Raw genomic sequence first — 57671 nt, 5'->3', positions numbered from 1 at the left:
TTCAGGGCCACCTAGCTATTGGTAGTATTACTGCCATTATCGAATACACGATTTTGAGCCTTTGGTTTTTGACCATGGCAGCGATGGTGATCGTGATGGTGCCTAAAGGCTTGACTTCCTTACAACGAATCGAAGAAGTCTTAGAAGAACCAATTGATTTGATTGACGGTGACCAAACCTTAAACAAATCCGCCTTGTCAGAAACGATCGCCGCTTTCAATCACGTGCAATTTACGTATGAAGGCGCCGAAGAACCTGTCTTAGAAGATATCAGCTTCGAGATCCACCGAGGCAAAACGACAGCGATCGTTGGCGGAACCGGCTCTGGCAAAAGCACCATCGCCAAAGCGCTGTTGCGTTTCAAAGATGTGACTGCTGGTTCGATCACGCTTTTTGGCCGCAACATCAAAGAGATCTCACAAGCCGAATTACGGGACCAAATTAGTTATGTCCCGCAAAAAGCGCTCTTGCTTAGCGGCACGATTCAAGAAACCTTGCGTTTCGGCAATCGTCCAGCAACCCATGAGGCGATGGCAAAAGCCGCTGAAGTTGCCCAAGCCAAGTCATTTATCGAAGGCTTACCTGAAGGTTATGAAAGTCCAGTTGCTCAAAAAGGCAGCAATTTCTCCGGCGGTCAAAAGCAACGGCTGAGTATTGCCCGAGCGCTAACAAAGCCCGCAGAAATCTACTTCTTTGATGACAGCTTTTCTGCTTTGGATTATCAAACAGACGCCAACTTGCGGCGTGCATTGAAAGAATACACGAAAGATGCAGCCGTCATTATCGTTGCTCAACGGGTATCGACCGTTAAAAATGCCGATCAAATCATTGTCTTGGATAACGGCAAGATGGTCGGTAAAGGAACCCACGAAGAATTATTACGCACTTGCCAAACTTATCAAGAGTTTGCCTCATCTCAAGGAATGGGAGGAATGAAGGATGAGTAAACAAACAATGGATACACCAAAAAACATGAAACATACAAGCCGGCGCCTACTTCGATTACTAATGGAACAAAAAGCCCGCTTTCTGCTGATCATCGTCTCTGCCTTGTTCTTTTCCTTACTGATGTCCATCGCCCCTTTGATCTTGGGACGTGGACTGGATAATCTGATCGCCTTGTTTCAACAAGAAGGCTGGCAGATCAATGATTTTTGGCAAAGTATTTTAGGTCCAGTCGTCCTTTTAGCAGGAACCTGGCTTTTGATTAGTCTCTTTTCCTTGCTGCAAGAGTATACGATGGCCAGTGTCAGTGAAACCCTGACCTTGACTTTACGCAAACAAATCAGTGACAAATTCAATCGCCTGCCTATCAGTTTTTACGACAAACATCATACTGGCGATATTTTAAGCCGAGTGATTCTCGATTTAGATAAAGTATCTGAAGTCTTGCAAGTCGGTTTGATGCAGTTGATCACCGCAACCATCAGCATTACCTTCGGCTTGATTGCCATGCTTTATCTCAGCCCATTACTGACGATCGGCGTGGTTCTGATTTTGCTTTTGAGTGCTTTTGTGACCACCGTTCTCGCACGAAAAAACTTGAGCTACTTTACCAAAAACCAAGAAACATTAGGTGCAGTCAGCAGTCGTGCGGAAGAGTTTTATACCGCAAATCCGCTGATCAAATCCTACAACCAGCAAATTGCCGTTGAAGCGGAAATGGCGGAATTGAGCGAAGCTCAATTTAAAGCTTTTCGGAAAGCACAGTTCGTCAGTGCAGCGATCAATCCTTTCGTGCGCTTTATCAATCAAATCGGCTTTATCTTAAGCGCCGTCGTTGGTGGTCTGATGGTGTTGCAAGGGCAATTATCCATTGGTCTTGTACAAGCCTATCTGCAATACATCAACCAAGTGTCTGAACCGATCACGCAAGCTTCTTATATTATGAATACCTTGCAAAGTGCCTTAGCATCTCTCGAACGAATTTTTGAGATCCTTGATTATCCTGAAGAAGAAACAGCGACCCAGCAACTGCCGGTACCGCAAACCATCAAAGGAAAAATCGATTTCCAACACGTCTCCTTCGGCTACAACAAGGAAAAACTCCTGATGGAAAACGTCGAATTTTCCGTCAAACCAAAACAAACGGTTGCGATCGTCGGACCAACAGGCGCTGGAAAAACCACCATGATCAATCTTTTGATGCGCTTTTATCCTTTGAACGGTGGAAAGATTTTGCTGGACGATCAAGACATGATGTCCTTTTCGGCACCGGCAGTACGGAAAAAATTCGGTATGGTGCTGCAGGATACATGGCTGTTCCAAGGAACCATTGCTGAAAATATCGCATATGGCAATCCCGATGCCACTCGGGAAGACATCTTGGCTGCAGCCAAAGCCGCCCAATGCGACCACTTCGTGCGGACCCTGCCCAACGGTTACGATACCGTCATTGGCTCCGAAAGCGAACTGTCTCAAGGACAACAACAATTATTGACGATCGCCCGGGCGATTTTAGCGGACCCAACGATCCTGATCCTTGATGAAGCCACCTCCAGTGTCGACACTCGGACGGAACAAATGATCCAAACGGCAATGGATCGTTTGACCCAAGGAAGGACCAGTTTTATCATCGCCCATCGTCTTTCTACCATCAAAAATGCCGACTTGATTCTAGTGATGAAAGACGGCTCCGTCGTCGAAAAAGGCTCCCATACTCAATTGCTGGCACAAGATTCCCTTTACGCCCAACTATATAACAGCCAGTTTGCAACAGCTTGATGAAAAAGCCGAAAGGTCCAACGATGTCTATGACGAATCGTTGGACTTTTCGGTTATTTGCTTTTCATCCCTAAGTAGCACAAGTGTTCCTGTACAAGAAACACTTGTTACCTACCAAAAACCTTTCCCTTGCCTTGCCAGTATCCATATTCCATAATCAGACGTGAGAGACGATCCACCAAACAGACCATATGGGAGTGTTATGAATGAAAAATTTTCAGATGACGTTTATTACTTCTACTACCACCATTCGTTGGTTGAAACTATTGAATCTCTTGGAACGGCATAAGACCCTTTCGAATCGTGAGTTATCAAAAGCTGTCCAGAGTTCGCGGCGCACGATCATTTATGATATGGAGGGGCTACGGAGCTACTTTGGAAGTACTTTAATGATCGAATCCACGTCGAATGGCTATTCTCTTCACGAATTACTACCGAAGGAATATCTTGAACGAAAACGAGCGCTCCTTCAGAATGAACCATTATTCGTTATTCTTGAGCATCTGTTTAAGGGAGAATATCGGACAGTTTCCGAATGGGCAGACTATTTTTATCTTTCTGAAAGTTCCCTTTTACGCTATTTAACGCTTTTTGAAAAAGCCCTGAGGCCCTTTCAGTTATCTGTTGATCACAAGAATTTCCGTCTGATCGGATCAGAAGCGGATATTCGCAAATTTTTTCATACCTTTTATTATGAGTCAGACGCTACGCCTCATACGGTACGCCCAACGATCGCTGTGCAAAACATCGTCTTAGATTTTTTTCGAAATATACGCGGCAAAACCAATAATACGGCTTCATTTTGGTATATCAGTTATTGGTTGTATATTGTCCTTGAGCGTACTCAAGCAGGAGAAACTGTCATTGTCTCCGATCAATTAAAAAAGATCGTCTTGGCAGATGAGCTCTTCCAAGAAATCCAGCCCCTCAATCAACGACTCCAAACGGCTTTTTCCTTGTCTTTACCGTCAGAGGAGCTGGTCTACCTTTTCGCTCTACTAGCAAGTAACCGTGGGATAAACAACTATCTCAGGGAAATATCATTTGTTAACCGCTTTGACCATTGGCCTGAGCTAAAAGAACTGACTGCCAATTTTTGCCAGTTTCAGCAAATATCCGATCATGATCAGTCCCGAGAGTTTATTTTTCTCCATTCTTTCTTTATAACAGAAAAAATAAAACAGCTGATTTCCCCTACCTATAATCTAAGTATGGAAGAAATTTCCAGTTATGCACAAACGCAATACCCTAAAGAGTATGAGGAAAATACAGAGTTTCTTTTTAGGCAGCCCCTCTTTGAAGCAACCGCTCTGTCAGCAATCAGTGCCCGCTTCACTTTATACTTTGAAGGATTAAAAGAAAAATACTGGGGCAACCCACGCCGAATCGCCTTTCTTTTAGAAGGGGATGCGCATATTTGTCTTCAAATCAATGCTTTTGCCGTAAAATATTTTGGTCGATATCATATTTTGCAATTTCCTGATTCCAGTGAGTTTTCTTTAGATTATGTTGAACGAAACAAGATTGATCTAGTCGTGACGAATTACGCAGAGTATTTGGAAGAGTATATTTTAGATGTTGAATGCCTCCTGATAAAATCGATCCCAGATGCAGATGATTGGAACAATTTCTTGAAAATCATCAACCCAAAAATCATCCATAATTTTGCGTTGCGAAACATCGAAAAAAGCACCTTTTCCATTCGTTTCTTATTGCCGACTAGTATTCTTTCTTCACTCTGGCACACTACTTAACGACCATTCAATCGTTGCACGGTACCATCCCAACTTGGGATTTGCACCAGCAGGCACTTCCAAGGCGACACTGGTGGCTGCCGTCTCTTGATCACCAAAACGATAGACCCATGTTCCCGTACTCTGACTGTCGCCAGTTAGTAGAGGCTGCGCTTCACCTGGCGTCAAAGTTACACTATCATTCACCGTGGAAAGCTCTGGCATACTGGCATTGGAATTTGCTGAGGTCGTCATAAGCCGTTGATTGGCTAAGCTGATTTGAGCACCGATCAAGGGCTCATTGTCTTCATTTTGGAAGCCCTGCGAATCAAGAGTCGCCGATAAACGCCAACTCGTCTCTTCTGCATCGTTACGCTGATCCGTGATTTGCACATAATTCGGACGTTCCTTAGTTTCGGTTGCCCCTTCGGCAAGATTCATATGCTGAGGCAGTGCGTGATACGTTCCTTTGGCACTGCGGATCGGCACCTGACCAAATCGGAACTGGGAAACAAAATCAAGACTGAGCAACCCTTGGTTCTCAGGAATGACCGACGGATTTTCTGGATTCACTTCTACATCCGGTTCTAATGGATCAACCGGTGGCAGTGGTCCAGTCTGGGCGATTCGCAGGGTAGTTGCAGCGGGAAACACAGCGTCCCGAAAAACAACTTCTGAGGCTGGATTCTGATTGCCGTGTTCGTCATTCGTTGTCGGCGGATTGATCACTCCAGCTTCTTTTGCCGAACCAGCAGAATCTTTCAGAAAGACTTGGATCTCATCCCCCGCTTTTAACTGCCGATCACTTACATCAATCGTAAATGTTCCATCTTCATCGATAACCACCGCCTCTGTATCAAACCAGGCACCATTATGTGCAGCACTTAGCTCAACCTCTTTGTCTTCCGTGTGGCCATGGATCTCAGTTGTTTCTTCAAGAAGTACGTAGGAAGCAAAAGCTGCGGGCGTTGGCGGCAAAACAGGGAAAACCTGCACAGACTCGGTCCGTATTTGATGTTGGGCACCTTCTGTCAGTTCGCCGCTGGTTAATTCGACAGCGACGACTCGGACGATGGTTCCTGCTTCCAAAGGAGACTCAAGAGGAATCTCAAAAATCCCTCCTTGCGGCTCTTCTCCATAGATACTGATCCCCGGTGTTTCTTCTGTATGTCCGACGGTTTTCGCAGTGACTTCTTCCTTCTCACCATCTGCTGTTTCAATTTCAACGGTCACTTTCGCTTCATCATCCCAAGCAGGGCGAGTGCCATCAAAACCAACAGGCAAGCTGACTCGCCCATGAATTTTTTTGTCCGCATTCGTCGGCACCCGTAACTCATCGACGATCGCCCAACGCGCATTGTTTGAACTTACTCGAGAGTACGCTGTCAGTCCCTGGTTGCCAAAGGCCTCCGTATTCAATATCTCTGGTTTATTCGTCAAACCTAACGTGCCAAAATCAGCTCCTGAAAAAGCAAAATCGAGGGGTGGGAAATTTAGATCGGGATCTCCTAAGAGATTTGACCCGTTTTTCCAAACAGCTAAGTCACTATTCGTCGCTGTTAAAGTTGAAAGATTAGAAACACTAAAGATGTTTCCTCCATCAAGCCGCTCATTACGAAAATCAAAAAAGACTGGATCGTTCAAGAAGACAGATAGTTTACCTGAACGAAACACGCCACCATTCGGGGAACTTGTCCGCCCTTCCACTTGGAAATATCCTTGTTCAACGTAGATCGTTGAATTGAAGTAGGTATGCATGTCAATCCCCGGACCACTATCTGCTACACACATAAATTTACTATCGACACCTACGATTGAAAAATTATTCTCTGTCCCGTTATTATGGATGCCTCTCGCATAAAAAATCCCTTGATTTCCTCCAGCGACATTCCCATCATGCGCGTTGCCGTTTCCCGGATTATAAAGGTCAACGATGCCGCCTTCTGTGATCTCAAAAGAATTTCCTCCACTAGGAATTCGGATCAAGGGTGCGCTCCCCCCTATTTTACGAACTTTTACTATTCCACCATCCGTTACATGAAAGGTCACCAAACCAAAGTATAAAAATCGAATCACTGCATGGTCCCCGTCAGCCTCATGGCTGCTAGCTATTAATTGTCCATTGCTTTGAACTTTAAAAGTAAAGTTCAGACTAGTGATATTGATCGCACTAGCAGTGATGCTTTCGACCTCTAAGACTGCTGATTCACTCAAAGTAAGAGCCCCAGCTTCTGCCGCATTCGACGGTGTCGATAAAACAAAGGATGCTGCTCCTTCTGCCGCTGCAATCTCACTGAAAATCCGTACATGTGTCTCTTCGCCACTAATGGTGACGTCGGCATTTTTCCCATTGACCCGTAAAGCATTCGCATTTTCGGCGGTCAAGCGTACTTTTGAGCCGTTCTGGATCGTCAACTTAGGATTCTCACCAGTCAGAAATACGCCGCGCCTTCTTTGTGTCGTTTCAATCTGCAATAAGGCAGCATCCCCCACAACCATTGTTGGATCCGTCCCCTTCATAAATAGTGCAATATTTTGTTCCTCCGACATTGCTGTGGCTGCTCCCTGACTTTCTACAATGAGCGTACCACCATCAAAAAGATAAAAATTGCTGTTGTCTCCTACTAGTTCGATCGCATTGGCATCTGCCGCCGTCTCATTGTTCACCCGTACTTGTGTTTCATCTCCTGCGATCGTAGCAGAAGGAAAGAAACCATTTAAGAGGATGGCGCTCGCATTCATTGTGTTTATCGTTACGTTTGCACCAGATTGGATCGTCAATTCTGGCTGCTCTCCAGTCAGAACAAGCCCGCGTTTTCTCTCTGTAACCTCGATTGAAAAAACTGAATTCTCTGCTGCGATAAAGCGAGGATTTCTCCCAGACAGAATAACGGCATTATTATTACCATTGGTCGGAGCAGCAGTCGTTCCTGGACTGCGAATAGTTAAACGAGCACCATGATTGAGTTCCATTTGACCATTATCGCCACGTAAATCGATTGTATTCGCATCCCCTAGTCGCGTAGTAATGCTCACTTGCGCACCCTCATCGATCAACAACCTAGGATCTTGAATATCTGGTGCTGTATAAAAAATCCACATATTCGGCTTATTAATAATCACTTGCGCTTGATTTCCGACCTCCACTTCTTTCAGATTGAACAAGGTATCGGAAGCCATCGTCATTGCTTCGAAGTGATTGATCCCACCAGTAAAGTGAACCTTCGCTTCTCGTGCTAAAATAAAAGGTGACCGATTCTCCGAGGCTTCTTCTACTTCCTCTAGTTCAACGACCCAGTTTTTACTCAACGCATTGGTGGTCTGGATCAAAGCGGTATTGCCTGTTTTTTGGTATGTGAGATTTTCGATACGAAAAATCGTTTCTTCGTTAACGGTTAATAATTGAAAATAAGCACTATTGTTATTGAGGGTCAATGCATGACCATTTCCTTGAATCATTATCGGACGATCGATGGTCATTATGCTGGAAGTAGATTGGACAAGGTCCGCTTGTAAGGAAAGAATGGATACGGCTGGATCTTGTAAAGCACTAATAAACTCCGCCATGGTCGTTACGTAAGCTGTGCCACCATCAAAGGCGCTTGGTACGATCTCACTAGCCGCCTGTACCGCTGACTCCTCCTGCGGACGCTCAATGTCTGCTACTTTTTCAGCAGGATCACTATCCGTTTCTTGCGATTCTAAGGACTCATTTTCCAAGTCTTTCGGTGTTTCCTCAGTGTCTGTCTCTGCAGCAGCTATTTCAACGATCGCTTCGCTCCCTGCACTGGCTATAACAAAACTTCCAGGAAGTTCGGCAACGATCAAAACAGAAAATGTCTGCCGTGCTTGACTTGCTTTGATCTGCCAGCCTTGATCGCTTTGTTTTACTGCTGTTTGTCCGGGTGCCAATACATCAGTCATCAGCTTGACTTCTGCTGGTAATTCTAGGAAGATTTCTGCCACCGCTTGGTCGCTGACCAAATCGATCGTAAGCGGTTGACCTACCGTACCAGCAAATTTAGGCTCTTTGAACTGCACCGTCCCTTCAGACTCAGATGTTCCTGTGGCAAACTCCCCCAGAACTCCCTCATCCGCTAGCGGTTGTGCGAGGTATGGCGGTTCGGTTTCAGCAAAAACAACGATGAGGGGGACACTCATCAAGCGTAATCCCATAAAAACAAGCAGCAAGCGAATCCAATATTTCAAGTTTTGCTTTTTCATTCCATGCTCTCCTTTACTTCTTACGTATCCATGGTCGGCTTTTTGTTCTTCCATAACAGCCAAATGATTATTCCAAGAAGGAAGATCACTAGTCCTAATGCGCTGATCAACCACCAGTTTTGCCCCTCTTCAATGGTGACATCCTCACGATTCAACTGTTGTGCTGTGTCTGCTTCCACAGTAAACGGATATTCCCATGTCCACTCCTCACCTTCAGCTCGAGCTGTTAAGCTCATTACATATTCTCCGCTGTAAAAACGATCCCCCTGTAATGAAACGGGAAAATGAAAATGTGAATTTGGCGCCATTTGCATCCCTTCACGCTGCGCCTCATATAAGACTTCTTCCTGATCCGCTCGTCGAACAGTTGCCTCTACCTCTAGTCGATTGACAAAACGCGGCAACGGATTTTGTAGCGTTGCCCGAAACGCATTGCGATAATTGACTTGACCGGCAAACACATCCAATAACGCAAGCTCTGGTTCAATAATAGACGCTTCATTGCGGACAACAACGCCTAGGATATAAGCAAACCGATTTTGGATCGCAACACCTTCTTCCTCTGATCCAGTCGCTTCTGCGATGACCTCTCGAATACGTAAACCGCCGACTAGACTACCAGTAAAGGCTTCTTCAGGCATATGTATGGGTAACTCGATCGTCTTTTTTTCCTTAGCTGACAAAATAATCTCTCCAGGTGATTCGATTAGATCAGCTATCGAATAAGGCAAAGTCGGATCAGGTTCTGCGGCATCTTTGCCATATTCCACGACGCCATTTCCGTTAGTGAACGCCGTATGTGCGGAAACTTCGATCGTGATTTCCTTTTCCGCGCGATTTTGAATCGTCACCCCCAGAACATCATCGGTCCCTGGTGCTAGTTCTAGATCAAAATAGCCACTATTCCCATCTGGCAATTGGCTTTTCGGCAAATTGGGGACCACATGAAATGGCAATTCTGATTGTGTTTCTGCCCAACCTGTCATCGGCAATCCAACGAGTACCATCACCAGTAAAACAAACCCAGCTACTAGCCTATTCTTGATTGATCTCTTGCTTTGTGTCTTCATAATGAATCATTCCTTTCAAAATAGGCAGGAACAACTCGTCTCCTGCCTATTCCCTATATCCCTTACTCACTTCCTGATTCGTTTTTCCCTAATCGCAACACGCGTATCATTCGCTATCGCGCTTACTGGTAAAATGATTCGTTAAAATCATGTGCCTTTATTCATGCTTCTGAGCCAAGCTAAAAGACTGGCTTCTTTGCTGTGTTCTTCCAAAAAACTTATCCCTTAATTCCCAGGAGTGGCACTTAAATGCCAAGTCAGAGTAGCCGTATAAGCGGTTGCTTGCGGATTCGCTCCTGTCGGTATATGGAGCCAAATCGCTTCATTGAGAATATCCTCTTCCCCAGCTGCATGCTGTTGATTTAGCAGGGTTTGATTGCCCCATTGAACCGTTGAAAGTCCCGCCCCTTGGCCAGGAGCCGCAGACATCAAGGTGTTGCCTTCCGTTCCAACATCGATGGTTTGATGGTTAAATTGATCGCTAGGTGCTGTTGGGAAAGTAGCCGAATCTAATGCATTCGAACGAATCTGTGGATTTTGAAATTCGATATAAGCCCCACGTAATACATGATCCGAAGTGGCATCTGTACTTGTAAATTGATCCAAATCGACATTTAACGTCCAGCCGTTGTGTCCACCACGGGTATCCAATACTTGAGCAAAAGAGACATATGGCGCGGTTCCTGACCCATCAGACAGTCGTTCCAGCTCCGCAAGCATTGCGGATTTTCCAGGGCCTGTGCTGATCACTTGGGTTCCAAAATCGAAGCGCTTTGGCACATGCACCAAAGTGAACGGACCGGTTACCTCTGGATCGATCGGATCAATTTCTACCTCTGGCTCTTTTTCAGGTAACTCAACATCGATCTCTTCCTCCTCCCCAGGGATGAAATCTACTTCATTTTCGGTATTTCCTTCCAGGATGGGGGTTGCTGCTGCGGTCACTCCCCCAGATAACACAGCGATACTCATGACACCGATTGTTGCTAAATAAATACGTTTCATAAAAAATTACTCCTTTTACTATTATTATTCGCAGAAAGAATCTACGATGATTACTATTGATTGATGCGTAAACCTTTTTTCGCTAGAACTGGTTGCCAGTTGGCTTACTAATCCTCTCACTTCTTCAAAAACCACAACAGTCGTTTCCTAAAACAAGCGTGCGACCGTATTGCCTAAAGGCTATTTTTCTCACGATCTGATCGTCGTGTGCTTAATTTCAAGTAAGCGACCACACTCAAGAGGACGAGCAGCAGACCTATCCAGCGAATAAGCAGTCGTTGGTGACTGTTCGTTTGCGGAAAACGATCATTTTTTGCGTGACCAGATGAATCATCTTCAGGTACTGGCCATTTTCCTGTCGGCGGTTTTGGCTCTGGCTTTGCAGGTTCCTGACCACCAACAAAACGGATGACCCCTTCTGTTCTAGCGGTGGACACTTCTTTGGCTTCTACGAAATCAGCGACTAGCAGACAACTTAAAACCAACATCGCTACAATGAAATACCTCAATTTATGAAGCGGCATGTATTCCCCCTCATTTTCCTTTCGCCCCTTTTTCTCTTTCAAAAAACATACTTCAGACACAGACGAAGTCCTCCAATTCTTCATTTAAGATGGAGACAACCATTTTAATCGCTTCTTTATACCCAATGTATTTAGGCAAAAAAAATACCTGCGGTTGCTTTTCTATGGAGTAATCAAATGGAATGATATTGGTGATCAAAATATCACAGTCAAGCTGGGTGATCTGTTCCGATGTTAATTGTTCTTCATAGAGCACAGCCATTCGACCACTAAAATGATGTTCAAAAATACTATAGACCCATTCATCGATCACATAATTATTGGCAAGCAACACCACGATTTTTTGTGAAACCCGGATCAATTGATTGCCAAAAAGATAGAGAACGAAGGAACAACAAAAGTCCCTCAAAAATTGATTTTTGAAACATTGCGGAATCTCATTCACTTCCATAAACCTAATCAAAGGCTCATAAAGATCAAAAGGCAAAGAAAACACAAATTGATTCGTACTATCCGGATTTTTTAGGTAGATAGGTGCTAAGCCAACTTTTGCATATTGCCGGACTAAAAAATCTTCCACGACCTGTTGAATTCCACAAGGCTCGTCAAGGTAAGTATTGTGCTGTTCAAAAAAAGCAACAAAGAGTTCAACGAATCGCTTACTCGTTTTTGAAAAGGTATTGAGAGGAATCCTCGTTTTCCCTCGAAGCGCCCACTGCGCATAAAGCATTAAGTAAATAAAGCACGATTCCTGAACGAGCCGTTTTTTCGCAATGGGTTGGAGACTGCTGCTTTCTTGAAGTGTTTCACTGATCGTCAAAAAAAGCGGATCTTGCTGGATCAATGCTAGGATCTCAGGATCAAATATCAAGGTTCCAAAAGTGGCACGCTGAACAGACAAACGAATAATATTGATGACCTTTTTTCTTGAAACGATCCCCACGTTTTGCTCAATTCTTCTTAAAAGCGTTTCTTGAAGCTGATGTTCAATGACCGGCAACTCAAAATAGTGCGTTTCGCAATAAAAATCCCAGAAGAACTTTCGCTGATTGATCTCTTCTCCCATCAGCCCAATCGGTGCTTTGGTTACCACCAAACCGTATTCATCAAGAATCAGCTGTAATTTTTTTATGAGTCGATTTGCCGTTGATTCTGAAATATGCATGGCTCGAATCCAAGCTAAAAAAGGAAACGTTTGTCCCGCATAAAAAGCTTGTACTAATAAAATAAGTGGTTCTCGCTCATAGAAGGAGCGTCGTTTTTTATAGTATTCACCATGATCATTGATTACCAACTTCATCCCGTGATGGGTCCCTTCAAGAGAGATCGCATCACAAAAAAATGTGCGTAGTGCTTTTAAGTCCGTTAAGATCGTCCGCCGAGAAATACTCGCTTTTTCTGAGAGCTGTTTGACACTCAAAATCTGTTCGTTTTCCATGTACGCCAATAGTATAAGGCTTCTTCGATTCACTGAGTTCGTTACCAATTGGAATGTAAGACTGTTCACGGGCGTAATCTCCTTTAGCAAATTTCCTATAAATTTTCCATCAAATCGTAGGTCCCTCCTTTAGTGCTGCCTTCGAATCGTTGCAATGTTTCTTGTTTGATTCTAACAAAATTACCACCTATTTTTTATCCAGCATTTGCACACGAGGGTGCAAAAATATTGACTTTCCGCAAAGAATCATTTGTTCTGCGGGCTCTCAATGGTAAATATTAGATGTTATTTTAAATAATTCAGACACGTTTTTGTTTATTGTTTCTCTTTTATAAATTGCTAGCTGTACTCACCAATAAGCCGCAGCTTTTTTAGTAACAGCGCCGATTTCAACTGCCTAAAGCACAAAAAAACAGCTAGACACTTGTCTAGCTGACTTTATAGAATTATAAGTTAGAGCTAACTCCTATTTCCTTTTCAGTACGCTTGTAAACACACCGCCTACCATGATTGCGCCTAGAATCACCAGCCATGCAGCTCGTTGCTCATTCGTTTTAGGAAGAGCCTTTGCTTTTTCTTGACTGGAAGATTTCGTGGTTTCGCTACTAGCACTTGTTTCAGTAGACTGGCTCTCATGGGGATTTACTAGCGTGGCACCGTCATGGTTTGTGGTCGTTGTACTTGGTTCTGCTATACTTGGCTCGGTCGTACTTGGTTCTGGGGTACTTGGCTCCGTTGTACTTGGTTCCGTTGTGCTTGGTTCTGTTGTGCTCGGTTCTGTTGTGCTTGGTTCCGTGGTACTCGGCTCCGTTGTACTTGGTTCCGTTGTACTTGGTTCGGTAATGCTTGGTTCTGTGGTACTTGGCTCCGTTGTACTTGGTTCGGTTGTGCTCGGTTCTGTTGTGCTTGGGTCCGTGGTACTCGGCTCCGTCGTACTTGGTTCCGTTGTACTTGGTTCGGTTGTGCTTGGTTCGGTTGTGCTTGGTTCTGTGGTACTTGGCTCCGTTGTGCTTGGTTCCGTTGTACTTGGTTCTGTTGTGCTTGGCTCCGTTGTACTTGGTTCGGTTGTACTTGGTTCCGTGGTACTTGGCTCGGTTGTACTTGGCTCCGTCGTACTTGGTTCCGTTGTACTTGGTTCCGTTGTACTTGGTTCGGTTTCTTTTTTTGTATTGGTGATTACAAGGGTATCTCCCTCAGTCGTCACACTGCTTTCGAAGCCGTCGGGGATATTGACTTCTTCAACCTGATACACGAAGTCTTCCCCTTGATTGTTGTATTTTGGTAAGTCTGCCATTTGACCAGCAACGGGTATCTTTGTTAATGATGCTTGAAAATCATTGGCTTTTTCAAGGGTCAAACGGTCTGACTGCTGCCAACTGTCTGCTGCCGTAGTGGTGGTTCTTTTGACTTGATAATCGATTTGGTCTGGAATCTCAGCTGCTGAGACATTGACCCACTTTTTGAGAACAGCAAGGGAAACATTGGGTGCCTTGATGGAAGGTATCGGAAAATCCAACGCTTCATCATCGCTTGCTGGTGTTAAGGTCGTACGGCCATTGCACAACACCCACGCCTCTCCTTTAAAATCTGGGGCTTCCGTATTCAAGCGAACTTGGTAGGTCAAGGTCAATTTTTCATTTTCACCTAAGGCTATCCCACTGACGGTAATAGTCTGATCCTTTTCAGAAACGGTTACTCCAGTTGCAACTTCCGGCGCCTCGACCCACTCTCCTTGCGCATTTTTGCGCCATCCGACTAACTGATACTGATCAGCATCAAAATTACCTGCCCCTTGCAAAAGAATGCCCTCTCCCATCGGATCTGTAATCGTCCCGTCAGGGATGGTTTTATCGATATGATTGGCGATTTCTGTCAATGCTGAACCCAATCCGCTCAGGTTTTCATCCGTTGTTAAGTAATTGCTCGGTGCAGACGCCAGATTGCGCCCAATGTATTCCCCTCGTGCGGAAGGCGCCGTTGCTACCGAATAATAGGTAAAACCAGATTTTTTAAGCGCGACGATCGTGCCAAGGGTCTCGTCTGTCACCACAGTGTTGCTAACAGGAATGGCTTGCGAATCTGATGGATTTTTACTTGTCGTATGGTAAGCAGTGGCTGACGTTTGAAATTCTTCAATATAGCTTTCCGTGTGATAACCGTTATAGTCACTGATTGCGCCGGTATTTTGATAAACCGCTGCCTCATCTACTGGCAAATAACTACGATTGGCACTGTCGTCACCGATATGAATAAACAGCTTTTCCGCTTCTGGACGACTTTCTTCCAGTAACAGTTGTTGTCCAGCCAATAAGCCTTTTTGCATAAAAGTTCCAGAATGGGATTCGGCCGTCTCACGCAGAAATTGTTCCAAGTACGCGATATCGGTAGAAAAACCGTTGGTAGTGTAAACTTCTCGATTGTAGGCAACGATCCCGATCCGAATGGAGCCATTCGCTAGCGAATCAGCTAATTCATTTCCAAACTGTTGCAGCCCCAACAAGGCGTTGGTTAATTTTTCTCCAGTCATGGAGGAAGAATAATCGATCACCATGACCAGATCAACAGGGGTACTGGTCTGATTGCCTTTGACAGCTAACGTTACATCAAATAGTCCTTGGCCCGCAGCTTCTTTGACACTCTTTTTCAGATAAGCTTCATCTGCATAATTGACATAGTTCTCTTCATCAAAAGCAACCCCCGGCGCCTGTCCATACTTGTAGTTGTACGTATCTCCTTGCGCCGTTCCATTTGTCAAATACTGTCCGGTCGCATCAGTTTGATAGTCAAAATCATACGTGGTGGTTTCACTGTTTACAGTCAGACTGCCCATGAGAACCCCCATCAACAACAGGAAAAAAATCCCTGTATACTTTTGCCAACCTCTTTTGTGTTTCATCACTTTCGCTCCTTTATTTCCGCACTGCTTTCCTCAGCAGACCATGAATGCTGAGAAAAGCGAGTCTTTGTCAGAAAACAGTATAGAAGGTTTTGCTGCGAAAAGGAGACAAAAAATTGCTGATTTCATTTACAAAAAAATCACGTTTTTTGTGCTATCATAAGAGAATCGAGTACATAGAGAAACCTTTAGAACGGAGCTTGAATTATGGAACGGTTTTATCCATTTTTTGGACACACTCTCAAGAGAGATATCGACCTGTTGCGGTTTTTGTATCTTCAAAAACGTTTTGTTCCCATTGAAGAGATCAGTCAAGCGTTGGCTTTGGATCGCCGCTCCATCCAAAAAAGCTTCGACACTTTAAGCAAACGCTCGCTTTCCTTACAAGACGATCCCTCACCGCTTTTGGTTGCCAAACACGGCTTTGGGTTATCCTTCATTGGGACTAAGCGAGACTACAAGCGATTGAGTCGGCAGTTGCTGGAAGCGAATCCCTTTTTTTATTTACTGGAAACCCTTTTGCTGCAAAATGAGATCAATTTGATCCAATTCGCCGCTGACCATTACTTCTCCGAATCAACCGTTCGTAAACGAATCTATGCGTTGCAAAAACTGCTTGCTCCATTGGGATTTCAGCTGCAAAAGCAAAAAGGGACGGTTCGACTCGTAGGCAGCGAAGCCCGTATCCGCTACTTTATGATGGTCTTCTTTTGGCGAACATTTGCCGGTCTGCATTGGCCCTTTACTGGTCTTTCCCAGAAAAAATGTGAAACCATCGCACAAGACTTCTACCAAAACAATCAGATTCCCTTTAACCCGATCGAATTGAAAATGACCACATACATTTTGGCTGTCACTATTTTGCGGTTTCGCAAAGGACAACGGATTTCAGCAGAAGCAGTAGCGATCGAAGCCCCTTTGATTGGGGAAGATCTTTCCCTGTTTCAATCCCTGATTGATGAAGAGACCGCCATCTACAACCATTTATCGTCAGAACTAGCGGAACACTTCTTTCTTGATGAGAATGAACGCCGCTTTTGTTTTCTATGGCTAGCATCGAATCTCGATCGAACGTTTGCCGATGCGCAACTGGACGCTGCGTTTTCCCCAAAAAAACCAACGACGAGCATCCAAAAACTTCTCTGGTCGATGACCGCGTTCGCACCAAAATCCGAGTTGACCCGCCCTTGCAAAAGTAGGATCGTGAATACCCTCTTGAATGGGCTTTTGACTGTCGAATTGTTTGGACCGGTCGACCATACATTAGCCGGCTATAATACTGCCCAGTTTTTAACAGAACATTTTCCTGATTTGCAAAAGCAAGCCGAAAAGCTAGTGACAAAAACTTCGTTATACCAAAAAGAGCCGCTGAAACAAAGCGGATTTTCTCTTCATGTCGCTATGGCGTGGACGCTGATTTTACCGCCAGCTACTTTTCAGCAGAAAATCAAGATCAAACTGGAAACAGACTTGCCGCTGGCGATTTCGCTGACCATCAGAGAACTGATCAAAGCGCCCTTTCAAGGGTTCTACAACCTTGATATTCGTGATCAGTTTGTCGACGACGACTACGATCTCTGTCTAAGCACCACTCCATTGTCTGAAACCTATGAAAAAGCACCGGTCCTATTGATCAATGCACAAGTCACCCTTCCTGATTTGTTAGCAATTCATCAGGCGATTGAAGTATTCCAATCGCAAAAATAATGATTGCTCTGCTCAAATCACTCCAACAAAACGAGACGACGAAGTAATGAAAGTAGGTACTTCGTCGTCTCGTTTTGTTTCATTCATTCAATACAGTATTACTTTTATACAACCAATAGTTAAATCTGTTGCTAGTTCCTTTAACGAAAAGGAACACTCGAGTGTTGCAACTGGATTCGAACGTTGCCGTCTTCATCCAACATATACCCAAATGTATATTCGACCTTTACCTCTTCTCCGGTCTCACCAGATGTAAAATAATAATTGCCTGAAGAAAGTGCTGTATCACCATTTAGAATCGTATCGTGGTTGTCAAAGCGTACATTTGTCCACGGCTCTAAAGCAAACCCGCTGTCTTCTTCAATATCACCACCAACGAAATAAGACAAAGCTTCTTCCTTTGTTGAGCGGAAAGGAATTTCAGCAGCTTTCGTCGGTTTAAAAAGGACTGTTCCTTCATCAAATGCATACAACGTATCAAGGGTTTCTTTAGCTTGTTCTTCTGCAGCTTCCTCACTCTGCGTACTTGCTTCCCCAATAGCTACGATGCTCTCAGCCCAAGCTTCTTGTGCTTCTTCGATTGCAGCGAGGGTGATCGTTGGCACTTCAACCGTATCAGCTTGTGCTGTGTCGTCTTCATTTTGAGCCCCACACCCTGTTAAAGTAACTAAGATTATTGGTAAAACCAGTGTTTTTTTATTCATTTTATTCCTCCTTCTTTATCAATCAGTCTAATAAAGAATAGGTTTAATTGAAATAATAACCATAAAATCTTAACAAAAATAGAAAAATACTCGTATTTTGATTATTAAATGCATTTATCGCAGCTGATAATGAGAGCTCATTATTCAATCCGTTGTCTGCTTTGCTGCATATGTCAAAAAATACTGTTTATACGGACGCCCAATTTTTGTATACACATTTTCACTGCGAATGGCTTTGGTCTTTTCTAAGTGGGCGACATACTTTCTTACCGACACATGGGACAATGCGCAAGCTTGCGCCAATTCTTGGACTGTAAATGGCTGTTTGATAGTACGAATCGTTTCTTGGATCAACTGAAGCGTGTCTTCTGTCAACCCTTTTTCTAGTTCGATCCACGGACTTTTTTGGTTTCCCTGCAGCAGCAGATCGATTTGCTGCTGAGCGATCCGCGGATGTTTGAGACTTTCGCGTCGTTGCTGAAATACTTGGATACTTTGGGCAAATCGTTCGAAGGAAAACGGCTTGATCAAATAATCCAGCATCCCCAAATGTAGGCTTTGGCTGATCAATCGTGTTTCATCGGCAGCCGTGATCATGATCACATCCACAGCCTGTTGTTGTTCCCGTAATGTTTGCAACAGCTCCAAGCCATTGCCATCTTTCAAATGGATATCCAGCAAGAGCAGCTCAATGGTTTCTTTTTGTAGCATTTCTTGCGCTTCTTCCACTGTTTCCACCGAAAAAATTCGCTCAAAAACCGCTAAACGTTCTAAATAGCTGCGATGAATAAATTGAACCATCGGATCGTCTTCAACAATCAAAATATTGGCTTTCATAGCTGCTCCTTCCGATAATCATTCGTGATCGTCACTTCTAGGACGCCTTGCGCTTCCTGAAAAGTGATGGTCCCATTGACTTCATGCAGTAATTGCTGAAAATAGCCTACTTGCTGTAAAGTCACTTGTTCCGCTGGTGTCAACATTTCTTCCACTAGCTGCCAACTCGTTTGCAACTGATTTTCTTGGTACTCGATTTTCATAAATACCTCTTGAGTCAAATGCTTTTGCAGCAAAAGATGATGTATATATTGATAAAGGTTTAATAAGACTTTGGTTTCATGTGCAACGGCCCCTTGGGGAATCTCTGGAAAAATTTCTAACAACAGCTGGCATTTCTTTTCTAAAAATTTTTGCCGCTCGCCAATCAAAAACCCTGCCAACAAAGGGTTTTTAATAAGAATCGCTAACCGATGAGCAAATTCTTTCTCTGGTTTCAAAATATCATCCAAATAGATCGTCAACTCTTCATAGGCTTCTAAATCCACCAAACCATAGATGACATGCAGCTTGTTCATAAATTCGTGGGCTTGACTTTGCAGTGCCGTCGCATAGGCTGTCGTATTTGCCAACTGATCCGCAATAAATAAAGACTCTGTCGCATTTCTTAGAAAAATAATATGCCCTATCTGCTGATTTCTCACGATGATCGGCGCCGATGAAAAGACATAGTCCTGCCCTTCTTGCTGTACTAACCGCTCTTGCTTCTTGTCAAAATCGACGTGCTGCAAAGCAGGCAAGATCGTTAGCAGGGATTGGCCAACCAAGCCATCTTCTGATGCAGTAGCAAGCGGCAATGCCGTGGCAGCTCGATTTGCCAGCAAGATGTTCTTCGCTAAGTCTAAGACAAAAACAACATCCTTGGTTTCTTCCAGCATACTATTGCGTTCTTCTAACAAACGTGAGATTTCTTGCGGTTCCAGATTATGCAGTTGTCGTTTCAAATAAAATGCCACGAATAATGCAATCCCCCCGCCTAATAGCAAACTGATGAACAATGCTTTCCGATAGCCTTTTTGCGATAGTAAGATTAGCGATTGCAGTGAAGTCATTTTAATCCCTAATGCCACGACGCCAAGTTGTTCTCCATCTTCTTTCACTGGAACGAACCCACGTAAGGACTGTCCTAAGGTGCCGTTGCCAATGGAGAGAGACTCCTTGCCTTCAATTGCCGGTGTTTCATCGCCACCTGTAAAAGGTTGACCAATCTTTTCAGGGTCTGGGTGCGTGATCCGAATAGCGTCTTGATCCATCAAAACAATAAAATCCAACCCATAATTTTTTGCTAATTCATTGGTATATGATTGCAACTGGGGACTGGCTTTCTTTTCCCGCAGTGCTTGCTTGACCTCCGCTTCTGATGCTAACTGACGACCGATCGATAGCAGCAGCGTTTCTTCATCCCGGTGCATTTGCTCTTTTTGTTCCATCATCATCAGTACATAAAATAATGTTAGAACGATACATAAGGTACTGGTAAAAATTCCTACTAACAGCACCCACAGCCGAACTGGCCGCTCTCGCATAGTCGTTCCTCCTCAATTGCTAATAAGCGTTCATTACACGCTCATTTTAACATAGGAATCTTTTTCCGAAGGTCTTTTTTTAAGTTGTATTTAATTAAATTAGTTAAATAATCTTCTTTGTTTGTGAGCGCTTCCTTATACTGGAAACATCTAAAGGAGGTATTTGAATGAAACAAGTCGTCGCAAAACAACCCGTTGTTGAAAAAAAGCAAACCAAAGCAAAGTGGTGGTCTTTCTATGTTGGTTCCGTTCCTTTGCCCGTCTATCTGGTAATGTCTGCCATTATCTTGATCACTGCTTTTCTACAGCAACTGCCTGTCAATATGTTGGGGGGGTTCGCCGTTATCCTAAGTTTAGGCTGGTTATTAGGAACGATTGGTGCCAACATCCCCATCATCAAGAATTTTGGTGGTCCCGCTATTTTTTCTTTGTTGATTCCGTCAATCCTGGTCTTTTTTAATCTCATCAATCAAAACGTATTGGAATCAACTAATATCTTAATGAAGCAAGCAAACTTCCTTTATTTCTATATCGCCTGTCTGGTTTGCGGCAGCATTTTAGGTATGAATCGCAAAATCTTAGTCAAAGGGTTGATGCGAATGATCATTCCTATGATGTTAGGCATGGTCTTAGCGATGGGCGTAGGTACCCTTGTCGGTGTCCTGTTAGGGCTAGATTGGAAACACACTTTGTTCTTTATTGTGACTCCTGTTTTAGCCGGCGGTATTGGGGAAGGAATCTTACCACTTTCCTTAGGCTATAGTGCCATCACTGGTTTAGGTAGCGAGCAATTGGTCGGTCAGTTGATTCCAGCCACTATCATCGGCAACTTTTTCGCGATCGTTTGTACTGGCTTGTTGACTCGCTTAGGGGAACAAAAACCGCAGCTTTCAGGAAAAGGCCAACTCGTCAAAATGAGTGATGGGGATGATTTGAAAGATGCGTTGGTTGAAGATCAATCACCGATCGACGTCAAATTGATGGGTGCCGGTGTGCTGACCGCTTGTACGCTCTTTATTCTCGGCGGTTTGCTGGAACACGTCACTGGTTTTCCTGGACCTGTTCTCATGATCGTAGCAGCCGCTTTCTTGAAATACTTGAATGTCGTACCAAAAGAAACACAAAAAGGATCGAAACAGCTTTACAAATTCATCTCTGGTAACTTTACATTTCCACTCATGGCAGGATTAGGACTGCTTTATATTCCTTTGAAAGATGTCGTCGGTATGCTGACCTGGCAATACTTTTTAGTCGTTATTAGCGTCGTTTTCACTGTGATTGCCACGGGATTTATCGTTTCTCGCTTTATGAACATGTACCCCATCGAAGCAGCCATCGTTTCTGCTTGTCAAAGCGGAATGGGTGGAACCGGCGATGTCGCGATCTTAAGTACCGCCGACCGCATGAATTTGATGCCATTTGCCCAAGTAGCTACACGTTTGGGTGGCGCGATCACGGTTATCTCAATGACCGCACTTTTACGACTATTATTTTAATTGTTTGAAATCGGAAGGGAGAAATCAAGAATGTCAACGATGAATGTCAAAGAAGCAGCTATGAAACAAGCCGAGGAAAATGGGGGCAAATTAGCCGTCGTTTCTAAAGTCACTATTGATTCAAAAGAAGATTTAAGTATCGCCTACACCCCAGGAGTCGCAGCTGTTTCATCAGCAATTGCTGAAAACGAAGAACTCGCCTACACCTTGACCACCAAGAAAAATACTGTCGCCGTGATCAGCGATGGCTCAGCGGTGTTAGGTTTGGGCAATATCGGTGCCAAAGCAGCTATGCCGGTCATGGAAGGCAAAGCGGCCTTGTTCCAGCGCTTTGCCGGAATCGATTCGATTCCGATCGTCCTAGATACGCAAGACACCGAAGAAATCATTCAAACGATCAAAGCGATCGCACCAACCTTTGGTGGGATCAACCTAGAAGATATCAGCGCCCCTCGCTGCTTTGAGATCGAACGACGCTTGATTGAAGAATTACCGATCCCCGTGTTCCACGATGACCAGCACGGAACTGCCATCGTGGTATTAGCCGCTTTGATCAATAGCCTGAAGCTGATCGACAAATCCTTTGAAGAGGTCAAAATCGTGATCAACGGCGGTGGTTCAGCTGGCCTTGCCATTACCCGAAAATTTTTGGCTGCTGGCATCAGACACATCACTGTTGTCGACAAAGCAGGGATCATTTCAGAAACGAACCATGAACTTGCGCCCCATCACGCAGAAATTGCCAAAGTCACCAATCGTCAACATCTAACAGGAACACTAGAAGATGCCCTCAAAGGAGCAGATGTCTTCGTAGGCGTTTCAGCTCCCGGTGTGCTGCACCCTGAGTGGATCAAAACGATGGCAGAAAAACCAGTGATTTTTGCTATGGCGAATCCAACGCCAGAGATTTTCCCTGATGAAGCACTGGCAGCTGGCGCCTTTATCGTCGGTACTGGTCGCAGTGATTTCCCTAACCAGATCAATAATGTCTTGGCCTTTCCGGGAATCTTCCGAGGCGCATTAGACGCTCGAGCAAGAGACATCACGATCGAGATGCAGATCGCAGCAGCACAAGGGATCGCTAGTTTGATCCCCGAATCAGCATTGACTCCAACCACTATCATTCCAGATGCGTTTCAGCCTGATGTCGCTAAAGTCGTGGCAGAAAGCGTGAAGAATGCGGGGAAAAAAGATTAAATAGATTGGTATCATTAGTGACTGCAGCGCTAGTTGTTTGATACCAATAAAATGAAAAATAGCTACAAAAATGTACCGACTATGAAAACTAGTCGGTACATTTTTGTGTCGGATTTTACAGATAATCGAAAGTTTCCTCCCAGAAGACAGTCCGAAAAAATACTCCCTAACTTCCCATTCACTATTGCTTCACTTGGTTCACTTCACAGAGGGCACTCTTTAGTTTGAGGATACAATCGACAAATCACACGCTCCCAATCTTTCTTCGTTGGTATGCTACTTAACAAGATATAATCATCCGTCAAACCATAATCCAGGATATAGGGACGATAATTTGTGACGATCAAAACCTTCTGGTCCGCTTTTAATCGTTCTTCTGTTAATTCGTGCAATGAAAGAAAAATGACTTGATACTTGTTTGCAAAGAGCCGAATTGCTTGTAATCGAATCATTTGAACGACCATTGAGTCCCCTTCTATAAGAAACAAAATATTTTTTTTCGGCTGATAATAGTCGCGCAGTAAATCACTTACCGTTGTAAAACTGATAGCAATATCTTCCATAAATTCTGTCGCAAAAGCTAACTCTTCTTTGTACTTTTCCAAAAATGCTTTATTTTTGTAGTAAGACTCTCGATGGTATGTTTTTATTGAGGCGACTTCTTCAGCTTGTCGCTTGTTCAAAGATGGACAAATCACTTCATTAAGTTTTCTAGACACCAGAAAGGAGGTTAGATAATCTTCTAGCAGTGACTGATCCCAGCCCTTAAATTCGGCACCAGCAAAATACGCTTTTACGATCGGCTTCACTTCTGGCCAGAAATTAAATCGAGCTAGAAAAGTTTTTTCTCGATCGTATTGATTGATTGTCCGCGTACATATAATCATGTAGTGAAGCCAAGCAAGTTCTTCTTTGGGTAAAGATACCCCATACTCTTTGAAAATGACTTCTTTCAGAATCTCTAGCAATTTAAAATCATTTTCTTGATAGACAAGCTCTTTTGCCCAGTCAGGAATCGAAACATAGTGCTCCTTTTGCGCCCGTACAATCGTTATATACAGCAGTGAATAAAAAGCCGAGATCGTCAAGCCAGTACCTACTTCATATTTTCCCAATTTATCAGAAAGTCCCTTTAGAATTATATGATGCAGGCCTTCTGGTGGTCTGATCGTATAGGGGGTGGGCTCACCTACATAGTAAAAATCAAAAAAGAATTTACGAATATTTGCTTCATCGCCTACCAAAGTAACCGGTGTGAAACTTAGAGAAAGTCCATACTCTTTTAAGGCTGGTTGCACACGTGCAATAAACCTTCGTAATGTTGTTTCCGCATAATTGTATCGATAAGCCAATTCATTCAGATCAACTACTTCTCCATAAAAAATGTTCCCAATGATTTCAAATAAAACTTCCTGATTTAATAGCTGCTCTTTTTTTTCTTTAAAGAGAACACGATTTCGTTCTTCGAAATGAAATCCGCTATTACCTGATACCAATTCAATACATTCGCCAAAATGCTCTTTGATCAAGCGTAGGTCTTTCACCAATGTCCGCTTAGAAATAGCCAATCGCTCAGAAAGAATCCCAACTTTAAAAACTTGTTCTCGTTCAATAATCGTTAATATCTGCATCCAACGCTTTGTACTCGGACTTGTAATAAAAGACATCTGAAGTTCCCTCATGCCATTTCTTCACTCATTTCCTTTTCTGACTTGGCTCTATTCATTCTACCATACAACAGAAACCCCTTTCTTCGCTACGTCAAATGAACTTCTTTCTAAAAACATAAGATGTGGCACGAAACATCCATTGTCAGAAAAGTTCGCTTTCGCTTTTTTGAACTTGCTGCGGGCTTTCTTTCAATCCATAGCAAGGCAAGCACCATTCTTTTCCTGGATCAAATGATAGCACTGCGACACGCGACAAATAAGAAAAGTGCTGACACCCATGTATACACACAACCTTTTGCCTGTGCGCAACAGATTTTCTATTGCAGATTCAAATAAAGAAGCTTAACACCTCGTAGATGTTAAGCAGAATCAGCTATCATTCTATGTTTGTTCAATACTCGGTGCCCGATTTTCATTTGGCATTCTTCTCTGGATCGGATTTAAAACCTCACAACCGCTTTGACCAACGGATCATCTTCTAACGTTTGGCGTTCTAGCGCCTCTTGCAGTTTTTCCAATGGGTATTCATCCGTGATATATTTTGTGGGATCGATCATGCCACTAGCAATCAAATCGATCGTTTCTTCAAACTCTTGGCGGGTGCATGAAACGCTGCCGATGAGCTTGATTTCTTGCAAGACCAACCGATTTAATGAAAAAGGAATTTCGGGAACAACGGAATTTCCAATCGCCACGATCGTTGCGCCAGGACGAGCAGCCTCAATGCATGTCGCTAAGGAACTGCTGGAACCGACCGCTTCAAAAATCAAATCGAACCCACCAGCAGACGCGTCTTTCAATACTTCCCCGCGGTTTGGATCCTTAGCGTCAAAGTAATCGTCAAAGATTCCCAATTCCTTGGCTTTCTCAATTTTTGTATCGTTGATTTTGGACATGGCCACATAAGAAGCCCCAGCTTTTTTTGCCAATTCGCCAATCAATTGCCCGATGATCCCACTTCCAGAAACCAAGACTTTGTCATTTAACTTAATATTGGATTTACGGACGGCATGATAGGCAACCATCAAGGGATCAATCAAGCTAGCTGCTGTATCTGAAACTGTATCTGGCAATTTATAAGCATTGGACGCTTTTCCGACAAACCGTTCGGCATAGGCGCCATTGCAGACAAAGCCGATATAATTGGTGCCGTTTACTTCCCGACACAAATGCTCTTGACCTTTTTGGCACATCTCACATTTTCCACAATAAAGATTTGCCCAAAAAGCGACGCGATCGCCGATTTTAAAGGAACTATCGCCTGCATCCGTCACGACACCGCAAAACTCGTGACCCATGATAAAATCGGACTCCCCTGTTTTGCCCCAACCTTTCCCTGCTTGCCACATATGCACATCACTGCCGCAGACGCCGCAAGCTGAAATTTGGATCTCGATCAGTCCTTCTTCCACTTTCGGCACAGGTACTTGTTTGACCTCGATCGTTTCTGGTCCTTTTAATACAGCAGCTTTCATGTTTTTTTCTGTCATCTCTGTTTCCTCCTCATTGCTTTTTCCTTTGCTTACCGTCATACTAACATTAAAGTTAACTTTAAAGTCAACGTTAAGGAGTGAAAAAAATGACCTATACGATATCCCAAGTTGCGAAAGCCTTAAATATCCCCACGTCAACCATCCGCTATTACGACAAAGAAGGCCTTTTGCCGACGTTAGCGCGCAAAGAATCTGGCTACCGTTTATTTTCAGATACCGAAATTGAGATGCTGGAATTGATCGAATGTCTGAAGGAAACAGGCATGACCATTAAAGAGATCAAAGATTATGCACAATTGACACGCCTTGGTGATGACTCGCTGCAAGAACGCCATAAAATGTTTCTTGAACAAAAAAAAGCGCTGCAAGCGCAGATAGACGCTTTGCAGCAATCGATGGCGTTGATCGACCATAAGTGCTGGTATTATGAATCAGCGATCGCAGCCGGTACAGAACAAATCCATTTCCCAATCAAAATGTCGTTGAGAAACAAAGAAAAGTTTCAAGCGATCACCGCCCAAAGCGAAGATCGCTAACGTTATGTAACGTTCACAGGACTATCTGCCTGCTTCTAGTGATCCGAAGCAAACCTATTCTTGGTACTTTTCAAATACTTGCTTGTCTGCTAGTGAATAGACTTGTTCATACAAATAATCAAAGAGAGTATTCATGTTCTCTTTCGTATCGCTCACTTCATCAAGGATCTCTTTTGCCGTACGATGGGCGATATTCAAGCGCATTTTAGCGTTGTAGATCATCCGTTCTGCTTCAACCTGCGCTTCTTCAAGTGTCCGGTCTGCTTTCTTTCTAGCAAACAGCAAGATCTCTCGCATCTCCGCTTGAAACTGCTGATTTTCTTTTTGTAACTCTTGGTTTTCTTTTTGCAGCTCATTGACCGCTTTGCGAAGCGCAGCGGCTTCTTCTTCCTGAGGGCCTCGAGCCTGCTCCTCCAGCTGTGCTTCTTTTTCAGCGAGTTGGTTCGCCAAATTTGTGATGACCTCTTCTTTTTGGAGCAGCAGCTGTTTTTGTTCTTGGGCTTTGCTTTCATACCATTGTTTTTCTCTTGCCCAATCCAAGCGTTCAAAAATCGCTTTTTCTTTCACTTGCTGGATATCCGACTGTGAGTGATGCAAGGTTTCTGCATGGAGCCGCTTTTCAAGTTCTGTGATTCTCGTTCGTGCCAACACTAACTCTTGATGGGTTTGTTCAAAGCTCATATCTGCTGGTGAGACAGGCGCCAGCTCCATCTGCTCCCCGTTCGCTTCCGCGGTAAACGCTTCAAAAGAGCGTTTTTCTTGATAGCTAGGCAAGGGCGCATTGACAGTTTCATTACGCTTTTTGGTGCTTTTACGCTTTCTCTTCCCTTTACTGCTTACTGGATGTGGCATGCCCGTTTCTGAGGACCAGGGTTGCGTCGAGTGCTTAGGCGATCCTTCTGGCTCCAATCGTTCCTCTAGTTCCGCTTGTACTGAAGGAGACGGTGCCGGCGCCTGTCCACTTCGTTGCCCTTGTTTTTTGCCTTTTTGGGGTTTACTACTGGTACCCGTCATTTCTTGATCATTGCTAGTAGCTTTCTTTTTTGCGGTATCGGCGAAGGCTTCTTTCGCCGGTCCATTGGCAACAGCTGTCTCAGCGGTTCTGTTTTCTTTCTCATACGTTTCTTCAAATCCTTTTAATTCTTTCAATGACACTTGGTTCATTTCGTCGAATAGCGTCTGAGCAGAAAACCACCCACGTCCCTTCTTCTTACTCATCCCTTGAATCCCTCCCTTTCGTCAATAACTCTTTTGATTGTTTCATTCTAAGTTCCCGTGTCTGAAGCTTGGACAAGCTCTTTTCGGTTGAGTACTTGCCACTGTCCCTGAGCATTGCGGACGATCGTTTGTTCAAATGACGTATCGGGCGTATCTGCTACTTGCAACACGAAATGGCACCGTTTCACGCCTTGCGCCTGCGATAGATCATCGATGATTCGCTGCAAATTAGCTTCCCAAGCAGGAAAGTCCGCAGAAGAGTTCAAATGACTTGAACTCGTTAGGGTGATTTCTTGCAGCGGTTGGTCAATATGGATCAGCACGACTGTCGGTCCTAAAAAAGGCGTCACTTGCGCCCCAAATTCTTCTTCTAGCTGAAAACGCGCTTCTCGATCATCCGCCATCAGTAGCGTATGCCAAGCAAGATTTTCAAAAGGGAGACCTGCAGACGGGTACACCGATAACGGTCGTTGCGTCCCTTCAATCTGTTCTTTTTGTAAATGTAAGATTTCCTGTTTCATCTGCTCCCTCTCCTCTGCTACCCTACGGCTTTGCGCATGTATGGAAACTTGAGTAAAAGTCAAAAGCAGCAAACTCATAAGAAACAGACCACTCACCATCAGCAACGCTAACGGATGTTCATTACGAATCTTATGCTTAAAAAAAGCCAGTTTTCTTTTTTCCAACTCCGTCATCTTTGTTCGTCGCTCAAGTCTTCGAACAAAGATTTCGAGGTATCCCCGTTGAGCAAGCACCCCGATCGCCACAAAACAAAGCAGCAGTATGCTGACATAAACAATCTTCACGGACATCCCCCTTTCCATCTTTTGTCCATAATTGAGCCTCGATTTTCAAACAGACACGCTGACTGACCTCGTTGAATCCTTAAAAGAAATTCAAGACGACCCCACGAAGCGCCTCGCTCGTCACCATACCAAATTCACGACTATCGATCGAGTGCATGATCGCATCCCCAACGACGAAATACTCTCCTGGCTGCAGGATGCCTCCGACCGGCAATTCCCTCGCCGTTTCTTGCGTCAGTGTAAAGGTATAGGAAAAATCATAATAGGACCCTGATGCACCCAATAGCAATCGATTGCCACTGCGCGCATAGGAATCCCCAGGAACCCCGATCACTCGTTTTACGATCAGCAGCCCTTCATGCTCAAAAGCGACGAGATCATAACGATGCGGCAACTGATTCTTTTGAATAACGACTAACTCGTTGTTTTGAATAATGGGGGCCATCGAATCACCGCTGACACGAGCCATTTTGTAGTTTGAAAAGAAATAGAACAGCAGCAGTAGCAGACAACCTATTCCCAACACACGAAGTGCCCATTGCTTTTGGAATCGACCCATGATACCTGTTGCTCCTCTACCATAATTTTACGTCGTACGTAGCCTTTGACTATTTATACCGTTGGCTCTACCGCTTTTAGCGAGAGGCAGACGCTGCTTGAAGCTCTTCACTAGGAACAGAGCCTTTACATTGACCAAGAAAATCGGCTAAAATCGCCTTGCCGAGACGTTCAATGGAATTTGGCTCAATCGGTCGTTCCAACCGATAGATGGGCTGTTCCAATTCCAGCAAAAAGAGCGGTTGATCAGTGACTACCACCTGGCGGGCGGTGAAAATCGACAGCTCACTCGTAGTCTCGACGACGACATCCACTCCTTGGGCAGCCAGCCAATCACTCAGACGTTGTTTGATCCAGCCTTTGATTTTCTCATTTCCACACAAATGATAGGTGATCATCAGCTGGTTGTTTTTTAACTGCTGGTTCTTTAGATAGGACTCGCCTATTGTCAGCAAATAGTGAGAAGCAGCGCTAGAAAGTGCCTTCGTCTTTCCAATACCAGACACTTCTGGCTTTCGACGATCCCGCAGCAAAGGAGGTGGCACATGGAAGAGCCGATCCAGTAACATGACTGCTAACGTCACTTGCACGAATACGCGATCTTCTCTCAATGTCTCTGCTTGCTTAGGAAACGTCTCTCGCAAGCTATCGATTGGATCAAAGGGCACCGTTTCTTCGACCCACGGATGTTTCAATAAAAACGAAAGTACCCCTTCATCTGCCATCATCAAAAACAATAGGACACACCGTTCTTGCTGCGACAAGGACCTGCAGACCTCCAAGCCTTCGATGACAAAACCCGTTTTTTCTAGAAACAACCGACAAAAGTCAGCCATTTCCCAATTTTCTTCCAAGCGTCCACCTTGTTGCGCCCGCAAAAGAAAGACCTTCGTCCACTGCAACGAAACCACTGGATCGATCGGCAAGGACGGACGATACCGCAGTGTCAACGTTTCAGCCAGCTGCTCAAAGATTTGGTAGGGCTGTTCCTCTTCTTCAAAATAAAAGGCTTTATAGAAATACCGTATGTTTCCTTCTGCCCCTTCTAGGCACCACTGCTTTTTATTCAAGGTCAGTTCATAAGCAGCGAACAAGGTCTGAAGCTGACGACATTGTTTCAAAAAGGTTTGATTGCCTAATCCGGTGATCGCAACAAGTTTTTCCGGTATCGCCGTTTCTTGCTGACACAAGAAATGCAGAAACAACAGATTCGGGTCATCCGCCAACAATGCTCGCTTTTTTTCCTGATACTCTGCCAATTCTTGGATCATCAATTCATAACCATTGCTGGCAGATGCGAGGATCGTCGAAGCCCCAAAGAGTTGGCGCAGTTCCTCAATGTCTGAAATAATCGTCCGCCGAGAAGCGCCGCAAGCATGTGCCAGCTGTTGCCCACTTAAAGGACCGCAACATTCCAACTGCCGCAAAATCGTCAATTGCCGCTTGCACGTCATTGAAAATAAACTGTTCATCAATAAAGACGGCTTGTTTCTCATCGTTTCACCTCCCCACACATTCGAAAGAAGAGAAGCTGCAGGCGACTTCCAGCAGCTTCTGCTTCCTTCTTATTCAAACTTTTATGACTCAGGTCTCGGAACAAAGCTTAATTCCCAATAAATCGTGCCGCGATAAGCAGTTGCTTGGGGGTTGGCACCAATCGGGACTTCCAGTTCCACACTGTTTTTCATTGTTTCACTTGAGCCATAATGTTGGATCCACGTCCCTCCACCATGATTCTCTTGAGCCGAAGCCAAGGTTTTACTTTGACCTGCAATAAGTTCAATGGCTTCTTGATAGTCTGGCGTCTCCGACTCATTCGAACCAGTGGTTACCATATGGATATTTGACAAATAAACGCTTGCCCCTCTTAGTCGTTGCCTTTCATCATGCGTACCCACAAAACCCTCTTCAGATAAGCGAGCACTCAGTGTCCAACCAGTAGTAGCGACCCTCCGATCCGATACTTGGATATAATTGGGACGGTCCCCTTCATGCACATCCTCATAAACTTCCCGCAACGCCTGCGGCTTTGCTGGATATCGAGTGGTACTTGAAAGAATTGGTACTTCTCCAAAATCGAATTGAGAAATAAAGTCGATGCTGACAAATCCCTGGTTTTCTGGCAAAACAGGAGGATTCACAGGATCGACCGTTTCATCCGGGCGAAAAGGATCCCGCGGATCCACAATGTCGATTTTCTCTACAATCACCGAATCCTTTCCCCATCTCCCATTCAAAAACGCCTCGGCTGTCACTAGCTCTTCGTGACGAAAATGTTGGAAGTTTGGAAATTCGGATAAATCAAACTGAAAGTTTCCCTCTTCATCAGCTTGGACGTGAAAGAATTCTCTGCGTCCATCTGGATCCGTTACAGTACCAAGGGAAGGATTTGGTTCGGGCATAAATGCTTCCCGCTCAAAACGAATATAGCTATTGGGATTTGCTCTTCCAGAGATGATCCGAGAATTTGATAAGGTCGGATCTTCCGTTAATGGATTCAACTCTATTTCAACTTCAGAAACTTGCTCGAAAAGCAATCGTTGGCTATGAGTCGAAAAATGACTACGTACCCCTTGTTCCACTGTTGGATCCAAAGTTACGACACTGTTGATTGTTGGATTGATCCAAGTAAGGTTGGTACTCATATGAATCAAAGGCATCCACTCATGGGTAGACTGCACCTCATCAAACTCACCGTATTGCCATTGTTTGATTCCTTGAAATTCGATTTCCAGTTCATTGGTTCCATTTAAGTTGATCAAACTTCCGTTATTAAAAGAAAGCGGCGCCGTTCGTTCTAAATTGACCTTTCGGGCCTCATTGAACGTCAACTTCGAAAGATTTCCAAAAAAGATCAAATTTTGAGAATCATTGCGACTGTCCGAACGAATATCTAAAATAGCATCTTTACCAACAGTGATACTGTTTTGAGGTTCCCAGAAGCCAACAACATGTGCCGATAAGTTGGGTTGATTTTCCGCATCAATTTTTAACATACTACGTTCCTTTAGATTGATATGGGTGTTGCCTCCTTGAAATGAAAGAATATTCCAATTCCATCCATTCGTGTGACTTCGATTCTCTAAGGATTGGATATGCACTTTGCTGTCTTCCAAGAGATCGATGGTATGGTTTCCATGAAGTGTGGAAATCGCAGAGGCGTTGATCTGAGTGTCAAGTTTTAATTCTGCTCCCTTGCCAACAGTCAGATTCCCACCACCATTTCCAAAACAGACATTCACACCATCGGCTTCCCCTCTAGTCCCTTCAAAATTTGCTTTCATGGAAACTTTGGCATTCTCTCCAATAACCAGTTCTGGATGATTCAAACCATGATAAAATAAATTTCCTGAACTGATGGTCGACAATTCTACTTCTGCATTGGGACTGATCAAAAGTCGATGGACTTCAAAATTTGCTTGATTCCAAGCATTGATCTGCCAATTTTCATTAAAAGTCGAACGGTAGCTTCGTGCTTGATGTGAGGTAACCTTTCCTGAAAGCACTGCGGTTGTACCAACGGAATGCAAAAGCTGATTCCCAATGTTTTCAACATTATGGTACCGCATGGTGGATATGGCTTGATTGTTAACACCCAAAGTAGTAACGTTCATAGGTCCGTAATAATTCCCATGATAAAGGGTAATATTTTGATACGAAATATCCCAAGGAGATTCTGGTACCATCGTACTATCCAAGAAGCCAACAGCAACCGCACGAAAATCAATTTGGTATTTTCCTTGTCCATCAATAATAAGAGTTCTTGAGATTCCCGGTTGGCTGATATAGACATAAGAGTCTCCACTCGAAATATTAATTGTACTTCCTGATACGCCTGAAGCTATACCTTCAATCGGATTATCACTAGATTCAAAGCTATCGATCAACTTTATATGATTCACCTCTGGGTCCATGACAGCTTCTAAAAATTCTAGCCAGGAGCCTACTTCTTGTTCTCTTCGCCTATCTTCCAAAAGATCAAGATTGCCTTCATCCACCTCGATGTCATCAAAAAATGAACCATCTGATTTGACAGGATCCGCTGCTAAGTTAGTGCCAATCGGGTGGTCGTCCGTTTCCATAGGGGGCCTCTCCCCCTCATCTCCGGATTTTCTTTCTTCCACGTTCAAGGTAAGCACTGTCTCTGCTACCGTTATTTCATAAGTACCTACGGATTCTATCGTCAGTGGTAGACTAAACGACGTCAACGGCACTTCGGAGTTCAGAAGCCATTGCTCGGGATCCTCGGTTTGGGTGATCACTATTTCTTCCATTAAAAATGTTTCTTCTATGATCGTGGCTGCAGGCAGCTGGATGTCGATGCTTGTTAGTGGGCGGTTTGTTAAAAACATGATCGGAAACACTTCTCCAACATAGGCTTGCTGGATTTCTTCCAGAAAAGAAACCACCAACTCCTCTTGATCCTCTAAAGATTCTTCAAAAGAAGATCCAGTGAACACCTCGCCTAACGTACCTTCTCTTCCTTGCCATGCATGTAGTGGTTCAAAAAAGAACACACGAATAGACGGAAAAAACAAGTAAACACTAAATAGTCCTACCATAAGTGATAGTACTATCTTTAGTGTTTTTTTTTTCATTTTACTGATCCCCACCTTCCTTTGTCTTTTTTTTCTTGTTAATGATTAAAACAACAACGATGATCAATAACAAAACAAGTGCGGCGATTCCGCCAATCAGCCACCAATTGGTTTCTGGTTCCAATGTCACGTCTTCCTCATTTAAACGTCGGGCATCAGCAGCCGCAATCGTGAAGAGTTCTTCCCAATGCCATTCCTCCCCTTGTGAACGGGCCGTCATAGTTAGAACATAGTCTCCCGGACGGAAACGCTCGCCATTTAGAGGAATCGGAAAATCCATCTGCGAATTTGGGGCCATCTGCATGCTTGTGCGCTGCGTTTCATACAAGACGGTGTCACTGCCGCTGGCACGAATCTCAGCATCAATTTCTATGTGGTTGACGAAAGTCGGTGTGTAATTTTGAATCTTGGCACTGATCACGTTCCGATAATTGACTTGACTGGCAAAAACGTCCAGCAATTCAAGGCCCGGATCCGTTGACGAGCGGTTATTGCTTACGACGACTCCTAAAATAAAGGCAAACTCATTACGAATCCCGATGCCTTCTGTTTCTGACTCCGTTGCCGTAGCATCGCGGACCTCTTCTACTCGGATCGCCCCTGCCAGTATCCCATCAAATTCTTCCTCAGGCATCGTCAGAGGCAGTGTAAGGATCCGTTCTTCTTGGGCTTCTAAGGTGATGACCCCTGGTGCTTCAATCAATTCTGCAATCGAGGCAGGCAATGTCGGGTCAGGAGCTTCGGCATCACGACCGTATTCTACTACCCCATTGACATTCGTGAAAGCAGTATGAGCCGATACTTCGACGTCGATGGTTTCTTCCGATGTATTTTGGACGCGCAGCTGCAATTCTTCTTGTTCCCCTGCGCCTAAATTCAGATCAAAATAACCGCTAGCACCGCCTTCGATCTGACTGTCAGGGAATATCGGGGTTACAAAAAAATTCAACTCTGATTCAATGTCATCATTTGCTCTTACTGGTGTCGGCCAAGCAATCAATGAGCATAGCACGATCATTGCAGTCAAAAGCCGCAGCCAGCGTTGGTTTGTTGGTTGTTCAATCACTGTTGTTTCTCCTTCCAAAAAAGGCAGGAATAACGGTCTACTCCTGCCAGTTGTTTCACATTATTGTTGCGTTGCTTTGAAGATTAGTCGTCTTAGTCTGGCACTGTTTCACCATCGGCGTCCATCGTACTTGTTAAATGCCAAGTTAGTGTTGCCGTATATTCAGTAGCTTGTGGTGTAGCCGTTCCCGGGATATGCAGGCGAATGGCTTGATTCAAAACTGGATCTGTTTCTGACTCGTGAGCAGCATTTAATTCTTCTTGATCCCCCCAATAAATAGACGATACACCTTGCCCTTGCCCATCGGTAGCAGCCATCACTGTAACGTTGGTCGAGTTTGCAGGGACAATCAAACTCTGGTTTCCTAATTCGTCTGGTGTGGTAAAGGCATTAGGAAGTAACTGCAGTAAATAATCCCTATCCTCATGGTCATCAGGCAGTGCCTTCAGCTCTTCCTCAGTAGCGCCATTGTGAACAATGGTTGGATTAAGGAATTCTAAATAAGCCCCTCTCAAATTACTCCCGCTGGATGTAGTAAACTCTGTTAAATCAAGATGCAGTCCCCACTGTGGATCATCCAATCCGCGAGTATCAACGATTTGCGCGAAGGATACATATGGTACTCTTACCTCTTCGCCATTATCTCTTGAGATTTCCTCCCCCTCATCATCACCGGTGACAAGCTTTTCTTGTTCAGCGATTATTGGATAAAATTCATTAGTAGTTGAAATTCTTTGTATGCCAAAATCAAATTTTTTCGGTACATGGGCAATCGTTAACGGTCCGGTTGGTGGATCTGGATCAACGATTGTTACTGGTGGATACGGTACAGGAGGAACGACCTCTACGCTCTCCCCATCACCAGCTCGGAACTCAATATTATTTTCTGTATTCTGACGACGTCTTTCTCCACTCGGCTCTGGGTTCGGTGTTGGTTCATCATTTGCTACTGCTTGTACACCGCCTGCGAAGATCGTAGAGGTCAGTGTTGCGACTGTTGCTAAGCGAATCCATTTCATTTTTATTCCTTCTTTCTTTTCTTTTAGTTTGTTTCATCGGCTTGCGCCGTTGGAACTGTTTCTCCTGATTGCGAGGTAGTGGTCGTCAATTGCCACGTCAAAGTCGCCACATACAAGGCTGCATCTTTAGCAGTCGCTCCCGGGACGAACAATTGGATCGCCTCATTGCGAACCACCGGCGCCTGGGCTTGGACCTGCGCATTCAACTCATCTTGGTAGCCCCAAACGACGGATGAAGTGCCTGCCCCTTTGCCGGCATCAGCAGTCAGAACAGCTTGTGCTGAACCATTGGCATCCAAACGCAAGCCTGCTTCATGTGCGGCCGGTGCGTTTTCTTGATTGTGGCTATTGTAGTCAACTTCTCGTGAGGCAAAGATGATTTGTGCCCCTCGCAGTTCGTTGTGTTGCGTCCCTGATTCAAACGCACTTAGTGCTACAGTCAAACGCCAGCCAGCATTTGACCCACGGGTATCTTGTACTTGGGCGAAGGAAACATACGGTACTTGGTTTTCTTCCCCTTGGGTATCCGCTAATTGTTGCTTTTCTGCCACCATCGAATAGACGGCATCTCGGTTGGAGATTTCTTGGGTACCAAAATCCAAAGTCGGCGCATAAGCGATCGTCAATGGTCCTGTTTGTCCATCTGGTCCGATCGGCGGTATCTCCACATCGGGGCCATCGGGGCCTGGATCAGGCGGTAACACTTCCGTCGGGTCTCGATCATTGGGCACAAAACTGACTTGCCCATCGGTTTCAGCGACTCTTACTTCAGCGGCGGTCCCTTGGATCCCACCAGTCAAAAGGGTTGCGGCAAGTACGGTGCTCGTTGCAAATCGCAAAAATCTCATAAGATCATTCCCTTATTCTCTATTACTCAACTTTTCTTGTGTTCTTGAGGTTGTTCGTTCTTTTTGGTACCTGCGTGTCTTCTTCACTGTTGAATAGCCAGCGATCAATAGCAGCAATGATCCGAGTGCCGTGGCACTGGAACTTTTTCGGGTATTTGTCTGCGGCAAACGTCCCCCATCCCCGCCAGGTTGTGTCGGTCCGGTCGGTGGTGAAGGTTCTGGTTTGTCTGGTTCATAGACACCCGTGAACTGGACTGAGCCTTCTGTATCGACGGAACGCTCTTCTTGTGCCGAAACTAAAATCGTCGAAGCACTGATCACTTGAAAAAAAGCAGCGAAGATCATCAGTTTGACCCAAAAATTCCCCCTCGCTCTTTTCATTCTCCCTCCCCCTTTTTGACATCATCAAGCCTAAAAACCCCCCTTTTTTAGACACCTTTACTTAGACGGTAACCTTGAACAAAGTCGATTGGTCTTTGTTTCAGTTGGCTTCCAAAAACGCTGGGTTTTATCCTCGATATACTTCATTATAGCTATCTTTGTGATGCGGGAAAAATCAATAAATTCACTGGCTGATGAAATCTATGCCTAAATAAAAAAACAAACCCCCGTTTTAAATAAATTATTCAACATAGGATATGGCTAAAGTGAGAAATCCTTAACATCTACCAAAGTGCTTGTTACCATAGAAAAATCATATATCAATCTCCAAAGCACCTGCAGTTCTCCATTCTATAAAAGCCACAATAAAATAACGGTAAAAAAAGAGGGGGGGACTATTATTATTAAGAACGTTCCTCTCTTTTCATCTGATCCCCCAAGCTACGTTTGTCGGGTATTCTTTCTTTTATGTTGTTTTTCTTAGAATCACTAAACTGACAAGAACATGAAGCATGCCTGTCAGTGGTCATCTCCTGCTCGTTTGGTATTTCTCTACGGAAAACAGTTGGGTGGTTCCTCGACGATTGGCGGATCATCAGCTATGGTTCTTCTTTTGGAGCGCCACCTTTCCCATTCATTTTCACTTGTCCAGCCCTTTCCCGGTACTCTTTTGTTGCCAATACAGATGCAGCCAAACCAACGCATACTCCAATAGCTATTGCAGCGCTAAAAACTTTGGCGTCTCTGTCCATTGCTTTATCTTCTCTATCTATTATCCTTCGGTACTCCCTTGAAATGCCGCTTGGCTAAATCAGCCATTCCTCCATGAAGCATTTTATTGACTCTCTCGTATGTAGTTCTTCGGCCATCCATTTTTTGATTACTATTTACAGAACGAATCGATTCTTCCAGCCTCCCCCTTAAGAATTTTTCATTTCCTTGAAAAAAGCTCTCCACGGGACATTTGAAAACAGGCCTATTTGTTAGCACAAAAAAACAGCAAACGATCCCTTCTTGGTTTCACCAAAAGAAGCAAACGTTTGCTGCAGATTTGTTTATGTTAAGTAAGAGCCCACGAAAGGCTCGTCTCGGTCGTACTATTTTATGTATACTTTTGCTTACAAACAAGCGCTTTCTTCCTACTGTAAAAACGCTTCTTTGCTGATCATTGCTGTTTAATTCTTGATCATTCTCCTAAAGATTGCTTCTCTTTCCTTGTTCTGCCACGCTGTACCCAAAAATACATAACCAGCAGAAAGAAATAGCCAAGCAAAAGAATGGTTTGCCCCAATTGAAACCAGCTGCGAAGGATCACAGATATGCTGGGAAAGAAATCATACATGCCGTATTGTGCCACCGATATGCCTACCGACAAGTAGGCAAAAATAATAAAAAGTTTCATTCCGTTCATGTCCTACCTTCAAGCGCTTTTTGCTTTTTTTCACGTCTTACACAGTAATTATTTTATGAAGAGAAAAAAACATTCGTCTTTGTCGTTGACTTTAGCGGTCAATCTGTTGTTTCTTAAAAACAACTCTTACTCAAGCAAGGAAGACCAACCAATTGCCTTCCCCACTGCGTTGTTTGAGTAGTCCATCTGCCCTCTGTCATTCTCAAGGGTACGTTCCACCTGAAAATCATCCTTTTAGCCCCACTACTACTCTCCATTTATTTCTCCAAAAAACTATCTATGAAACTTCCCCAATAGTCTACTGAGCATCATCGTTTCCCATTTATCTCAATTTTTTTCCTAACTCTCAGGTCTACTCGACGTATTAGACATAAAACTTCAGGACTCCGCTAAGTGTTCACTCAAATAAATCAAGCCCATTTTGGGTTTTTGCGTTAACTTTGCCCCCGTGATCTCACGGTAAAAATACTTATGGTCATTTTCTATCATTTCAATGACTTCTTCCTCACTCATCCCAAGGTCATCTAGCAATCCCTCTTTGCGATTGTTGCTGTTTTCCATCAATATTTGCAATTGTGCATCAATCGCCAATAAGTGGCCCCACTGAACAAACAGGTTTTCTTCCTTGCTATGAAAAATCGTTAAAAACTCTTTTGCTAACCGATGATAAAAGGCATTTATTTTTGGAAAAAAGCGTAACACCCCTTGTTTTTCTAGCTCTGTTTGAAAATGCGCCAAATATTCTTCTGCTCCCGCTATCTTTTCTGCCAGCATATTAGCCTCCTCGTAATCTATCTGCATGTTCGTTTCCAGTTTACACTTTCTGGTAACCGTAGATGTTCTTCAACCAATCAATGTCTTCTATTTTCTTTCTCTCTCATTCGTGGATACCCCTCAAGTACACTGCATTTCTAGGTATTGATGGCACATTCACTCATTTGCTAGTTACATTTACTGTTTATTTTCTCCCTTTTGATCCAACCAACAGTTCACAGGTTTCCTCTTGAGAAAAAACAAATACTCCTAAGCATCGGACTATGGTCTCACTATAGCGTCAAATATCCTTAAAAAAAATAGCAATTTTCACCTGTCGGTGAAAAAACCTACATTGTATCAATTCGTTTCAACCGTTTACATCCACCAGAATAATAAAAAATCGAATATTCAGTCAAATAAAATAAAATTAAACATAAAAATTGAAGTTTTTTAACCAATTGTTTATAATGTGTTTAATTCTTTTTTAAATTCAACGGGGGCAACTATGAAAAATTTTCAGCTAAAATTTATCAAAAATCGTTCTTTAATCCGACGATTGCAATTATTAAATGAATTTGAGAAGAATCCATCTGCAACATTGGGCGATTTATCAGAAGTAACAAAAAGCAGTACCCGTACGATCATTGTGGATATTGCCATGATTCGCGAACATTTTAATGATGCGATCGAAATCTATTCCTCTAAGTTTGGGTATTTATTTGAAGAACTTGATCCCGAGGGGTATATCAAACAAAAACAAAATTTAGTTAAAGACGAGCCATTTTTTATGATTTTGGAGAGTATTTTTTTTGATGAATTACAATCTGCTCTGGATTGGAGCTTGACCCTTAATCTTTCTGAACAAGCATTGCTCAGTTACTTAAAAAAATGAACGAATTATTAAAGCCCTTCAAACTTCGTCTATCAACAAACCCTGTCACATTGATAGGTTCCGAAATCGATATTCGCCGCTTTTTTTGTCTGTTTTATTATGAGTCAGATATCAATGTCAATACGATCTTCCCATCGCTGGATGTCCAAGATGCTGTCATTGAGATCACCAATCTTTTGCATTCAAAAAAGCAACCGGCTTCTACTTTTTCTTACTTTTCCTATATTCTCTACATTACACTGGAACGCAGCAAGAAAGGGTTACAAGTCGAACTTTCACCTGAACTAAAGGACATCTTTTATGCTTATCATTCATTGATTGCTCCAGATACGTTAAGAGAGATCCTTTATTCCTATTTTCATTACCATCTGCCAGAGGACGAAATCATTTATTTGTTACTTTGTCTCATCTGTCGCCGAAAAATCAATCATCCTTCGATCGAAGAATTTTGCCGAAAGTATAATCGCTGGCCTGAGATCCAACAAGTGACAAAAGATTTCTATGCCCTAAATCAAGGCAATTCCTATGATGAACAAAAAGATTTACACTGGTTAGAATCATTTTTTACGATTGTGAAAATACGCGATATGCTCTCGCCCATCATGAATGTCAATATTGACGATCTTACGCAATTCGTCAAAGAGAAGTTTTCCTACGAATATAAGAGAAACTATGCATTTTTGGCAAAACACAAGCTAGTCAAAAAGCTGTATTCATCCTCCTATCTTGACGATTTCTGTGCCAGCTTAACGATTCATATGGAAGCGATCAAAGAAGAAAATTGGGGATCACAACGGACGATCGCTGTGATTTTTGAAGGAAACGAATATGTTTGTGAATATGCCGAAAGTATCGTGCGAAAATATTTGGGTCGCTTCCATACATTGTATTATCCTAATGCCAGTGAACTCTCTCCAACCTATTTAAAAGAAAAGCAAATTGATCTATTAGTCACCAATTATTCGGAGTATACGACAGAATACTTACTGGAAGTAGAATGCGTTCTTCTAAAATCTTTTCCAGATGCGACAGATTGGAATCGATTACTTAATCAAATCAATCCACGGATCTTGCGTCTGGTTGTGTTGGACAATGCGTAAGTCAACTTGCTAGACACTATCTTGTGGAATCATTACGGTCACAAAGCATTTCGAAGTGTTATTTTATAAAAACCATTCTTACCCAACGAGTGGTTGACACTCTGATTTATCTCAGCGATCACAGTGTTCATTTCTCGCTGAGATAAATCAAGCCATGGGGCGCTTTCTGGTTTGTGCCGATCCCTGCCATTTGTCGGTAATAGACATTTTTGTCCTTTTTGATCATTTCGACGATCTCTTCTTCTGCTAATTCGATTTCTTTAAAAAAGTCGTGTCGGAAAAAATCTAAAAACATTTGCAGTTGGGCATCGATTTCTAGCAAATCCGCCATTTGTTGTAGCACATTATCGTACTCGGTATAGCAAATTTCTTTGAATCGTGTTTGCAACTCTGTACATACTTGTTTGATTAAGGGAAATTCCTGCAAGTAACAAAGTTCGCTGTAATTTTTTAAATAGGCTTCTGGTGTCATATGTCCTTTTTTCATCATGATTGCATCATTCCTATCTTTCATCTGAGAATTATTTTGCACCTGGACCATTGTTAAAGTTTAAAGTCGATCAATGACATGAGTCTGCGCCAATCGGTTGAGTTCGGGATTTTATTGAACAATAAATACACGCCAGAACAAGAAAAATTCGACATATGCTCATTATAATTTGTGACGACGATATCAAATTGGTTCGCCTCAAAATAGCCGGGATTGATATCTAATACATTCGGAAAAAAGAGTTTCTGATAACTGCCTAGATACTTACGAGCAGTGACCTGAATTCGTTGCGAGATAAATTGATTCCCTTCTAACAGGAACGCAATTTTTTTAGGCTTCCCCCAGTACAATTCTTTCACACAGTCCATATGAATGGTAAACACTGCGCTGATATCTACGATCATGTCTAAAGACAGACACTTCAGTTGTTTGAATTGTTTTTGTAAGAACGCTGTGTTTTGTGCCATTTCCTCTGGAAAATGTTTTTTTACAAATGAGATCAAATCGGGAATCACTTTGTTCAAGACCGGTGAAAGTTTATTTTTTAGTAAGATCGTCGCAAAAAAAGACTGGATCAAAACCGTACTATATTCCAGCGCATACGGCGGTACGCCTGCCTCCTTTAGATAACGTTGGGTTAGTTGCAGGATCTGCGAGTCTTTGCCTAACTTGTTGCAAAAGTCCCTTTCCATATCAATATCAAACACCGTCCGTTTTCCCATCGATAACGCATAAAAGTAGATGATTTCTTTTTCGGCGATCGTCGTTTGCAAATGGTTCGATAGCATCGTCTTTAATTTTTTCAGCTCAAGATAATACTCTTTACGAAACTGCTTGACGATGGCTGGATCGATCGTGACGTAATGGCCATGAGAGGTTCGCTCTAAAATGATATAAAGCATGTAACTGATTTCCTCAAAGGCAAGATTAGAGAAATTGCTATCGAATTCTTCTTTTTTCAAGTTTAAACCGATCTCATGAATGATCAACGGCGGAAATACGGTATGCGGCGTACTATCGGATTCATAATAAAAGTTCAGAAAAAAATGGCGAATATTGACTTCCTCACCAATAAGATCAACGGTGGTTTTGTTTAATGTCAGTTGGTACTGTGCTAAAATTGGGTCGATCTTTCGAAAATACCGCATCAACGTGGCAGGGGAAATAAACAAAATGTCTGACCACTCATTGATGGTCAATATTTCCCCTAAAAAAATGCTCTCAAAGATGCGAAACAACGGCTCGTTACTGATCAAATTCCGTTTTTTTTCTAAGTAGCTTTCTGTATCGATGACTTGTAGCTGATAGCCACTATTTGACGTTTCCATTTCGATAGCATCTTCGAAATACTCTTTAATGTTTTGTAAATCTTCAATGATGGTTCGGCTAGAGCTTTTGATCACTTTTGACAACCCACGGATCGGTGTATGAGAAGCGTGCTCCATATGTTCTAGCAAATGTAGCCACCTTAGCGTCGTTTTACTAATGACAAAAGATGATTGGAATTGTCTCATAGGTTCGCCTTCCTCTACTCGAAATAACTTTTTAATTCAGCCACGATCCGCTCACTGGCTTGTCCATCTCCATAGGGATTTTTGGCTTGCGCCATCTGTTTGTATGCTGCCTCATCAGACAATAAATGAACGATTTCTGAATACACATGCTCCTCATGGGTACCAATGAGTTTCAAAGTCCCTGCTGCCACCCCTTCTGGGCGTTCCGTCGTTTCACGTACGATCAAGACAGGAATCCCCAAGGAGGGTGCTTCTTCTTGAATCCCTCCTGAATCGGTCAAAACAAGGTAGCTGTCTGCCAGTAACTGATAGAATGCAGGGGCATCCAATGGTTCGATCAACTCAATATTTTGCTGCCCTTCTAAATAGCGCTTGGCTAGTGTACGGACACGAGGGTTTTTATGCATCGGAAAGACGATCGTCAGTGCGGGATAAGCAACAGCGATCCGTTTTAGTGCACGAAACACTTGTTCCATGGGTTGCCCAATGTTTTCTCGCCGGTGCATTGTAACTAAAAGGATTTTTTTCTCACTGATTGGTTTTCGGTCTTTTTTTTGTGCCAAGGTGTGGTACAAAGCATCAATAGACGTATTGCCAGTAACGACGATGCGGTCTTGTGGATGATTTTCTTTTAGCAGATTTGCCTGGCTTTGATCTGTAGGGGCAAAGAGAAAATCTGCTAGTTGATCAATCAACCGGCGATTCATTTCTTCTGGAAACGGATCATTCTTGTTACCTGTTCGTAGCCCAGCCTCCACATGACCAATCAAGATCTGCTGATAAAAAGCGGCCAGCGCAGCTGCCACTGCCGTCGTCGTATCGCCATGGACCAACACTACGTCTGGTTCTTCTGATTGAAAAATACCTTCGAGTCCTTCTAAAATACGACTGGTGATACTAGACAAGGTTTGATTTTCTCGCATGATAGCCAAGTCGTAATCAGGGGTCAGCTCAAACGCCGCTAATGTTTGCTCAAGCATTTCTCGATGCTGCCCTGTCACGACGATCTTTGATAGAAAGCGTGGATCATTTGCTAGTTTTTTTATGACCGGTGCCATCTTGATGGCTTCTGGTCGTGTACCAAAAATAGATAATACCTTTATTTTTTGCATCGTACTTCTCCTTTTTTTCAGCAATTTGAGCATTAATCAAGTTGCTTTTTGTAAATCTTCTGCCAGCGCTTCATATACGACGTTAAGGCATACTGTTGCTCAATCGTTGCTCTGGCTTGTTGGCTGCTTTTGATTCGTTCTTCCTCGTTAGCTAACAGACCGCTCAACGTCTCGATCATTGCTTGAATATCACCGGCAGCTACTAGGTAGCCGTTTTCACCCGATTGGATCAACTCTGGGATTCCCCCAACCTTCGTCGTTACATTGGGGATACCTGCCGCCATGGTTTCTAAGATCGCCATCGGCAAGCCTTCGTGATAAGAAGGGAGAAAATGGATGGCTGCCTTACGAAAAACAGCTGGTAACGCATCGGTTGCTACCCACTCATTTAAGAACACATTGGTGAGAGCCTCTTCTTGGAGCTGTTGGGCAACCTGTTGATTTTCTTGATCGCCAAATAACATAAAGCGAATCTCGGGAAAGGAAACAGCCATTGCTTTTGCAACTGCCAACAGATCAAAACTGCCTTTTCTTTGCCCGATCCTGCCAAGAGTGATGATCCATTTTGCGGTGGGGTCATAAAAGGATTCCTCCGGCACCGCTACGGCATTTGGCAAGACCTCGATTGAGGTATCGGTAATCGTTTGGTAAAATGCTGACCAGCTACTACTTAGCACTACGAGCTGATCCACCCGAGCTAAGGTAAAACGGACCCACCACTTTGCCCACGAAGGACTGTTTTGATAAAACTGGTCAAATTGCGAAGCATGCATATGAAAAATCGTCTTGCAATGTTTTGGTGCTAGCAACAACAGCAAACTCTTGCGATAGAAACTGCCCTTTTGCGCAACGTGGAAATGAAGGATCTGGCACCTTTCTTTTTTGATGTGCCGACGAAACGTAAGAAACGCTTTGATCTGCGTCCAATATTTTCCTTTTTCCGACCAAGTCTTATGGACGACGAAACGCACGTCCTCTGGCGCTTTTGCTTTTTGGAAATTATGAATGACCGTTGCGATCCCCCCTTTTGCTGCTGGATCTGGACCGATAAGTAAGATATTCATGCTTTGTTGATTTTCCTTTCTTGTACAAATCTAGTTACCTGCTTTAGTTCCTTGCGATAAAGAACAACGACGAAGAGCATAAGCAGCAAAACGAGGCTCTTTTCCAGCCAAAGAGTCCGATTGAATGCCGTAAACAGCGCAAAGCAATACAGCATGATCGAAAGGCTGATTTGGCGTTTGACTGAGAACCCCTGCCAATAGGTCATCGAAAAATATGTACGGGCAAAAAAGAAGACCAAGTACCCTAATGCCGTAGCACAAGCCGCTCCTGTGGCGCCAATTGTCGGTACGAGTAGGAGATGACCAAGGGATGTGGCTAAGACCGCCAACAAAGAGGCAGCAATATTCAAATGACTTTTCTTATAAAAAACGATCCCGAGATTGGTCGTTTCACTGATCGTCATCATCAAGGGATAAAAACATAACAAGGGAAACAAGTACTGGGCCTCTAAGTAGTCTTGCGACAATAAGATGACGATCGTTTCTTTGAAAAAGACCATCAGTAAAAAGAAAATCGACAAGACGAACATGATAAAGTGACTGACTCGTTCGTAATAAATCAATGGTTTGCCTTTTTTGAACCATTCATAGGAGGTGGGAATCCAAAAATTGGCAAAACTAACTTGTAGAATCATCAAGGCACTTGCCACTTTGAATGCAGCCGTGTAGATGCCCAAAGCGGCAAAATCAGCAAAATAGCGCAGCATCATTTTGTCGATAATCATTAACAGGCTATAGAGGAACGTTCCCACCACCGTCGGCAAGCCAAAACGACTCAGCTTTTTGATCAGGTTGCGATCGATTTGGCGAATGAGCGGCATAAAAAGCGCCAGGTTTGCCAGAATCAACAGACAATCACCGATAATCTGACCGAAGAGCATGCCATAGACCACCGTAATAAACGTCGGCGGACCAAAAAAGAGAAACAGCAACGTGATGAACAAGACCATGAATTTCACCAAAATACTGTAAACGGAGAACTGGATCGCTTTGTTTTGCATTCGAACCGTTAACAAAAGAAACCGTTCAAAAATCAGCAGTCCCGACGAAAGAGCAAATAAATAAATCGCACGGGTGTACTGTGGAGATTCAAATAAAAGCTGCGAAAAAACTGCCGCAAAAACCACTAGGATCAGCTGAAAGAAAAATGAACCGAGCAACGGGACGAGCATCGCTTGTTGCAATAACTCGCGTTTGTTTTCGTGGTCATGGTATTCCCTCGTAAAGGCTTGGTCGAAGCCGAGATAGATCACGTATATCAAAAAGGTCTGTGCAAGGAAAAACATACTGGTCTTCCCATATTCTTCGGGTGTCAAAAAGCTGGTCGTTACGGGCAAAAGCACCAAGTTTAAGACCGCCGAACCTAACGAACCGAGGGAGAAAAAGCCCAGCCTCAAAAGTAATTTTTTCAATCAGTTGTTCACTCTTTCTCTGTTAAAATAATGCCTCCACAAATCAATCCTAAAAAGGTGGAAGACAATGCCGAATACAAAACATGCCCGGCAAAAAAACTATAAAAAAGCACCACGATCAAGGCAAAACTATAAACCGATCGTTTTCGTGGCTGAAAGGCCAAATAGACAAAATAGGCGAGCATTAGCAGCAATAACGCTATTCCCAGTAGGCCTTGCCCGAAAAGGGTGTCGAAGAAGTCCATTTCAATTAAGCCAAGACGACCAAAGTGTGCCAAACGGTATTCAAAGCCTTGGCCAAAGATCATGGTAAAGTGTCGGGCCTCATCATTTAAGAAGGCGTTCATCCCACCAATCAAAAAATCACTTCTTGAACTAGAAAATAGCCGGATCAAGTCCCCGTCGAAAAGATGATAAAAATACACCATGCGAAGATAGGTTCCTTCGACGGCTTGGATTAGCAATGGTAGTCCTTGAATAAGCAGCCAAGCAATCGTAATAAAACTCATAAACCAGATAAACAATTGTTGCAGAAATGCTTTACGTTCAATGCCTAGCACCAATCGGATTAAAAGATAGAACAACACACCGACACCATAAAACACGCCGGTTTTCGTACCGACCAAGACCAAACAGACGAAATTTCCAGCGAATAAACTAGCCAAAAACAGTGAAAACTTATGGGTCTGTTCTTTGATCGAAACAATTAGTGCCTGGACTGTAAAGGTGATTGAAACAATAAAGGCAAAGCTCGTATCATTATTGGCAAAGAAATAGCCTTTATACCCAGCATCAGAATTGTCATAAGTTTGGTAGCCTAGCCCTAAAAAATAAGGAATCAGTAGCCCCAAGGTGAAGCAGACACTGATAACAATAAACAAGCTGTCGTAGTGCAGTTTGGAGAAGTCGTTTTTTCGTTGATAGACATAATAAGGAATCAGTACCCATAAGAGGTATTTGATATACACCGATAGATCCTCGATCACCCACTGCCAGCTGTACCCTAGAAAAAGTGCTTGTAACAGAAAAATCGTAAGCGTCACAGCGATAAACCCATACGTTAAATATGTATAGTAGCTATGGGGAATCTTTTCTGTCACGATCATAATCACTAAGAACAAAAAGAACAGCAAACGGTAGAACACGCCAATGGGAAAAGGAATGCCCAGACTTAGAAATAAGCCGTTTAAGACGTCGATTATCGGAAAAATGGCCACAATCCCCAGGAAGAAGCGGTGATGGCTTTGCTGTTTTGATTTCATGCGTTTCTTCTTTTTTCTCCCCACACATACTGTAAAAAGCGTAAATTTCCTATGATATAGCGATCAAACATCCTGACTGGCTCTTGCGCAAAGCGATAAAACCATTCCAAACCTGCCCGCTGCATCCACAAAGGCGCTCGTTTGGTTTTGCCTGCGACGATATCAAAGCTGCCGCCAACGCCCATCGCAAATGGCACTTGCAACACTTCGCTGAATGTATCGAGCCAAATCTCTTTTTGCGGGCTAGAAAAAGCGACAAACAGCAAGTCTGGTTGCGTCCGTGCAATCTCTTTTGCCACGTCCAATGATTCGACTTCGGAAAAATAGCCATGGTGAAAACCCGCTATGTTCAGGTCGGGATAGAGCTGTTGGTCATGTTTGACGACGGCTTCTACGACTTCGGCAGTTGCTCCTAAATAATAAGGACGCCAGCCTTTTTCTGCTGCCAATTTGACCAGCTCGCGAAAAAGATCGATGCCTGTTACCCTTTCTGGTACCGGGCACCCTAAATATTTCGCTGCCCAGACAATCGACTGCCCATCAGCCGTGATCAAAGCTGCCCGATTGACGATCGATCGCAACGAGGGATCTTTTCGCATCAAGTTTATTTTCCCCGCGTTAATTGAAACATGCTGTGCGGGCATCCCCTGTTCGATCATTGCCTCGATCTTAGTAATGGTTTCCTGAAAGTTTAAGGAATCGAGATTGCTGCCTAAAAGTGATACACGTACTTGTTGCTCCATTAGAATGCTCCTTTGGGTAAGAAAACAACGCCAATCGTTTTCATAATTATTTTCAAGTCCAATAACCAGCTCAGGTTATTGATGTAATAGAGATCCAATGCGACCATCTCTTGAAAACTCAATTCGTTTCGTCCACTGACTTGCCACAACCCTGTGCACCCGGGTGTGACACACAATCGTTGCTTGTCTTTTTCTGAATAACTGACGACTTCTCTTTCTAAAGGAGGACGGGGGCCGACCAGTGCCATCTCCCCTTTCAAGACATTGATCAATTGGGGCAGTTCATCAAGACTCGTTTTTCTTAAAAAACGGCCTAAGCGCGTCACTCGCGGATCTTTCTTCAGCTTGAACATGGCCCCTTCAATTTCGTTTTTATCAAGGTATCGCCCTAATAATTGATCGGCATCAGGCACCATCGTTCGAAATTTGTACATCACAAACGTGGCCTCATTTTTGCCAACACGAACTTGCTTAAAAATAATCGGTGCCTGCCAGTTAGAAAATTTGATCCCTATACAAATCAGCAGTAACAGCGGGCTAAGGACGACTAATAAGCCCAAGCTAAAGATAGTTTCTATCGTGCGTTTCCAACGTAAATAGCTAGTCGCTTGAACCCTTGACTGCTTGTCTAAAGCGGGTCTTTCCACAAAGTTTCCCTCCTTAATAATAGTAATTTTCACCCGTGTCCGTGCCATTCGCCACGACACCTAAGATGTTTGCGTTAACTAGGCGTAGCTTTTTGACGGCATTTTTTGCGGATTGTTTGTTCGTTTTATCCGCATGAACGACTAAAAGTACACCGTCGACTTTCTTGGCTAGGATCAAGGCATCCGAAACGACATTGACTGGTGGCGTATCAATAATGACCACATCGTATAGTTGTTTGACCTCTTGCAAGGCTGCGGTCATTTTCGAAGAAGCGAGCAGATCATTAGGGTTTGACATAATGGCTCCACTAGTGATGATTGAAAATTCGCAATCTTCTAAAATCACTTGTTGGACACAGCTTTCGATCGAGATGTCCCGTCGGATATAGTTGGACAAGCCCACGTGCATTTCTTGTGAAAACAAATAATGTTGGGTGGGTTTACGCAGATCCGCATCGATCAATAAGGTTCGGTTCCCTTTTTGGGCATAGGCGACCGCCAAATTTGCCGAGACCGTGGATTTTCCCGTACCGCTTTCTCCTGAAGTAATCAAAATCGTTTGAGCATCTTGTTGTTGGCATAAATAGTCGACATTTTCGCGAATCAACTTGACTTGTTCGCTGATGATGGAATAATTTTCCTTCATGCTACGCATCACACACGCTTCCTTCCTCTAAAGCTTCTCGACTGGATGGTTTTAAACGAAGCAACTCGTTTTTCTTTGCTTATCTCTCCGATGACCTTTACCCCTAAGACCTCTTCGATTTCCGTATTCGAAGCAAAACTGCGCTCAAAAACCAACAGGAGGAACACATACGTAAAAGCGAAAAGAAGACTTAAAAAAGTGGTCAAACTGTACAACAAAAACTTGTTTGGACGAGCAGGCGTTTCTTGTGGCAAAACGGTTCCTTCTGCTAAGATCGTGACATTATCAATGTTCATGATTTTAGGGATCTCTTCACTAAAAACGCTGGCGGTCGTATTGGCGATTTCGGCTGCGATCTTCGGACTTTGATGGTAAGCGTTGATTTCGATGATCTGCGAGTTGGTGGCATTGGTAACACTCAAAATCTCCGACAATTCAGACACATCGTAGCTTCCCTCTAGCGCCTCACTGACTTCATTTAAGATGCGAGGACTCATGATGATGGTGCTATAGGTACTGACGAGTTGAAGGTCTGCCTGAATCGTCTGGTTTTCCAGACGATTGCCAGCTATCGTTTCTGACTGACTAATCAGCAACTGTGCACTTTTTTGATAAATGGGTTCAGCAAACAGGGTTAGATAAAGCAACATCGCTAGTAAGGGAATACTAATGATCATGAGGATCCAGCCTATTCGTTGCTGAAGGACTTGCTTCAATTTTTTCATATTTATTTCTTTATTCATTGGTTTTCCCTTTCAATAACAGAAATAGCAATCAAACCATTTACTGGGCGCTTGGTAATGACCCAAGAGAATAGGCAGCCTCGAACCTCGTTTTACCTGTCACAATATTTTTCGTGTCAAAAACGATTTTTTGTTTCATCGCTTGAATGGCTGCCGGCGCTATGTCTTTAAAGGCATCATGGTCACAGAGGATCAATGCCAGATCACTGTCTGTTAGTGCTGCTTCAATTTGTGCAACATCAGAAGTGGCGACATAAGGATCATAGGTAGTGACTTGCAGAGCTTTCTTTTGTTTCAATCTTTTGGCGATCTCAACAGCCGGACTTTCTCTGGCATCGTCAATGTTGCCCTTATACGCCAACCCTAGGACCGCGATTTTGTTTCCACCATGAATCGCTAAGATCTCTTCGACTTTTTTTATAATGAATTCAGGCATCTCTGTATTGATCATCCGCCCCAATTGAATTAACTTCGCGTCATCAGGTGCTGCCGCGACAACAAAATACGGATCGACTGCTAAGCAATGACCGCCGACACCAGGTCCCGGTTGATGGATATTGACCCGTGGATGCTGATTGGCTAACTCAATCACTTGGAGTGCATCAATGTTTAGGCGATCCCCAATTTGGACCAATTCATTGGCTAGTGCAATGTTCAAGTCGCGATAGGTGTTTTCCATCAATTTCGATAGCTCAGCGATACTTGCAGAAGTCTCCAGCACGTTTCCTTTGACGAAGGTCTGATAAATGCGTTTGCCTTGTTGGGTGCAAGCGCTCGTCATGCCACCAATGATTCGATTGTTCATCACCAGCTCTTCAAAGATTTTCCCTGGCAAAACTCGCTCTGGGCAATGCAACAAATAGAGATCTTCTCCAATGGTATAACCTGCTTTTTCAAAAAATGGTCCAACGATGTCTTCCATCGTGCGGGGTTGAATGGTCGATTCAACAATGACTGTGTTGCCTTTTTCAAGATAGGGTAAGATAGCAGCCATCGCCGCTTTCACGTAGGACAAGTCGCAACTACCAAATTGATCGGTGATATTTGGCGTTGGTACGGCAATAATAAAGACATCCGCTTTTTCTGGAACCAACTGTGCATTGAATGTCTTTTTCGCTAAAGCTTGTGCTAGATAGCGATCAATGTCGGGTTCTTCGATTGGTGCCTGACCTGCTTGAAGTGATTGAACGACTGTTTCTGACACATCAACCCCAACGACTTCAATCCCATGGTTTGCAAAAGTAAGTGCTGTGGGCAGCCCGATATACCCCAATCCAATAACGTTTACCTTCATTCGCTCTTAACATCCCATTCTGCTAATTGTTCTTCACCGGGTTTATAAATCAGTTTTTTCGCCACTTGTCCTTCTTCTAAAGCAAAGGAAACTTGTCCAGTGATGGTTTCACCTACAGCGATCTCATTGCCAAACATCGCCATGGTATGATCAAGTTCAAGAAATTCTCCCTCTTCAGTTTCTAAAAGAAAATCAATCGAACCTAATCCAGCGGCAACTGACCCCATATTTTCTGCTGTGATGGTAAATGTATGTAATACTTGTTCCCCATCTTCTGTTTTCTTTTGATTGATTTCTTGTTTGTCGATGATGATCTTTAATCCACCAATGATCGATTGCGGCTCGGCATTGCTTTGATCCGTGATTTGTTCGATTGGTTCGCTGCCTTGGGTAGTATCCGTCTTTGCTTGGTCATCCGTCGAGCAAGCCGCTAAAAAACTCCCCATGAGGGCAAGGCTAAAGAGGCTAACGATTTTTTTCTTCATGTTCATTTGCTTTCTCTCTTTCTATCAATGAAGAGCCCCTTGCAACAGGCAAGGTACAAGGGGCTCTCGTAGTTTCTGTTTCTTATTCTGTGATTGAAACGGTTGCTTGTGCAATCTCTCGTGTACTTAAGTCAGCAAAGCGATGCAATGCATAGATCGTCATCTGGCTGTCTTTTGTCACACTGTTGGCTTGTTCTTGGTTCAAGTAGGCGGTAAAGGTACCATCCGCAAAACCGCTCACCCACAGGATCATGCCATCAATTTCAAGTCGACCAAAGTTGATGTCATCTCCTGTATAGGTTCCCGTAACGATTCGATCACCAAATGTGTAAGGGTTTGGCGTAATTGTGCCAACAAATTCTTTGTCGATAGTGACTACACTACGATCCAATTCGGTGTCTACCGGACGGCCACTAACAACCTCCCGATGGTAAGCAACCAATTCAACTGTTTCCGCATCGCGAATCAAGTCGCGGGTCGTTTGATTGACAAAGTAAGTAAACGTCTGGTTTGCGGTGTTAAAGGTGCCTCCCCATGAAATTGAACGTCCATCAACGATCAAGTTGGCGAAATTCACATCGCCTGTAAAGGTTCCAGTAATTTCACTCTCTGTCACTTTGAAGGCTGCTGGTTGAATCGTGCCTGCTGCTTTGACGATTTCTACCGGCTGCAACACCAGCTTATGATCAATCGTTTGTCCATCGACTGTTTCACGATGGTAGGTTTGCAATTCTACTTTCGTTGCCGTTCTGATCTGTTCTCTAAATTGTGCGTGAACAAAGAATTCAAAGCGGCCAGTTTCTTTATTGAATGTGCCACCCCAGTTCCCTACTGACTGTCCATCAATCACTAAGTTGGCAAAATTGATATCTCCCGTAAAGGTTCCCGTAATCATGGTATCGGTGTAACTGTATTGATCCGGTGTGATCGTCCCTTGAAGTTGATCAATCACTGTTACTTCTTTGGTTTCCAGCACTTCGATGGCTTCCGTGTTACCGTTAATTTGGCGGTTCAACGCTTGGATCTCAACTTTATCGCCCGCTTTGATTCCAAGATTCGCTACATAAAACGAGAAGGTGCCATCGGCATTGAAGGTACCACCCCATGCATTAGAAGGCGTGCCATTGATCACTAAACGTGCAAAATTGACATCACCCGTAAAGGTCCCTGTAATCATTGTTTCGCCAACACGGTATTGATCCGGTGTGATCGAACCAGCCAAATCTCTAGTTAATTCAACGGTTGTCCGATCAAGTACTTTGCCATATTGATCCAAGGCTTCGATTTCTACGACATCATCTACGGATTGGATGCGATTGCCGATAAAGAATTCAAACGAACCATCAGCAAAATTCCCACCACGAACGGATGATCCATTTACATACACACGGGCAGATACAACATCACCGGTATACGACCCTCTCAGGAACTGATCGGCCGAAGAAACATTGTAGCTTGCTGGTGTAATCGTGCCTTCAGTGTTTGCTGGATCAGTGACAACGATCGTTGAAGCAATATTTGATTGCAATCCATCGATGCTTGCTTGAGCAGTAATAATTGTTCCCGCTGCTTGTTGATCAATCTCTACTTCAAAATTGCCATCACTGTCAACAGTGGCATTTTTCGTTTCAGAATCGCCTATAGTAATTTCCACATGTGCATCTGGTTCAGCTGTTCCGCTAACGGTAGTGGATGTGGTTGTCACCTCATTCAATGTTGTTTCGGCGATCGTTGCTCGATCAACCATGGTTTCTGCAATATTTGATGAAATGCCATTTAAGGTTGCTTGGGCGGTAACTACCGTACCAGCTTGTTGTTTCTCAATCGTCAATGCATAGATGCCATCACTACCCACTCGTCCATTCGCAATGATCGTGTCACCGGCTTTGATCGTAATCTCAGCATTCGGCTCAGCCGTTCCCGTCACACTTGTGGAGTCAGTATTTAGCTCGGAAATCGTTGTTTCGGCAATCGTTTCTTTTTCACTATCCTCTACAACTGTTTCTGCAACCGATTGAATACCATTGGACGTTGCGGTAACAGTCACTTTTGTTCCAACTGCTAATGGTGCGTTCGGAATCGCAAATTGATAAGTTCCATCACTTGCAACGCGTCCCGTTAAACTTCCTTGTCCTTCAATAGTGACTGCTAAATCGGCATTTGGCTCAGCTCGCCCCGTAATGTGCGTTGAGCTTGTGGTTAAGTCGTCAATGGTCGTTTGTTGAATCGTTGCGGTATCCACAAAGTCACCAAAAGCGATTTTTCCGATTTGAGAACTATTGAATGTTGCGTTGAAGATTGAGTCATTGGATTCAATTCGCGAAGTAACTTGTTTGTTCGTATAAGTATTTAGTGAGAAAGAACCTTGTCTAAACTCTGGATAATTAAAGCTGGGCTCTCCTGAAAAATCAGCTGATCTTCTCCAAGTTTGCATTCCTGTCGATGAGTGGATCGTGTAGTTCGTTGTTCCTGGATAGGACCCAATTGCGGTTCCATTCGTATGATTGTTTTGGATTCGAACATTTGATCCTTCGTGGAAAGTGCTTGATTGTCCAACGTTTACCGTTGAATACGTGCTTCTTCCCACGACATCCAGTGTTCCCCCAGATAATACGGTCAAAGCACCTCGCAACCCCAATGCTTCTTGTGTTTTTTGCGTATTTGGCGCACTTGTGATCTTAAACGTTGCATTCGAATTAACTACTACGCTTGAGGCACTTCCTTCGATCAAGACTGCTTTTGCTGTATTTGAAGGATTGTTTTGAGTAACGTCTAATAAACTGCCTTCACCTAAATCAATTCGACCACCACTTGCAAGATAAATCGCACGAGCTGTTCCATTGTTATTTGCAACTACAGAAGCACCACTGCCGATATTCATTCGGACATTCGAAGTAGCCCAAATCAAGGAACCTGCATTTAATCGGTTTTCGCCAAAGAAATTAGCTGAAGAATTGCTAGCGGCTAAATAGAGTAAGCGCCCCGTTGCATGACTATTTTCATGAGTAACGTTTGTGAAGGAAACACTGGACGTTCTATTTTGATAGATCGTATTTGTTGCATGAGCCACGATTCTCACATTTCTGATACTTAATCCTTGATTTACCGTATTTCCATACAACCGAACATTATTCCCGAAGGTTAACGTATGACCATTACCTTCAATCGTTTTGGTCGTCCCTGTCCATGTCACACTACTGGTCATCGTGATGTTATTGGCTAAGCTGATTTGTGTAACCGTCGCATTGGCTAACGCTGTCCGTAATTCAGCATCAGATGTTACTTGGACACTTGCCCTTGTTGAACGGGTTTCAGCAGCGTCTTCTGATGATTCGTTAGAATTACTTTCTGAGGTTTCTTCATTTGGTGCATCCGCTTGTTCATCATTTTCTGCGACTTCATTATTTTCTGAAGAGTTCTCAGTAGAAACTTCTGTTTGAGCTTCTTCACTTTCAGTAGGAGAACCCTCTGTTTCCTGAACTGCTTGCTCATTGGTTGCTGTATGGTCATTTTCTGTGCTTTGAGTTGCTTCACTATCTGATAATAAATTTGGAGCTTCTATTCTCTCTTGTGTCACTCCTGAAGAATTATCAGTTTTTTCTGTCGCCATCGCATTTATTGGCAACGCCGATAAAGTTAAATGACTAATCAACAATAAACCTGTGACTTTTTTACTAAATTTGTTATTCATAAGTAACTCCTTTTTCTCTATTCTTTCTCTTGTACTTTAAAGATTCATTTCACGTTTTTATCAGTCACCCTTTCTTACTCCCTCGAAAAAAATCAGTTATAGCTCTTATCGGAACAACCTATTCGATACAAACTCTCTAAAAACCTAAATTAGAGCTATAAAATAATGCTTTTTTGACGAAATTTTATCGTTTTTAACGAGATTAAATTTACCATGGTTGATCATCAATCGATAAATCAAGATTTGCAAACCTGTATGAATAAATTGATTTTCATTTTCTTTTTAAATAAGGCATTTTAAAAGTTTGTGCAAAAAAAAGTGTTATAAAAAAAAGACGATTCCTTATCATTTAAAAAGGATCGTCCATTTTTGTTATTACCTGTAACCACTTGACTCAATACGATGGATACAAGGTTTCTGCCTACTAATTCTTAGTATTATCACAAACATTTTTAACAACAGTTCCTTTCAACAGAACGCTTCTTTTCTTCAAAAAAGGTCCCAAAAAAAGCAAAATAAAAGAAATTGTATGTAATTTTACACATCTTCTAAAAAAATTCATTTTTCTTTGGTATACTAAACATAGATCTGCATATCATTAGATTTACGTTGCCCGTTAGTGAAGTTTCAGGCAACGTTTCTTTATGGGGGATAGATAAAAATGGAAGAGAAAAAGATTTTTGAGAAGCGGTGGTTATTAGCTACCAGTGAACAACGAGAGAAATACCATGCCTTGATTGCCTCTTACCCTTCGATCGAATGGACATTCAAAGAAAAAAGCTACCTTTTATGGCTTTGTCAGTTAGATAGTGATACGTTCAAAACCTTTGAAGCAATTTTTGATAAACTAGTAAATGCCAACTAACTGTTTCAACGTAGGCTGTTCTTTCACCAAAATAACCCAATCTTTTGGTATTCAGGAACAGTGGGCCTATTTTCAGATAACTCCCTTTTTTATTAGATGAACGAATAAAAGCCGCAACCGTCGATCGCAACGGTTGCGGCTTTTCTCTTTGATTTATCCACACATGTCCTCGTCATGCTCTTTTTCAACACGTATATTAGGCTGTGGGAGCGTTTAACGCTTGCCCTAACTGAGGATCGATTTTTTCAATCACTCTTTGCCAATCTTGAT

General features: G+C 43.4%; 44 protein-coding genes and 1 pseudogene (2 of these 45 cut by a window edge). 9 read left to right on the top strand and 36 right to left on the bottom strand.

All coding sequences use genetic code 11. The annotated features are described in order from the left end of the window. The 3 genes from CXM95_RS03270 to CXM95_RS03260 form a co-directional block, all read left to right on the top strand. Positions 1 to 947, top strand: the 3' portion of a protein-coding gene (locus tag CXM95_RS03270; protein ID WP_086299134.1) for an ABC transporter ATP-binding protein. It extends 787 nt beyond the left edge of the window; the window shows 947 of its 1734 coding nt (coding positions 788-1734); its start codon lies off the left edge, out of view; its stop codon occupies positions 945 to 947. Next, positions 940 to 2724 (top strand): ABC transporter ATP-binding protein, encoded by a 1785-nt coding sequence (locus tag CXM95_RS03265; protein WP_005231996.1) that lies wholly within the window; start codon positions 940 to 942, stop codon positions 2722 to 2724. The genes CXM95_RS03270 and CXM95_RS03265 overlap by 8 nt, the downstream gene beginning before the upstream one ends. Before the next feature lie 206 nt (positions 2725 to 2930). Next, on the top strand, positions 2931 to 4478 hold the full coding sequence (locus CXM95_RS03260; RefSeq protein ID WP_101698849.1) for a helix-turn-helix domain-containing protein: 1548 nt from the start codon (positions 2931 to 2933) through the stop codon (positions 4476 to 4478). Here CXM95_RS03260 and CXM95_RS03255 read toward each other — a convergent pair. The 6 genes from CXM95_RS03255 to CXM95_RS03230 form a co-directional block, all read right to left on the bottom strand. Further along, positions 4458 to 8681: a WxL domain-containing protein gene (locus tag CXM95_RS03255; protein WP_233499085.1), complete on the bottom strand. Its 4224-nt coding sequence runs from the start codon at positions 8679 to 8681 to the stop codon at positions 4458 to 4460. The genes CXM95_RS03260 and CXM95_RS03255 overlap by 21 nt on opposite strands. A gap of 20 nt (positions 8682 to 8701) precedes the next feature. Then, positions 8702 to 9751 carry a WxL protein host-binding domain-containing protein gene (locus CXM95_RS03250; protein WP_086299131.1) on the bottom strand — a complete coding sequence of 350 codons (1050 nt, stop codon included), beginning with the start codon at positions 9749 to 9751 and terminating at the stop codon, positions 8702 to 8704. A 225-nt stretch (positions 9752 to 9976) separates the two neighbouring features. Beyond that, positions 9977 to 10756, bottom strand: coding sequence for a WxL domain-containing protein (locus tag CXM95_RS03245; RefSeq protein WP_101698847.1), 780 nt, complete (start codon positions 10754 to 10756; stop codon positions 9977 to 9979). A gap of 173 nt (positions 10757 to 10929) precedes the next feature. Beyond that, entirely contained in the window at positions 10930 to 11280 is a 351-nt protein-coding gene (locus CXM95_RS03240; protein ID WP_228100637.1) for a cell wall protein, read from the bottom strand. 52 nt (positions 11281 to 11332) lie between these two features. Then, on the bottom strand, positions 11333 to 12787 hold the full coding sequence (locus CXM95_RS03235; RefSeq protein WP_101698846.1) for a helix-turn-helix domain containing protein: 1455 nt from the start codon (positions 12785 to 12787) through the stop codon (positions 11333 to 11335). A 397-nt stretch (positions 12788 to 13184) separates the two neighbouring features. Next, positions 13185 to 15614, bottom strand: a complete 2430-nt coding sequence (locus CXM95_RS03230) for a VWA domain-containing protein (protein ID WP_086299127.1) — start codon at positions 15612 to 15614, stop codon at positions 13185 to 13187. Positions 15615 to 15821: 207 nt separating this feature from the next. Between CXM95_RS03230 and CXM95_RS03225 the strand changes: the two genes are divergently transcribed. Then, the gene (locus CXM95_RS03225) at positions 15822 to 17321 is read left to right on the top strand and encodes a helix-turn-helix domain-containing protein (RefSeq protein WP_016611264.1); all 1500 of its coding nucleotides are present in this window, start codon (positions 15822 to 15824) and stop codon (positions 17319 to 17321) included. A 140-nt stretch (positions 17322 to 17461) separates the two neighbouring features. Here CXM95_RS03225 and CXM95_RS03220 read toward each other — a convergent pair whose 3' ends face one another. The 3 genes from CXM95_RS03220 to CXM95_RS03210 all read right to left on the bottom strand — a co-directional run bounded on the left by CXM95_RS03220 (position 17462) and on the right by CXM95_RS03210 (position 20388). Next, a complete protein-coding gene (locus tag CXM95_RS03220) occupies positions 17462 to 18025 on the bottom strand; it encodes a hypothetical protein (protein WP_086372633.1) in 564 nt (187 codons plus the stop codon). 144 nt (positions 18026 to 18169) lie between these two features. Further along, positions 18170 to 18862, bottom strand: coding sequence for a response regulator (locus tag CXM95_RS03215; RefSeq protein WP_086299718.1), 693 nt, complete (start codon positions 18860 to 18862; stop codon positions 18170 to 18172). Further along, positions 18859 to 20388, bottom strand: a complete 1530-nt coding sequence (locus CXM95_RS03210) for a Spo0B domain-containing protein (protein WP_086372632.1) — start codon at positions 20386 to 20388, stop codon at positions 18859 to 18861. The genes CXM95_RS03215 and CXM95_RS03210 overlap by 4 nt, the downstream gene beginning before the upstream one ends. Before the next feature lie 167 nt (positions 20389 to 20555). Between CXM95_RS03210 and CXM95_RS03205 the strand changes: the two genes are divergently transcribed. Together CXM95_RS03205 and CXM95_RS03200 are read left to right on the top strand one after the other, a co-directional pair. Then, positions 20556 to 21884, top strand: a complete 1329-nt coding sequence (locus CXM95_RS03205; protein WP_086299125.1) for a 2-hydroxycarboxylate transporter family protein — start codon at positions 20556 to 20558, stop codon at positions 21882 to 21884. Between the two features lie 30 nt (positions 21885 to 21914). Then, the gene (locus tag CXM95_RS03200) at positions 21915 to 23081 is read left to right on the top strand and encodes an NAD(P)-dependent malic enzyme (RefSeq protein ID WP_034871877.1); all 1167 of its coding nucleotides are present in this window, start codon (positions 21915 to 21917) and stop codon (positions 23079 to 23081) included. A gap of 203 nt (positions 23082 to 23284) precedes the next feature. Here CXM95_RS03200 and CXM95_RS03195 read toward each other — a convergent pair whose 3' ends face one another. Together CXM95_RS03195 and CXM95_RS03185 are read right to left on the bottom strand one after the other, a co-directional pair. Continuing rightward, positions 23285 to 24763, bottom strand: a complete 1479-nt coding sequence (locus tag CXM95_RS03195; RefSeq protein WP_101698845.1) for a helix-turn-helix domain-containing protein — start codon at positions 24761 to 24763, stop codon at positions 23285 to 23287. 428 nt (positions 24764 to 25191) lie between these two features. Continuing rightward, positions 25192 to 26241 carry a zinc-dependent alcohol dehydrogenase gene (locus CXM95_RS03185; protein WP_233499084.1) on the bottom strand — a complete coding sequence of 350 codons (1050 nt, stop codon included), beginning with the start codon at positions 26239 to 26241 and terminating at the stop codon, positions 25192 to 25194. Positions 26242 to 26330: 89 nt separating this feature from the next. Here CXM95_RS03185 and CXM95_RS03180 point away from each other — a divergent pair, with 89 nt between their 5' ends. Next, positions 26331 to 26780, top strand: a complete 450-nt coding sequence (locus CXM95_RS03180) for a MerR family transcriptional regulator (protein WP_008378019.1) — start codon at positions 26331 to 26333, stop codon at positions 26778 to 26780. A 54-nt stretch (positions 26781 to 26834) separates the two neighbouring features. Here the strand turns inward: CXM95_RS03180 and CXM95_RS03175 are convergent, their stop codons facing one another. The 11 genes from CXM95_RS03175 to CXM95_RS03115 all read right to left on the bottom strand — a co-directional run bounded on the left by CXM95_RS03175 (position 26835) and on the right by CXM95_RS03115 (position 39459). Next, entirely contained in the window at positions 26835 to 27998 is a 1164-nt protein-coding gene (locus CXM95_RS03175) for a hypothetical protein (protein ID WP_101698844.1), read from the bottom strand. A 47-nt stretch (positions 27999 to 28045) separates the two neighbouring features. Then, entirely contained in the window at positions 28046 to 28810 is a 765-nt protein-coding gene (locus tag CXM95_RS03170) for a hypothetical protein (protein WP_176285389.1), read from the bottom strand. 73 nt (positions 28811 to 28883) lie between these two features. Beyond that, positions 28884 to 29363, bottom strand: a complete 480-nt coding sequence (gene lepB, locus CXM95_RS03165; protein ID WP_086299120.1) for a signal peptidase I — start codon at positions 29361 to 29363, stop codon at positions 28884 to 28886. A 76-nt stretch (positions 29364 to 29439) separates the two neighbouring features. Further along, entirely contained in the window at positions 29440 to 30858 is a 1419-nt protein-coding gene (locus CXM95_RS03160; protein ID WP_008378011.1) for an HTH domain-containing protein, read from the bottom strand. 81 nt (positions 30859 to 30939) lie between these two features. Beyond that, complete coding sequence (locus CXM95_RS03155; protein ID WP_101698843.1) at positions 30940 to 33960, bottom strand: WxL domain-containing protein; 3021 nt, start codon at positions 33958 to 33960, stop codon at positions 30940 to 30942. 1 nt (position 33961) lies between these two features. Next, positions 33962 to 35026 (bottom strand): DUF916 and DUF3324 domain-containing protein, encoded by a 1065-nt coding sequence (locus CXM95_RS03150; RefSeq protein WP_034871881.1) that lies wholly within the window; start codon positions 35024 to 35026, stop codon positions 33962 to 33964. A gap of 92 nt (positions 35027 to 35118) precedes the next feature. Further along, positions 35119 to 36045, bottom strand: coding sequence for a WxL domain-containing protein (locus CXM95_RS03145; RefSeq protein ID WP_016611276.1), 927 nt, complete (start codon positions 36043 to 36045; stop codon positions 35119 to 35121). A 23-nt stretch (positions 36046 to 36068) separates the two neighbouring features. Next, positions 36069 to 36893 carry a WxL domain-containing protein gene (locus CXM95_RS03140; protein ID WP_016619480.1) on the bottom strand — a complete coding sequence of 275 codons (825 nt, stop codon included), beginning with the start codon at positions 36891 to 36893 and terminating at the stop codon, positions 36069 to 36071. Positions 36894 to 36905: 12 nt separating this feature from the next. Further along, positions 36906 to 37274, bottom strand: a complete 369-nt coding sequence (locus CXM95_RS03135; RefSeq protein ID WP_008378002.1) for an LPXTG cell wall anchor domain-containing protein — start codon at positions 37272 to 37274, stop codon at positions 36906 to 36908. A gap of 1186 nt (positions 37275 to 38460) precedes the next feature. Beyond that, positions 38461 to 38685: a hypothetical protein gene (locus CXM95_RS03125; RefSeq protein WP_016611282.1), complete on the bottom strand. Its 225-nt coding sequence runs from the start codon at positions 38683 to 38685 to the stop codon at positions 38461 to 38463. A 378-nt stretch (positions 38686 to 39063) separates the two neighbouring features. After that, positions 39064 to 39459, bottom strand: a complete 396-nt coding sequence (locus CXM95_RS03115; protein WP_086299117.1) for a DUF7006 family protein — start codon at positions 39457 to 39459, stop codon at positions 39064 to 39066. 487 nt (positions 39460 to 39946) lie between these two features. On the opposite strand from CXM95_RS03115, the pseudogene CXM95_RS03110 reads away from it, so the two are divergent. After that, positions 39947 to 41433: pseudogene (locus CXM95_RS03110) on the top strand (helix-turn-helix domain-containing protein). Between the two features lie 127 nt (positions 41434 to 41560). Here the strand turns inward: CXM95_RS03110 and CXM95_RS03105 are convergent. The 13 genes from CXM95_RS03105 to CXM95_RS03045 all read right to left on the bottom strand — a co-directional run bounded on the left by CXM95_RS03105 (position 41561) and on the right by CXM95_RS03045 (position 56536). Next, the gene (locus CXM95_RS03105) at positions 41561 to 41923 is read right to left on the bottom strand and encodes a DUF7006 family protein (protein WP_008377996.1); all 363 of its coding nucleotides are present in this window, start codon (positions 41921 to 41923) and stop codon (positions 41561 to 41563) included. Positions 41924 to 41976: 53 nt separating this feature from the next. Beyond that, the gene (locus CXM95_RS03100) at positions 41977 to 43437 is read right to left on the bottom strand and encodes a helix-turn-helix domain-containing protein (RefSeq protein ID WP_008377994.1); all 1461 of its coding nucleotides are present in this window, start codon (positions 43435 to 43437) and stop codon (positions 41977 to 41979) included. Positions 43438 to 43451: 14 nt separating this feature from the next. Beyond that, positions 43452 to 44549 (bottom strand): non-hydrolyzing UDP-N-acetylglucosamine 2-epimerase, encoded by a 1098-nt coding sequence (gene wecB / locus CXM95_RS03095; protein ID WP_008377992.1) that lies wholly within the window; start codon positions 44547 to 44549, stop codon positions 43452 to 43454. 32 nt (positions 44550 to 44581) lie between these two features. After that, positions 44582 to 45613, bottom strand: coding sequence for a glycosyltransferase family 4 protein (locus tag CXM95_RS03090; protein ID WP_016619486.1), 1032 nt, complete (start codon positions 45611 to 45613; stop codon positions 44582 to 44584). After that, positions 45610 to 47025 carry a lipopolysaccharide biosynthesis protein gene (locus CXM95_RS03085; RefSeq protein WP_086299116.1) on the bottom strand — a complete coding sequence of 472 codons (1416 nt, stop codon included), beginning with the start codon at positions 47023 to 47025 and terminating at the stop codon, positions 45610 to 45612. Before CXM95_RS03085 ends, CXM95_RS03090 begins: the two co-directional genes overlap by 4 nt. An 8-nt stretch (positions 47026 to 47033) precedes the next feature. Then, positions 47034 to 48287: an O-antigen ligase family protein gene (locus CXM95_RS03080; protein WP_008377986.1), complete on the bottom strand. Its 1254-nt coding sequence runs from the start codon at positions 48285 to 48287 to the stop codon at positions 47034 to 47036. Further along, positions 48284 to 49030 (bottom strand): WecB/TagA/CpsF family glycosyltransferase, encoded by a 747-nt coding sequence (locus tag CXM95_RS03075; RefSeq protein ID WP_008377984.1) that lies wholly within the window; start codon positions 49028 to 49030, stop codon positions 48284 to 48286. Before CXM95_RS03075 ends, CXM95_RS03080 begins: the two co-directional genes overlap by 4 nt. Continuing rightward, the gene (locus tag CXM95_RS03070) at positions 49030 to 49677 is read right to left on the bottom strand and encodes a sugar transferase (protein WP_008377982.1); all 648 of its coding nucleotides are present in this window, start codon (positions 49675 to 49677) and stop codon (positions 49030 to 49032) included. The genes CXM95_RS03075 and CXM95_RS03070 overlap by 1 nt, the downstream gene beginning before the upstream one ends. A gap of 13 nt (positions 49678 to 49690) precedes the next feature. Beyond that, the gene (locus CXM95_RS03065) at positions 49691 to 50332 is read right to left on the bottom strand and encodes a CpsD/CapB family tyrosine-protein kinase (protein ID WP_008377979.1); all 642 of its coding nucleotides are present in this window, start codon (positions 50330 to 50332) and stop codon (positions 49691 to 49693) included. Continuing rightward, positions 50332 to 51066 carry a YveK family protein gene (locus CXM95_RS03060; protein ID WP_061053764.1) on the bottom strand — a complete coding sequence of 245 codons (735 nt, stop codon included), beginning with the start codon at positions 51064 to 51066 and terminating at the stop codon, positions 50332 to 50334. Before CXM95_RS03060 ends, CXM95_RS03065 begins: the two co-directional genes overlap by 1 nt. Before the next feature lie 40 nt (positions 51067 to 51106). Beyond that, on the bottom strand, positions 51107 to 52360 hold the full coding sequence (locus CXM95_RS03055) for a nucleotide sugar dehydrogenase (protein WP_086299115.1): 1254 nt from the start codon (positions 52358 to 52360) through the stop codon (positions 51107 to 51109). Then, a complete protein-coding gene (locus tag CXM95_RS03050; protein WP_008377972.1) occupies positions 52357 to 52851 on the bottom strand; it encodes a hypothetical protein in 495 nt (164 codons plus the stop codon). Before CXM95_RS03050 ends, CXM95_RS03055 begins: the two co-directional genes overlap by 4 nt. Before the next feature lie 76 nt (positions 52852 to 52927). Further along, entirely contained in the window at positions 52928 to 56536 is a 3609-nt protein-coding gene (locus CXM95_RS03045) for an immunoglobulin-like domain-containing protein (RefSeq protein ID WP_086299114.1), read from the bottom strand. Between the two features lie 661 nt (positions 56537 to 57197). Between CXM95_RS03045 and CXM95_RS03040 the strand changes: the two genes are divergently transcribed. Then, positions 57198 to 57401 (top strand): hypothetical protein, encoded by a 204-nt coding sequence (locus CXM95_RS03040; protein ID WP_005232004.1) that lies wholly within the window; start codon positions 57198 to 57200, stop codon positions 57399 to 57401. A 196-nt stretch (positions 57402 to 57597) separates the two neighbouring features. Here CXM95_RS03040 and CXM95_RS03035 read toward each other — a convergent pair whose 3' ends face one another. Continuing rightward, positions 57598 to 57671: the final stretch of a helix-turn-helix domain-containing protein gene (locus CXM95_RS03035; protein ID WP_086299113.1), read on the bottom strand. Its footprint extends 1417 nt past the window's final position; 74 of the gene's 1491 nt are visible here — the last part of the coding sequence; its start codon lies beyond the right edge, outside the window; its stop codon occupies positions 57598 to 57600.

The organism is Enterococcus sp. CR-Ec1, from assembly GCF_002850555.1.
Classification (GTDB): Bacteria; Bacillota; Bacilli; order Lactobacillales; family Enterococcaceae; genus Enterococcus_D; species Enterococcus_D entomosocium.
Note: the sequence above shows the minus strand (reverse complement) of the source record. Positions and strands in the feature narration are given on the sequence as shown.

What these genes read in the sequence shown, in the direction of transcription:
- CXM95_RS03260 (WP_101698849.1), top strand. Translation starts at nt 2,931, where the DNA reads ATGAAAAATTTTCAGATGACGTTTATTACTTCTACTACCACCATTCGT.
- CXM95_RS03045 (WP_086299114.1), bottom strand. Translation starts at nt 56,536, where the DNA reads ATGAATAACAAATTTAGTAAAAAAGTCACAGGTTTATTGTTGATTAGT.
- CXM95_RS03060 (WP_061053764.1), bottom strand. Translation starts at nt 51,066, where the DNA reads ATGAATAAAGAAATAAATATGAAAAAATTGAAGCAAGTCCTTCAGCAA.
- lepB (WP_086299120.1), bottom strand. Translation starts at nt 29,363, where the DNA reads ATGGGTCGATTCCAAAAGCAATGGGCACTTCGTGTGTTGGGAATAGGT.
- CXM95_RS03205 (WP_086299125.1), top strand. Translation starts at nt 20,556, where the DNA reads ATGAAACAAGTCGTCGCAAAACAACCCGTTGTTGAAAAAAAGCAAACC.
- CXM95_RS03125 (WP_016611282.1), bottom strand. Translation starts at nt 38,685, where the DNA reads ATGAACGGAATGAAACTTTTTATTATTTTTGCCTACTTGTCGGTAGGC.
- CXM95_RS03245 (WP_101698847.1), bottom strand. Translation starts at nt 10,756, where the DNA reads ATGAAACGTATTTATTTAGCAACAATCGGTGTCATGAGTATCGCTGTG.
- CXM95_RS03220 (WP_086372633.1), bottom strand. Translation starts at nt 18,025, where the DNA reads ATGAATAAAAAAACACTGGTTTTACCAATAATCTTAGTTACTTTAACA.
- CXM95_RS03215 (WP_086299718.1), bottom strand. Translation starts at nt 18,862, where the DNA reads ATGAAAGCCAATATTTTGATTGTTGAAGACGATCCGATGGTTCAATTT.
- CXM95_RS03185 (WP_233499084.1), bottom strand. Translation starts at nt 26,241, where the DNA reads ATGACAGAAAAAAACATGAAAGCTGCTGTATTAAAAGGACCAGAAACG.
- CXM95_RS03240 (WP_228100637.1), bottom strand. Translation starts at nt 11,280, where the DNA reads ATGCCGCTTCATAAATTGAGGTATTTCATTGTAGCGATGTTGGTTTTA.
- CXM95_RS03155 (WP_101698843.1), bottom strand. Translation starts at nt 33,960, where the DNA reads ATGAAAAAAAAAACACTAAAGATAGTACTATCACTTATGGTAGGACTA.
- CXM95_RS03160 (WP_008378011.1), bottom strand. Translation starts at nt 30,858, where the DNA reads ATGAGAAACAAGCCGTCTTTATTGATGAACAGTTTATTTTCAATGACG.
- wecB (WP_008377992.1), bottom strand. Translation starts at nt 44,549, where the DNA reads ATGCAAAAAATAAAGGTATTATCTATTTTTGGTACACGACCAGAAGCC.
- CXM95_RS03250 (WP_086299131.1), bottom strand. Translation starts at nt 9,751, where the DNA reads ATGAAGACACAAAGCAAGAGATCAATCAAGAATAGGCTAGTAGCTGGG.
- CXM95_RS03080 (WP_008377986.1), bottom strand. Translation starts at nt 48,287, where the DNA reads ATGAAATCAAAACAGCAAAGCCATCACCGCTTCTTCCTGGGGATTGTG.
- CXM95_RS03170 (WP_176285389.1), bottom strand. Translation starts at nt 28,810, where the DNA reads ATGTCCGTGAAGATTGTTTATGTCAGCATACTGCTGCTTTGTTTTGTG.
- CXM95_RS03140 (WP_016619480.1), bottom strand. Translation starts at nt 36,893, where the DNA reads ATGAGATTTTTGCGATTTGCAACGAGCACCGTACTTGCCGCAACCCTT.
- CXM95_RS03115 (WP_086299117.1), bottom strand. Translation starts at nt 39,459, where the DNA reads ATGCTGGCAGAAAAGATAGCGGGAGCAGAAGAATATTTGGCGCATTTT.
- CXM95_RS03050 (WP_008377972.1), bottom strand. Translation starts at nt 52,851, where the DNA reads ATGAACATGAAGAAAAAAATCGTTAGCCTCTTTAGCCTTGCCCTCATG.
- CXM95_RS03100 (WP_008377994.1), bottom strand. Translation starts at nt 43,437, where the DNA reads ATGAGACAATTCCAATCATCTTTTGTCATTAGTAAAACGACGCTAAGG.
- CXM95_RS03195 (WP_101698845.1), bottom strand. Translation starts at nt 24,763, where the DNA reads ATGAGGGAACTTCAGATGTCTTTTATTACAAGTCCGAGTACAAAGCGT.
- CXM95_RS03145 (WP_016611276.1), bottom strand. Translation starts at nt 36,045, where the DNA reads ATGAAATGGATTCGCTTAGCAACAGTCGCAACACTGACCTCTACGATC.
- CXM95_RS03175 (WP_101698844.1), bottom strand. Translation starts at nt 27,998, where the DNA reads ATGAGTAAGAAGAAGGGACGTGGGTGGTTTTCTGCTCAGACGCTATTC.
- CXM95_RS03230 (WP_086299127.1), bottom strand. Translation starts at nt 15,614, where the DNA reads ATGAAACACAAAAGAGGTTGGCAAAAGTATACAGGGATTTTTTTCCTG.
- CXM95_RS03135 (WP_008378002.1), bottom strand. Translation starts at nt 37,274, where the DNA reads ATGAAAAGAGCGAGGGGGAATTTTTGGGTCAAACTGATGATCTTCGCT.
- CXM95_RS03090 (WP_016619486.1), bottom strand. Translation starts at nt 45,613, where the DNA reads ATGAATATCTTACTTATCGGTCCAGATCCAGCAGCAAAAGGGGGGATC.
- CXM95_RS03200 (WP_034871877.1), top strand. Translation starts at nt 21,915, where the DNA reads ATGTCAACGATGAATGTCAAAGAAGCAGCTATGAAACAAGCCGAGGAA.
- CXM95_RS03105 (WP_008377996.1), bottom strand. Translation starts at nt 41,923, where the DNA reads ATGATGAAAAAAGGACATATGACACCAGAAGCCTATTTAAAAAATTAC.
- CXM95_RS03180 (WP_008378019.1), top strand. Translation starts at nt 26,331, where the DNA reads ATGACCTATACGATATCCCAAGTTGCGAAAGCCTTAAATATCCCCACG.
- CXM95_RS03075 (WP_008377984.1), bottom strand. Translation starts at nt 49,030, where the DNA reads ATGGAGCAACAAGTACGTGTATCACTTTTAGGCAGCAATCTCGATTCC.
- CXM95_RS03255 (WP_233499085.1), bottom strand. Translation starts at nt 8,681, where the DNA reads ATGAAAAAGCAAAACTTGAAATATTGGATTCGCTTGCTGCTTGTTTTT.
- CXM95_RS03055 (WP_086299115.1), bottom strand. Translation starts at nt 52,360, where the DNA reads ATGAAGGTAAACGTTATTGGATTGGGGTATATCGGGCTGCCCACAGCA.
- CXM95_RS03040 (WP_005232004.1), top strand. Translation starts at nt 57,198, where the DNA reads ATGGAAGAGAAAAAGATTTTTGAGAAGCGGTGGTTATTAGCTACCAGT.
- CXM95_RS03225 (WP_016611264.1), top strand. Translation starts at nt 15,822, where the DNA reads ATGGAACGGTTTTATCCATTTTTTGGACACACTCTCAAGAGAGATATC.
- CXM95_RS03065 (WP_008377979.1), bottom strand. Translation starts at nt 50,332, where the DNA reads ATGCGTAGCATGAAGGAAAATTATTCCATCATCAGCGAACAAGTCAAG.
- CXM95_RS03210 (WP_086372632.1), bottom strand. Translation starts at nt 20,388, where the DNA reads ATGCGAGAGCGGCCAGTTCGGCTGTGGGTGCTGTTAGTAGGAATTTTT.
- CXM95_RS03265 (WP_005231996.1), top strand. Translation starts at nt 940, where the DNA reads ATGAGTAAACAAACAATGGATACACCAAAAAACATGAAACATACAAGC.